49 protein-coding genes (2 of these 49 cut by a window edge) are annotated in these 57,671 nt (G+C 59.7%); 29 read left to right on the top strand and 20 right to left on the bottom strand.

The window, feature by feature from the left end; all coding sequences use genetic code 11:
• From AC07V8_RS16760 to AC07V8_RS16745, 4 genes are all read left to right on the top strand, one after another.
• Positions 1-903, top strand: the 3' portion of a protein-coding gene (locus AC07V8_RS16760) for an AmpG family muropeptide MFS transporter (RefSeq protein WP_494679586.1). 369 nt of this gene lie to the left of the window's left edge; only the last 903 of its 1,272 coding nucleotides appear in the window; its start codon lies off the left edge, out of view; the stop codon is at positions 901-903.
• Positions 904-1,055: 152 nt separating this feature from the next.
• Positions 1,056-2,978 (top strand): PrkA family serine protein kinase, encoded by a 1,923-nt coding sequence (locus AC07V8_RS16755; RefSeq protein ID WP_494679587.1) that lies wholly within the window; start codon positions 1,056-1,058, stop codon positions 2,976-2,978.
• A 56-nt stretch (positions 2,979-3,034) separates the two neighbouring features.
• Positions 3,035-4,303, top strand: coding sequence for a YeaH/YhbH family protein (locus AC07V8_RS16750; protein ID WP_494679588.1), 1,269 nt, complete (start codon positions 3,035-3,037; stop codon positions 4,301-4,303).
• Positions 4,300-5,838 (top strand): SpoVR family protein, encoded by a 1,539-nt coding sequence (locus AC07V8_RS16745; RefSeq protein WP_494679589.1) that lies wholly within the window; start codon positions 4,300-4,302, stop codon positions 5,836-5,838. Before AC07V8_RS16750 ends, AC07V8_RS16745 begins: the two co-directional genes overlap by 4 nt.
• 83 nt (positions 5,839-5,921) lie before the next feature.
• Here AC07V8_RS16745 and guaD read toward each other — a convergent pair whose 3' ends face one another.
• The 4 genes from guaD to xdhA all read right to left on the bottom strand — a co-directional run bounded on the left by guaD (position 5,922) and on the right by xdhA (position 12,429).
• Positions 5,922-7,262: a guanine deaminase gene (gene guaD, locus AC07V8_RS16740; RefSeq protein ID WP_494679590.1), complete on the bottom strand. Its 1,341-nt coding sequence runs from the start codon at positions 7,260-7,262 to the stop codon at positions 5,922-5,924.
• 90 nt (positions 7,263-7,352) lie between these two features.
• Entirely contained in the window at positions 7,353-8,453 is a 1,101-nt protein-coding gene (xdhC, locus tag AC07V8_RS16735) for a xanthine dehydrogenase accessory protein XdhC (protein WP_494679591.1), read from the bottom strand.
• 14 nt (positions 8,454-8,467) lie between these two features.
• Positions 8,468-10,831, bottom strand: coding sequence for a xanthine dehydrogenase molybdopterin binding subunit (gene xdhB / locus AC07V8_RS16730; protein ID WP_494679592.1), 2,364 nt, complete (start codon positions 10,829-10,831; stop codon positions 8,468-8,470).
• Positions 10,832-10,863: 32 nt separating this feature from the next.
• On the bottom strand, positions 10,864-12,429 hold the full coding sequence (gene xdhA, locus AC07V8_RS16725) for a xanthine dehydrogenase small subunit (RefSeq protein ID WP_494679593.1): 1,566 nt from the start codon (positions 12,427-12,429) through the stop codon (positions 10,864-10,866).
• A gap of 551 nt (positions 12,430-12,980) precedes the next feature.
• Here xdhA and AC07V8_RS16720 point away from each other — a divergent pair.
• The gene (locus AC07V8_RS16720) at positions 12,981-14,282 is read left to right on the top strand and encodes an NCS2 family permease (protein WP_494679594.1); all 1,302 of its coding nucleotides are present in this window, start codon (positions 12,981-12,983) and stop codon (positions 14,280-14,282) included.
• Between the two features lie 261 nt (positions 14,283-14,543).
• Here AC07V8_RS16720 and AC07V8_RS16715 read toward each other — a convergent pair whose 3' ends face one another.
• The 5 genes from AC07V8_RS16715 to rocD form a co-directional block, all read right to left on the bottom strand.
• Positions 14,544-15,284 (bottom strand): hypothetical protein, encoded by a 741-nt coding sequence (locus AC07V8_RS16715; protein WP_211471277.1) that lies wholly within the window; start codon positions 15,282-15,284, stop codon positions 14,544-14,546.
• Positions 15,285-15,373: 89 nt separating this feature from the next.
• Positions 15,374-16,270 carry an SGNH/GDSL hydrolase family protein gene (locus AC07V8_RS16710; RefSeq protein WP_494679595.1) on the bottom strand — a complete coding sequence of 299 codons (897 nt, stop codon included), beginning with the start codon at positions 16,268-16,270 and terminating at the stop codon, positions 15,374-15,376.
• Between the two features lie 151 nt (positions 16,271-16,421).
• Positions 16,422-20,183, bottom strand: coding sequence for a methionine synthase (metH, locus tag AC07V8_RS16705; RefSeq protein ID WP_494679596.1), 3,762 nt, complete (start codon positions 20,181-20,183; stop codon positions 16,422-16,424).
• A gap of 119 nt (positions 20,184-20,302) precedes the next feature.
• On the bottom strand, positions 20,303-21,181 hold the full coding sequence (locus AC07V8_RS16700) for a dimethylarginine dimethylaminohydrolase family protein (RefSeq protein ID WP_494679597.1): 879 nt from the start codon (positions 21,179-21,181) through the stop codon (positions 20,303-20,305).
• A complete protein-coding gene (gene rocD / locus AC07V8_RS16695) occupies positions 21,178-22,416 on the bottom strand; it encodes an ornithine--oxo-acid transaminase (RefSeq protein ID WP_494679598.1) in 1,239 nt (412 codons plus the stop codon). Before rocD ends, AC07V8_RS16700 begins: the two co-directional genes overlap by 4 nt.
• A gap of 371 nt (positions 22,417-22,787) precedes the next feature.
• Here rocD and AC07V8_RS16690 point away from each other — a divergent pair, with 371 nt between their 5' ends.
• The 3 genes from AC07V8_RS16690 to AC07V8_RS16680 all read left to right on the top strand — a co-directional run bounded on the left by AC07V8_RS16690 (position 22,788) and on the right by AC07V8_RS16680 (position 24,537).
• Positions 22,788-23,255, top strand: coding sequence for an Lrp/AsnC family transcriptional regulator (locus AC07V8_RS16690; protein ID WP_014008110.1), 468 nt, complete (start codon positions 22,788-22,790; stop codon positions 23,253-23,255).
• A 161-nt stretch (positions 23,256-23,416) separates the two neighbouring features.
• Positions 23,417-24,049, top strand: a complete 633-nt coding sequence (locus tag AC07V8_RS16685; protein WP_494679599.1) for a cysteine hydrolase family protein — start codon at positions 23,417-23,419, stop codon at positions 24,047-24,049.
• A 71-nt stretch (positions 24,050-24,120) separates the two neighbouring features.
• Positions 24,121-24,537, top strand: coding sequence for a tautomerase family protein (locus AC07V8_RS16680; protein ID WP_494679600.1), 417 nt, complete (start codon positions 24,121-24,123; stop codon positions 24,535-24,537).
• Between the two features lie 8 nt (positions 24,538-24,545).
• Here the strand turns inward: AC07V8_RS16680 and AC07V8_RS16675 are convergent, their stop codons facing one another.
• Positions 24,546-24,851 carry a 2Fe-2S iron-sulfur cluster-binding protein gene (locus AC07V8_RS16675; protein WP_494679601.1) on the bottom strand — a complete coding sequence of 102 codons (306 nt, stop codon included), beginning with the start codon at positions 24,849-24,851 and terminating at the stop codon, positions 24,546-24,548.
• Positions 24,852-24,972: 121 nt separating this feature from the next.
• Between AC07V8_RS16675 and AC07V8_RS16670 the strand changes: the two genes are divergently transcribed.
• Positions 24,973-25,128 carry a DUF3096 domain-containing protein gene (locus tag AC07V8_RS16670; RefSeq protein ID WP_098494411.1) on the top strand — a complete coding sequence of 52 codons (156 nt, stop codon included), beginning with the start codon at positions 24,973-24,975 and terminating at the stop codon, positions 25,126-25,128.
• 12 nt (positions 25,129-25,140) lie between these two features.
• On the opposite strand, the gene AC07V8_RS16665 is transcribed toward AC07V8_RS16670, so the two are convergent.
• Positions 25,141-26,043, bottom strand: coding sequence for a LysR family transcriptional regulator (locus AC07V8_RS16665; protein WP_494679602.1), 903 nt, complete (start codon positions 26,041-26,043; stop codon positions 25,141-25,143).
• Positions 26,044-26,114: 71 nt separating this feature from the next.
• Complete coding sequence (locus tag AC07V8_RS16660) at positions 26,115-27,164, bottom strand: BMP family ABC transporter substrate-binding protein (protein WP_494679603.1); 1,050 nt, start codon at positions 27,162-27,164, stop codon at positions 26,115-26,117.
• Between the two features lie 288 nt (positions 27,165-27,452).
• Here AC07V8_RS16660 and AC07V8_RS16655 point away from each other — a divergent pair, with 288 nt between their 5' ends.
• Positions 27,453-28,217, top strand: coding sequence for a class II glutamine amidotransferase (locus tag AC07V8_RS16655; protein ID WP_494679604.1), 765 nt, complete (start codon positions 27,453-27,455; stop codon positions 28,215-28,217).
• Positions 28,218-28,249: 32 nt separating this feature from the next.
• Here AC07V8_RS16655 and AC07V8_RS16650 read toward each other — a convergent pair whose 3' ends face one another.
• On the bottom strand, positions 28,250-29,017 hold the full coding sequence (locus tag AC07V8_RS16650; protein WP_098494408.1) for an exodeoxyribonuclease III: 768 nt from the start codon (positions 29,015-29,017) through the stop codon (positions 28,250-28,252).
• A 234-nt stretch (positions 29,018-29,251) separates the two neighbouring features.
• Here AC07V8_RS16650 and pyrE point away from each other — a divergent pair, with 234 nt between their 5' ends.
• Positions 29,252-29,917 (top strand): orotate phosphoribosyltransferase, encoded by a 666-nt coding sequence (gene pyrE / locus AC07V8_RS16645; protein ID WP_494679605.1) that lies wholly within the window; start codon positions 29,252-29,254, stop codon positions 29,915-29,917.
• Positions 29,918-30,057: 140 nt separating this feature from the next.
• Entirely contained in the window at positions 30,058-30,648 is a 591-nt protein-coding gene (locus AC07V8_RS16640; protein WP_494721475.1) for a DUF4124 domain-containing protein, read from the top strand.
• Between the two features lie 65 nt (positions 30,649-30,713).
• On the opposite strand, the gene gatB is transcribed toward AC07V8_RS16640, so the two are convergent.
• The 4 genes from gatB to gatC form a co-directional block, all read right to left on the bottom strand.
• Entirely contained in the window at positions 30,714-32,174 is a 1,461-nt protein-coding gene (gatB, locus tag AC07V8_RS16635; protein WP_494679607.1) for an Asp-tRNA(Asn)/Glu-tRNA(Gln) amidotransferase subunit GatB, read from the bottom strand.
• 46 nt (positions 32,175-32,220) lie between these two features.
• Positions 32,221-32,739 (bottom strand): hypothetical protein, encoded by a 519-nt coding sequence (locus AC07V8_RS16630; RefSeq protein ID WP_494679608.1) that lies wholly within the window; start codon positions 32,737-32,739, stop codon positions 32,221-32,223.
• A 16-nt stretch (positions 32,740-32,755) separates the two neighbouring features.
• Positions 32,756-34,222 carry an Asp-tRNA(Asn)/Glu-tRNA(Gln) amidotransferase subunit GatA gene (gene gatA, locus AC07V8_RS16625; protein ID WP_494679609.1) on the bottom strand — a complete coding sequence of 489 codons (1,467 nt, stop codon included), beginning with the start codon at positions 34,220-34,222 and terminating at the stop codon, positions 32,756-32,758.
• Between the two features lie 95 nt (positions 34,223-34,317).
• Complete coding sequence (gatC, locus tag AC07V8_RS16620; RefSeq protein WP_038497276.1) at positions 34,318-34,620, bottom strand: Asp-tRNA(Asn)/Glu-tRNA(Gln) amidotransferase subunit GatC; 303 nt, start codon at positions 34,618-34,620, stop codon at positions 34,318-34,320.
• Between the two features lie 247 nt (positions 34,621-34,867).
• Between gatC and AC07V8_RS16615 the strand changes: the two genes are divergently transcribed.
• The 11 genes from AC07V8_RS16615 (at position 34,868) to AC07V8_RS16565 (ending at position 46,633) form a co-directional block, all read left to right on the top strand.
• Positions 34,868-35,911, top strand: coding sequence for a rod shape-determining protein (locus AC07V8_RS16615; RefSeq protein WP_041742639.1), 1,044 nt, complete (start codon positions 34,868-34,870; stop codon positions 35,909-35,911).
• Positions 35,912-36,239: 328 nt separating this feature from the next.
• A complete protein-coding gene (gene mreC, locus AC07V8_RS16610) occupies positions 36,240-37,250 on the top strand; it encodes a rod shape-determining protein MreC (RefSeq protein ID WP_494679610.1) in 1,011 nt (336 codons plus the stop codon).
• Positions 37,247-37,759 (top strand): rod shape-determining protein MreD, encoded by a 513-nt coding sequence (gene mreD, locus AC07V8_RS16605; RefSeq protein WP_211442395.1) that lies wholly within the window; start codon positions 37,247-37,249, stop codon positions 37,757-37,759. The genes mreC and mreD overlap by 4 nt, the downstream gene beginning before the upstream one ends.
• 63 nt (positions 37,760-37,822) lie before the next feature.
• Entirely contained in the window at positions 37,823-39,820 is a 1,998-nt protein-coding gene (gene mrdA / locus AC07V8_RS16600; RefSeq protein ID WP_494679611.1) for a penicillin-binding protein 2, read from the top strand.
• Between the two features lie 32 nt (positions 39,821-39,852).
• Positions 39,853-40,965, top strand: coding sequence for a rod shape-determining protein RodA (gene rodA / locus AC07V8_RS16595; RefSeq protein ID WP_494679612.1), 1,113 nt, complete (start codon positions 39,853-39,855; stop codon positions 40,963-40,965).
• 75 nt (positions 40,966-41,040) lie between these two features.
• The gene (locus tag AC07V8_RS16590; RefSeq protein ID WP_494679613.1) at positions 41,041-42,138 is read left to right on the top strand and encodes a septal ring lytic transglycosylase RlpA family protein; all 1,098 of its coding nucleotides are present in this window, start codon (positions 41,041-41,043) and stop codon (positions 42,136-42,138) included.
• 228 nt (positions 42,139-42,366) lie between these two features.
• Entirely contained in the window at positions 42,367-43,212 is an 846-nt protein-coding gene (gene phnC, locus AC07V8_RS16585) for a phosphonate ABC transporter ATP-binding protein (RefSeq protein WP_494679614.1), read from the top strand.
• A gap of 66 nt (positions 43,213-43,278) precedes the next feature.
• Positions 43,279-44,253 carry a phosphonate ABC transporter substrate-binding protein gene (gene phnD / locus AC07V8_RS16580; RefSeq protein WP_494679615.1) on the top strand — a complete coding sequence of 325 codons (975 nt, stop codon included), beginning with the start codon at positions 43,279-43,281 and terminating at the stop codon, positions 44,251-44,253.
• Between the two features lie 27 nt (positions 44,254-44,280).
• Positions 44,281-45,060, top strand: coding sequence for a phosphonate ABC transporter, permease protein PhnE (phnE, locus tag AC07V8_RS16575; RefSeq protein ID WP_494679713.1), 780 nt, complete (start codon positions 44,281-44,283; stop codon positions 45,058-45,060).
• 137 nt (positions 45,061-45,197) lie between these two features.
• Entirely contained in the window at positions 45,198-45,689 is a 492-nt protein-coding gene (locus tag AC07V8_RS16570) for a GNAT family N-acetyltransferase (protein WP_494679616.1), read from the top strand.
• A 92-nt stretch (positions 45,690-45,781) separates the two neighbouring features.
• Positions 45,782-46,633, top strand: coding sequence for a D-hexose-6-phosphate mutarotase (locus AC07V8_RS16565; RefSeq protein WP_494679617.1), 852 nt, complete (start codon positions 45,782-45,784; stop codon positions 46,631-46,633).
• 155 nt (positions 46,634-46,788) lie between these two features.
• Here AC07V8_RS16565 and AC07V8_RS16560 read toward each other — a convergent pair whose 3' ends face one another.
• From AC07V8_RS16560 to def, 3 genes are all read right to left on the bottom strand, one after another.
• Positions 46,789-47,250 carry a pilin gene (locus tag AC07V8_RS16560; RefSeq protein ID WP_494679618.1) on the bottom strand — a complete coding sequence of 154 codons (462 nt, stop codon included), beginning with the start codon at positions 47,248-47,250 and terminating at the stop codon, positions 46,789-46,791.
• Positions 47,251-48,038: 788 nt separating this feature from the next.
• Positions 48,039-48,992 carry a methionyl-tRNA formyltransferase gene (gene fmt, locus AC07V8_RS16555; protein ID WP_494679619.1) on the bottom strand — a complete coding sequence of 318 codons (954 nt, stop codon included), beginning with the start codon at positions 48,990-48,992 and terminating at the stop codon, positions 48,039-48,041.
• 102 nt (positions 48,993-49,094) lie between these two features.
• Positions 49,095-49,625 (bottom strand): peptide deformylase, encoded by a 531-nt coding sequence (def, locus tag AC07V8_RS16550; protein ID WP_211442381.1) that lies wholly within the window; start codon positions 49,623-49,625, stop codon positions 49,095-49,097.
• Positions 49,626-49,830: 205 nt separating this feature from the next.
• Between def and AC07V8_RS16545 the strand changes: the two genes are divergently transcribed.
• The 6 genes from AC07V8_RS16545 to AC07V8_RS16520 all read left to right on the top strand — a co-directional run.
• Complete coding sequence (locus AC07V8_RS16545) at positions 49,831-50,904, top strand: LysM peptidoglycan-binding domain-containing protein (protein ID WP_494679620.1); 1,074 nt, start codon at positions 49,831-49,833, stop codon at positions 50,902-50,904.
• A 53-nt stretch (positions 50,905-50,957) separates the two neighbouring features.
• On the top strand, positions 50,958-52,118 hold the full coding sequence (gene dprA, locus AC07V8_RS16540; RefSeq protein ID WP_494679714.1) for a DNA-processing protein DprA: 1,161 nt from the start codon (positions 50,958-50,960) through the stop codon (positions 52,116-52,118).
• Positions 52,119-52,290: 172 nt separating this feature from the next.
• Positions 52,291-52,770, top strand: a complete 480-nt coding sequence (locus AC07V8_RS16535) for a Smg family protein (protein WP_098494386.1) — start codon at positions 52,291-52,293, stop codon at positions 52,768-52,770.
• A gap of 269 nt (positions 52,771-53,039) precedes the next feature.
• Positions 53,040-55,673 (top strand): DNA topoisomerase III, encoded by a 2,634-nt coding sequence (locus tag AC07V8_RS16530; protein ID WP_494679621.1) that lies wholly within the window; start codon positions 53,040-53,042, stop codon positions 55,671-55,673.
• Between the two features lie 151 nt (positions 55,674-55,824).
• Positions 55,825-57,003, top strand: coding sequence for a pyridoxal phosphate-dependent aminotransferase (locus AC07V8_RS16525; protein ID WP_494679622.1), 1,179 nt, complete (start codon positions 55,825-55,827; stop codon positions 57,001-57,003).
• 287 nt (positions 57,004-57,290) lie between these two features.
• Positions 57,291-57,671: the 5' portion of a sugar ABC transporter substrate-binding protein gene (locus tag AC07V8_RS16520; protein ID WP_494679623.1), read on the top strand. Its footprint extends 576 nt past the window's final position; only the first 381 of its 957 coding nucleotides appear in the window; its start codon is at positions 57,291-57,293; the stop codon falls past the right edge of the window.

The following is a 57,671-nucleotide window of genomic DNA, read 5'->3' as shown; positions in this document are numbered from 1 at the left end:
GCCAGCCAGGATATCGTGGTCGACGCCTACCGGCGCGAAATCCTGCCCGAAAGCGAGCAGGGGCTGGGCGCCGCGATCAACGTCAATGCCTATAAGGTCGCCGGCATGGTGCCAGGCGCCTTGTCGCTGTTCCTGGCCGATCACATGAGCTGGCAGTCGGTGTTCTGGATCACCGCCGGTTTCATGCTGCCGGGGCTGATCTGCACTTTGCTGATCAAGGAGCCGACGGTATACGGATCGCCGCCAAGGAATCTGCGGGAAGCCGTCGTATTGCCGTTTCAGGAATTTATCACCAGGGATGGCTGGCGCAGCGCGCTGTGGATACTGGCCTTTATTTTTCTCTATAAGCTCGGCGACAGCATGGCAACCGCGCTTGCCACAAAATTTTATATCGACCTGGGGTTTTCCCTGACTCAGATCGGCCTGATTTCCAAGACCACCAGCTTGTGGGCCAGCCTGGTCGGCGGCCTGGTCGGCGGCATCTGGATGGTGCAGATAGGAATAAATCGGGCATTGTGGATTTTTGGCGTGGTGCAGGCGGTGACTATCCTGGGATTTGCCTGGCTGGCGCAGGTCGGTCCCGATCCGCTGGTGCTGGCCATCGTGATCGGCGGCGAGGCTTTCGGCGTCGGCGTCGGCACTGCCGCTTTCGTGGCGTTCATCGCACGCGCTACCGATCCCCGCTACACTGCTACGCAATACGCCTTGTTCACCAGCCTCGCTGCGGTGCCGCGGACCTTCGTCAATTCCTCGGTCGGCTATATCGTGGCGGAAACCGGCTGGTTCCATTTCTTTATTCTGTGCTTCGTGTTGGCGCTGCCGGGAATGTTAATTTTGTTCAAAGTCGCACCGTGGAATCAGAAGCAGGATGTGGCAAAAAGAGAAAATCCTGTTGTAAGTTAGAAAAAGGATTAGAATCAAATCGAATAATCCTCTTCTGGGCTGGGTTGAAAAGGACGGTAGCCGATCAAGGAACTGCGAGTATCCGAAGAGGTCAAATTTTCAATAGTGTAATCTTCAATTTGTTTTCGCAACATCGTTGATGCGGGGGTGATATGGATATCTACAGCAGCTTTGCAAGTCGGTTCGACAAAACCAGAGAAGAAGAATTTTCCCTAGAAGAATATCTAGCACTTTGTAAGACCGATCCCAGCGGTTATGCAACCGCCGGCGAACGCATGCTGATGGCGATAGGCGAGCCGCAACAGGTCGATACAAGGCACGATCCTTCCTTGTCGCGTATCTTTGCCAACAAGGTGCTTAAGGTTTATCCCGCGTTCAAGGAATTCTACGGCGCGGAAGAGGTGATCGAACAAGTGGTCGCCTATTTCCGGCACGCCGCGCAAGGCCTGGAAGAACGCAAGCAAATTCTCTATCTGCTGGGTCCGGTCGGCGGCGGCAAATCATCTATTGCCGAACGCCTCAAACAGCTGATGGAACATGTTCCTTTCTATTCCCTCAAGGGCTCGCCGGTGAACGAGTCGCCGCTGGGCCTGTTCGATTACGAAGAAGACGGCGCCATCCTGGAAGAGCAATACGGCATTCCGCGCCGTTATCTGAAATCCATATTGAGCCCGTGGGCGGTCAAGCGGTTGCACGAATTCAACGGCGATATACGGAAATTCCGCGTAGTTAAGCGCTATCCTTCGATCTTGCGGCAAATCGGGATTTCCAAGACCGAGCCTGGCGACGAAAACAACCAGGATATTTCCACCCTGGTCGGCAAGGTCGATATCCGCAAGCTGGAGCAGTATTCGCAGGACGATGCAGACGCCTACAGCTATTCCGGCGGCCTGTGCCTGTCCAACCAGGGCTTGCTGGAATTCGTCGAAATGTTCAAGGCGCCGATCAAGGTGCTGCATCCTTTGCTGACCGCGACCCAGGAAGGCAATTTCAAAGGCACCGAGGGCTTCGGCGCAATTCCGTTCGACGGCATCATCCTGGCCCACTCCAACGAGTCGGAATGGAAGGCTTTCCGCAACAATAAGAACAATGAAGCTTTGCTGGACCGTATTTATATAGTCAAAGTGCCTTATTGCCTGCGGGTGTCGGAAGAAATCAAGATTTACGAAAAGCTGATCCGCACTTCTTCGCTGGGCAAGGCAGTCTGCGCCCCGGGTACGCTGAAGATGATGGCGCAGTTCTCGATACTGACGCGTTTGGGCGAGCCGGAGAATTCCAGCATCTTCTCGAAAATGCAGGTATACGATGGCGAGAACCTGAAAGATAGCGATCCCAAGGCCAAGTCGTTCCAGGAGTATCGCGACTATGCGGGGGTGGACGAGGGCATGACCGGGGTCTCGACCCGCTTTGCCTTCAAGATACTGTCGCGCGTATTCAACTTCGATTCGACCGAAGTGGCGGCCAATCCGGTGCACCTGATGTATGTGCTGGAGCAGCAGATCGAACGCGAGCAGTTCCCGCAAGAGCTGGAGCAAAAGTACCTGTCCTACGTCAAGGATACGCTGGCGACGCGCTATGCTGAATTTATCGGCAAGGAAATCCAGACCGCCTACCTGGAGTCGTATTCGGAATACGGCCAGAACGTCTTCGACCGCTACGTAACCTATGCCGACTTCTGGATCCAGGACCAGGAATTCCGCGACCACGATACCGGCGAGAGCTTTGACCGGGCGGCGCTGAACGCCGAACTGGAGAAGATTGAAAAACCGGCGGGCATCAGCAATCCGAAGGACTTCCGCAACGAAATCGTGAATTTTGTGTTGCGGGCGCGGGTTTCCAACGCCGGCAAGAATCCGCTCTGGACCAGCTATGAAAAATTGCGGGTGGTGATCGAGAAGAAAATGTTCTCGAATACCGAAGACCTGCTGCCGGTTATTTCATTCAACGCCAAAGGTTCTAACGAGGAATTGCGCAAGCACGAGGATTTCGTCAATCGCATGGTCAGCAAAGGTTATACGCCGAAGCAGGTGCGCTTGCTGTGCGAATGGTATCTGCGCGTGCGCAAGTCTTCGTAAGGTGAACCGATAGTAGCAGCGACTCACCGGATGCCGTCCGACTAGGAGAGCCGATCGTGTTGCATCAGATAATCGACCGTAGACTGTCTGGCAAGAACAAAAGCATTGCCAACCGGGAGCGCTTTCTACGGCGCTTCCGGGCGGCTATCCATCGCTCGGTGACCGAGGCCGTGCGCGACCGCGGCATCAAGGAAATCGAAAACGCCAAGAGCATCAGCATTCCGCGCAAGGGCATCAGCGAGCCGGTGTTCGGCCACGGACCCGGCGGCAAGCGCGAGATGGTCCATCCCGGCAACCAGGATTATCTGCAAGGCGACCGCATTGCCCGCCCGGACGGCGGTTCCGGCGGCGGTGGCGGCAGTTCCGCCAGCAATTCGGGCGAGGGCGAGGATGAATTCGTATTCCAGTTGTCGCGCGAAGAATTCATGCAGTACTTCTTCGAAGACCTGGAACTGCCGCGCCTGATCAAGACTAACCTGCTGGCGGTGCCCAGCTGGAAAAACATGCGCGCCGGTTATTCCACCGACGGCACTCCCAACAATATCGATATCGTCCGCTCCCTGCGCAGCTCGCTCGGGCGCCGCATTGCGCTCGGTTCGCCGCTGGTGGTCAAGCTGCGCGAACTGGAAGCGCTGATGGAAACGCTGAAGGCCGATCCGGACGACCGGCGCGATGAAATCGTTCGCCTGGAAGATGATATCCATCACCTGAAAGGCCGCATCTGGCGCATCCCGTTCATCGATCCCTTCGACCTGCGCTACGTCAATCGGGTCAAGGTGCCGCAGCCGTCCAGCCGTGCCGTGATGTTCTGCGTCATGGACGTCTCGGGTTCGATGGATGAACAGCGCAAGGATCTGTCGAAGCGTTTCTTCATCCTGCTGTACCTGTTCCTGACCCGCAATTACGAACACATCGAAGTGGTGTTCATCCGCCATCACACGCGTGCCGACGAAGTGGATGAAGATACCTTCTTTCACTCGCAGGAAAGCGGCGGCACGGTGGTTTCCAGCGCCCTGGAACTGATGAAGAAGATCATCGACGAGCGCTATCCGCCGGGCGACTGGAACATCTACGGCGCCCAGGCTTCCGACGGCGACAACTGGAATGACGATTCACCCAAATGCCGCGAACTGCTGGAACTGGAAATCCTGCCGCGTTCGCGCTATTTCGCCTATATCCAGGTGACGGTGGAAGAACAGAACCTGTGGACCGAGTACCAGCAGATTGCGGCCGTCAATCCGCAGTTTGCGATGAAAAAGGTACAGACCGCCAGCGAAATCTATCCGGTATTCCGTGAACTGTTTGAAAAGCAGGTCCATTCATGAACGACCGTCTAGCCAAGGGCGTCAACCAGGCGCTGCCCTGTCCGTCCGACTGGAGCTTCGACCTGATCGAACTGTACAACGACGAAATTGCCCGCGTCGCCGCCAACTATAAGCTGGATATCTATCCGATCCAGCTGGAGATCATCACTGCCGAGCAGATGATGGATGCCTACGCTTCGGCCGGCATGCCGGTGAATTACCGGCACTGGTCGTTCGGCAAGCACTTCCTGATGACCGAGCGCGATTACAAGCGCGGGCAGATGGGCCTGGCCTACGAGATCGTCATCAATTCGAATCCCTGCATCGCTTACCTGATGGAAGAAAACACCATGACGATGCAGGCGCTGGTGGTGGCGCATGCAGCGTATGGGCATAATTCCTTTTTCAAGGGCAATTACCTGTTCCAGCTGTGGACCGATGCCCACGCCATCGTCGATTACCTGGTCTACGCCAAGGCTTACATCGCCGAATGCGAAGAGCGCCACGGTTTTTCCAAGGTCGAGGAACTGCTCGATTCCTGCCATGCGCTGATGCATTACGGCGTTGACCGCTACAAGCGGCCGCAGAAGCTGTCGCTGGAAAAGGAGCAGGCGCAACGGCGCGAACGGGCCGAGTACATGCAGTCGCAGGTCAACGAATTGTGGCGCACCCTGCCGGAGAAAAAAGAAGAGGCCGCCGAACGTGTCGAAGGGCGCTTTCCGCCGGAGACGCAGGAAAACCTGCTGTATTTTGCCGAGAAAAATTCGCCGCTGCTGGAGCCATGGGAACGGGAAGTGATTCGCATCGTGCGCAAAATCGCCCAGTATTTCTATCCGCAGCGCCAGACCCAGGTCATGAACGAAGGCTGGGCCACCTTCTGGCACTATACGATTCTCAACACGCTGTACGATGAAGGCAAGCTGACCGACGGTTTCATGATGGAGTTCCTGCATTCGCACAGCAACGTCGTCTACCAGCCGCCGGTGACCAAGTCCTATTACAGCGGCATCAATCCCTATGCGCTGGGATTTGGCATGATGAGCGATATCCGTCGCATCTGCGAAAAGCCCACCGAAGAAGATTACCGCTGGTTTCCGGAACTGGCCGGCACGCCCTGGCTGGAAACCTTGCATTATGCGATGCGCAATTTCAAGGATGAAAGCTTCGTCGCGCAGTATTTGTCGCCGAAGCTGATACGCGACATGCGCCTGTTTTCGGTGCTGGACGATGAAAACCGCAGCGAGCTGGAAGTCTCGGCGATCCACAACGACGCCGGTTACCAGTATGTGCGGCAAGCGCTGTCGCGCCAGTACGATATCAACCACCGCGAACCCAACATCCAGGTCTGGTCAGTCAATACCCGCGGCGACCGTAGCCTGACCCTGCGCCACTTCCGCAGCGACGCTCGTCCGCTGGCCGAAGGCACCGATGAAATGCTGCGCCATATGGCGCGCCTGTGGCAGTTCGATGTGTATCTCGAAAGCGTGGACGACAGCGGCAATGTCTTGCAGCGCTATGAATGCGTCAGCGAGAACAAATACGTATTGCGGCCGTAGGGTGGGCACAGCGTGCCCACGCGTGACTGTAATCAGAAGACAGGACTTCGAACATGCGTGGGGTACGCTGTGCCCACCCTACATCACACGCGGCTATGCACCAGCTTGCCGGCGGCATAGGTCGCCGCAATCGCCCGGTCATCCCCTAGCAAGGCCAGCGCAAACAACAACTCTTCCAGACTTTCCGTACGTTCGCTGCGGCGCGCCAGCAGTGGCGTAGCTTTGGGGTCGAGCACGATGAAATCGGCCTCGGCGCCCGGAACGAAATTGCCGATCGTACCTTCCAGCTGCATGCTGCGCGCGCCGCCCAAGGTCGCCAGGTAGAACATGCGCATGGCCGGCAGATAGGTGTTCGCCATGCGCGCTACCTTGTACGCTTCGTTCATGGTTTGCAGCATCGAGAAGCTGGTGCCGCCGCCGACGTCGGTGGCCAGCGACAGGGGTACGCCTGCGGTGTCTGCACCTGCAAAATCGAACAGCCCGCTGCCGAGGAACAGATTGGAAGTAGGGCAGATCGCCACTGCCGATTGCGTCTCCGCCATGCGACGGCGGTCTTCATCGTCGAGCCAGACGCAATGTCCGTACATTGATCGCGGACGCAGCATGCCGTACTTGTCGTAGACGTCCATATAGCTGCGCGATTCCGGGAACAATGACTTGACCCAGGCCACTTCGTCGGTATTTTCGGCAGCATGCGTTTGCAGGTAGGTGTCAGGGTAGGCCTGCGCCAGTTCGCCTGCCAGCTGCAGCTGGGCATTGCTGGAAGTCGGCGCGAAACGCGGGGTGATCGCATACAGCTGGCGGCCGCGCTTGTGCCACTTCTTCAGCAGCTCCTCGCTGTCGCGGATGCCGCCTTCCGCGGTGTCTTGCAGGAATTCGGGGCAGTTGCGGTCCATCAGCACCTTGCCGGTGATCATGCGCAGATTGCGCGCTTCGCTGGCGATGAAGAAGGCATCCACCGAAACCGGATTGACGGTGCAATACACCATCGCGGTAGTGGTGCCGCAGCGTAGCAGTTCGTCGATGAAGAACTTGGCGACTTCGCCGGCGTGGGCCGGGTCGCTGAACTTGCGCTCGGTCGGGAAAGTATATTTTTCCAGCCACGGCAGCAGGCCTGGCGCCGGCGAGGCGATCATGTCGGTCTGCGGGTAGTGCAGGTGAGTGTCGATAAAGCCCGGCATGATGATCTTGCCGCGATAATCCTGGATCTTCAGTTCGCCTTTCAGCTCAGCCTTCAATTGCAGCGACAGTTGCTGATAGTCTCCGGCGGCTACTACCCTGCCGTCGGCGATCAGCAGCAAGCCGTCTTCATGCCAATGATAGGCGTCCGAATGATGGGCCGGATCCATGCTGAAATGCAGAACGCTGGCGCGGTAAGCGTGCAATGCGGACTGGTCGATATGGCTGAAGCTGAGGGCTGACATGAAAGCTATCCTTGAATAAAAAGCGGACTAGGGCCGCTATGGGCGATGCATTGCGGACCCGATGCAAACCGGGCCCGATCCAGATTTGATTTAAATGGTGCTGACCAGTTGCAGCGGCAGACGCAATTGCGGGGCGCTTGCCGCAGCTTGCTGTTGCCTGGCGATGCGCTCCCACACCTGCAGCAGCTGCGCCGTCACCGAAGCGGCGATGACAGCCGGTTCCTTGCCGACAATGCCGGCAATCCCGATCGGGCATACCATCTCGGCCAGCCGTTCATGCGAAATGCCGCGTTCATGCAGGCGATGCTCGAACTGCATGCGTTTGCTCTTGGAACCGATCAGGCCGAACCAGGCGACTCCAGCGCGCTGCAGGATCTGCGCCGACAAGCGCTGGTCGAGCGCGTGATTGTGGGTCATCACGAGGAAACAGGAACCGTCCGGCGCGTTATCCACCACGGCTTCCGGCGTATCGGTTGCTTCGATGCGGACATTGGCCGGCAGCACGTCTGGAAACATTTCTTCCCGTTCGTCGATCCACACCACCCGGCAAGGCAAATCGCCAAGCGCCTTGACGATTGCCGCGCCGACATGGCCGGCGCCGAACAGGAACAGCTGCGGCCGCGTCGCCAGGCAGGCATCCAGCAGCCAGCGGCGGCCATTGTCGTCGCGCAGGATGGTGCAGGCGCCGAGTGCTTTGGCGGAAGGCGTCAGCAAGGACGGCAAGGTAGGCAGGCGCCCCGGCCCGTGCAGGCGGGCGCCGTCGGCGTCGCACATGGCTGGCGGCGCGGCGTCATCCAGCGCCACCAGGCGCCAGCTGTCTTCGGCGTCGCGCAGGCGGCGCTCCAGGAAACTGAAATAATCGGCCGAGGCGGCAGTCACGCGCTCGAACGCCAGATGCACCACGCCGCCGCAGCACTGGCCCAGCGATGGACCGAGAGAAAAACGCTGCAGGCGCCGTTCACGGCTCAGCGACAAGCCTTCTTCCAGCATTTCGCGGGCGATCCTGATGGCTTGCAGTTCGAGGTGGCCGCCGCCGATGGTGTCGAACTGGCCAACCGCGGTGACCACCATTTTTGCGCCCGGCTCGCGCGGCCCGGAGCCCTCGACCTGCGCCACGGTGACCAGGACCGCTGTGGTGTTTTGCGAGGTTTGGGTGATCAGCGTGGTGAGCGCTTCCAGCCAGTTGCTCATGATGTGGCTCCGGATCAGGCCGCGCGCGCCATGGCACGGACAGCATCGACCGATTTAAGAATCGCTTCGCTGGTGGCCGGCGCATTCAACGGCGGATTGAAACGGTTGCCGCCGACGCTGGCGACGGCATCGCGTATCGCGAAAAAGACCGAGAACGGCAGCAGCAGCGGCGGTTCGCCAACCGCCTTGGAGCGGTGGATGCTGTCTTCGACGTTGCGGTTCTTGAACAGCTTGACGCGGAAGTCCTGCGGGCAATCCGAGATGGCCGGAATCTTGTAAGTCGACGGTGCATGCGTCATCAGCCTGCCGTCCTTGTTCCACCACAGTTCTTCGGTGGTGAGCCAGCCCATGCCCTGGATGAAGGCGCCTTCGACCTGGCCGATGTCAATCGCGGGATTGAGCGACTGGCCGGCATCGTAGAGCGCATCGGCGCGCAGCAGCCTCCATTCGCCGGTAAAGGTGTCGACCACCACTTCCGACACCGAAGCGCCGTAAGCGTAATAAGAGAACGGCCGGCCGGTCATGGTTTTCGGATCCCAGTGCAAGCCGGGCGTGGCGTAGAAGCCGTCGGACCACAGTTGCACCCGTGACAGGTATGCCTTTTGCGTCAGTTCGCCGAAGGCCAGGCTGTGTTCGCCCAGATGCACCGCGCCGGCGGAGAAAGTCACTTCCTTGGCATCGCCGTTGTGCAATTTGGCGAAGAATTCCGCCAGGCGCTGGCGAATCGTATGCGCCGCATTCTGCGCCGCCTTGCCGTTCAGGTCGGCGCCGGTGGAAGCCGCAGTGGCCGAGGTATTGGCCACCTTGCTGGTGTCGGTGGCGGTGACGCGCACCAGTTCCAGCGGAATCCCGAGTTCATGCGCCACCACCTGCGCCACCTTGGTGTTGATGCCCTGGCCCATTTCGGTGCCGCCGTGGTTCACCAGCACCGAACCGTCGGTGTACACATGGACCAGCGCGCCGGCCTGGTTGAAGTGGGTGACGTTGAAGGCGATGCCGAACTTGACCGGCGTCAGCGCCAAGCCTTTTTTCAGCACCGGGCTGGAAGCGTTGAACGCATCGACTGCGGCGCGCCGCTGGCGGTATTCGCTGCTCGCTTCCAGTTCGGCCACCAGCTCATGGATTACATTGTCGACCACCTTCTGGCCGTACTGCGTGACATTGCGGCCCTCTTCGTCGTTGCGGCCGTAGAAGTTCAGCTTGCGGATATCCAGCGCGTCGCGTCCCAGGTTGCGGGCGATTTCATCGACGATGTATTCGATCGCAATCGCGCCCTGCGGGCCGCCGAAGCCGCGGAAGGCGGTATTCGACTGGGTATTGGTCTTGCCGCACATCGCCTTGATGTCGACGTCGGACAGGTAATAGGTGTTGTCGAAGTGGCAGACGGCGCGGGTAGCCACCGGCGCCGACAAGTCGGCCGAGAAGCCGGCGCGGCTGACCATTTCGACCCGGGCGGCGACGATGCGGCCGGCGTCGTCATAGCCGACTTCGTAGTCATAGTGGAAGCAGTGGCGCTTGCCGGTCACCATCATGTCGTCGTCGCGGTCGGCGCGCAGCTTGACCGGACGCTTCAGCTTGGCGGCGCCGATGGCGGCTACCGCGGCCCACAAGGCCGATTGCGATTCCTTGCCGCCGAAGCCGCCGCCCATGCGACGGCATTCGACCACGATATTGTGCGAGTGGACGCCCAGCGCATGCGCCACCACGTGCTGCATTTCGGTCGGGTGCTGGGTCGAGCACAGCACCAGCATGCCGTTCTGTTCTTTCGGGATGGCGTAGGAAATCTGGCCTTCCAGGTAAAACTGCTCCTGGCCGCCGACATACAGCTGGCCGCTGACGCGGTTCGGCGCTGTTTCAAACGCCTGTTGCGCATCGCCGCGCGTCAGCCGCATCGGTGGCAGCACATACGATTTCGCCGCGTGCGCAGCCTGCGGCGTCAGAATGGCCGGCAATTCTTCGTAGTCGATGACGACCTTGCGCACCGCGCGCCGTGCATTGTCGTGGCTGTCGGCGATGACGACGAAGATCGGCTGGCCGACATATTCGACCAGGCCTTCCGACAGGATCGGATCGTCGTGGATGATCGGGCCGCAATCGTTGGTGCCGGGAATGTCGGCGGCGGTGAGCACCGTGACCACGCCCGGCGCGCTGCGCACGGCGTCAAGATTGATCGAACGGATACGGGCATGCGCCTTTTGCGACATGCCGAGCGCGGCGTGCAGCGTGCCTTGCGCTTCCGGGATGTCGTCGGTGTAGGTGGCTTCGCCCAGCACGTGCAAGATCGCCGATTCGTGCGGATGCGACTGGCCGACTTCGGCCCAGGCAGTCGCTTTCTCTTGCGGCTTGGCTTGCATAAAAACTTCAGTTTGCTTGTTCATGACGTCTACTCTTTATCTTCGTCGGAGGCGCTTCAGGCGCACACGAAAGGATTGACCTGGTCGGTACGCAAGGGGGCTTCGATACGGGTTTCCAGCCAGAACCGGCGCAGCAGGTTTTGCGAGGTCTTCATGCGGTACTCGCTGGAAGCGCGCATGTCCGACAGCGGCTTGTAGTCATCCGACATCAACGCCACCGCGGCTTCCATCACCGCTTCGCTCCAGACCTGGCCGCGCAGGGCGGCTTCAGTGAGCGCCGCGCGTTTCGGCGTGGCCGCCATGCCGCCGAAGGCAATCCGGATATCGCTGATCTTGTCGCCATCCAGCGTCACGGAAAATGCGGCGCAGACGGCGGAAATATCCTGGTCGAAGCGTTTCGCCAGCTTGTAGGTGCGGAAGCGCTGGCCGGCGTGCGGCAACGGGATCCGCACGGCTTCGACGAATTCGTCGGCCTGCATGTCTTTCTTCATGTAATCCAGGTACAGCGCTTCCAGCGGCATCACGCGTTGCCCGTTCGGTCCGCGCAGCACCACTTGGGCGCCCAGTGCGATCAGCCATGGCGGCGAATCGCCGATCGGCGAGCCGTTGGCGACGTTGCCGCCGAGGGTGCCGGCATTGCGGATCGGCAGCGAGGCGAAGCGTTGCCACATCTCGGACAGTTCAGGATAGTGCTTGCAGATTTCGGCGTAGGCATCGTTCAGGGTGACGCCGGCGCCGATCTCGATCTGCTGCTGGTTGACGCTGAGGCTGTTCAGTTCGGCCACCTGGCCGAGATAAATGATGTCGCCCAGGTCGCGCATCTGCTTGGTGACCCACAGGCCGACGTCGGTCGAGCCGGCCAGGATGCGCGCGGCCGGCAGTGCGGCGCGCACCTCGACCAGTTGCGCCAGGGTGCGCGGCGCGTAGAAAGTCTGGCTGCCGTGACGATAGACGAACATGTCGTCGCGCTGCAAGGGTTGCAGCGCATGTTGCAGCGCCTGGCGATCGAAGCCGACCGCCGGCAGTTCGCCCATGCGGTGGGCAGCGTCGATGATAGGACGGTAGCCGGTGCAGCGGCACAGGTTGCCTGACAAGGCGATGTCGATGTCTTTGCGCAGCAGGGGTTGCGCTTGTTGCTGCTGTTGTTGCGGTTGGCATGCGCCCTTGGCCGAGCCGCAGGCCGGCGCCTGGCTGCCGTCGTTCTTCAGGTACAGGTCCCATAGCGACATCACGAAGCCCGGCGTGCAGAAGCCGCATTGCGAGCCGTGGCATTCCACCATTGCCTGCTGCACCGGATGCAGGGCGCCGTCATTCTGTTTCAAGTCTTCGACGGTATACAAAGCTTTACCGTCCAGCGTCGGCAGGAACTGGATGCAGGAATTGACCGATTTCAGCGTGACGCCGTCCGCAGTCTGCTCGCCGATGACGACGGTGCAGGCGCCGCAGTCGCCCTCGGCGCAGCCTTCCTTGCTGCCGGTGCAATGCAGGTCTTCGCGCAGGTGTTGCAGGATGGTGCGGGTAGGCGCAGCCTGATCTACCGTATGGACTTCGCCACGATAGTAGAAGCGGATGACGCTATCGGCCGAGGAATTAGATGCGGACGTAGACAAGACGATCTCCATTCTGGTTTGGCGACTGTTGCAAAACGCTGCCTATCTGATCGTATTGCCTGGCTGCGGTGCAGGGACTACGTAGGGCTAGGCTGACTTTGCAACGGCCTATTAATTATGAGCTCAGATTAGCATTTGCGCCGGTGCTCCATATAGCGAAAGGGCTCATATCAATTATCTTCAGAATGGAATAGAGATCGCATATCTAATTCCAGTTGGCAAATAAAGGGGGCGTTTGCGGGGCGGCTCCCTGATTTTGTGGTTTCTTTGATAATGCATGCGGGTTGCAGCATGGCTGCCATTCCTGAAAACGGCATGCAATCCGGACCAGGAGGGGATTTATTTAGCGCTGCGGCAGGGTTCTAACGGGCGCTGAGAGCGGTTATCATCACGCTGGAATAATCGATATTTACCCTGGAGCATATTTGTGACCCCATTCAGTACCCCACCAGTTTGCCGGAATTCTGCCAGCCGCCGCGCAGAATGGCAGCAAGGAAACCAACTATATATACAGACACAGTCCGCCGCTGCCGTCTCTGCTCATTAATCAAGGAGACACCAGAATGCAGTTTCTCGAGAAATTTTTCAAGCTGAAAGAAAACGGCACCGACGTCCGCACCGAACTGATCGCCGGCCTGACCACTTTCCTGACGATGGCCTACATCATCTTCGTCAATCCGGCGATCCTGGGCGACGCCGGCATGCCGAAGGGCTCAGTGTTTGTCGCCACCTGCGTGGCGGCCGCGATCGGCACCCTGATCATGGCGCTGTACGCCAACTATCCGATCGCGCTGGCGCCCGGCATGGGCCTCAATGCCTACTTTGCCTATGCGGTGGTGAAGGGCATGGGCGTATCCTGGGAAGTGGCGCTGGGGGCGGTCTTCATTTCCGGTTGCCTGTTCATCATCGTCAGCCTGGTCGGCATCCGCGGCCTGATCGTCAACGGCATACCGCCGACCATACGGATTGCGATCACCGCCGGCATCGGCATGTTCCTGGGCTTTATCGCGCTCAAGAGTTCCGGCCTGGTGGTCGCCAATCCGGCCACCTTCGTGCAGATCGGCGATCTGCACCAGATCCCGGTGATCCTGTCCATCCTCGGTTTCCTGCTGATCGTGGTGCTGGACCATCTCAAGGTCAAGGGTGCAATCCTGATCGGCATCCTGACCGTCACCGTGCTGAGCTTCGTGGTGGGCGGCAATACCTTCAACGGCGTGGTGTCCATGCCGCCATCGATAGAGCCGACCTTGTTCAAGCTCAACATCATGGGCGCCTTGTCGATGGGGATCCTGAACATCGTGCTGGTGTTCTTCCTGGTGGAGATGTTCGACGCCACCGGCACCATGATGGGTGTGGCCAACCGCGCCGGCCTGCTGGTCAACGGCAAGATGGCGCGGCTTAACAAGGCCTTGCTGGCAGACAGCACGGCAATCGTGGCCGGCACTTTCCTGGGAACCTCCAGCACCACGGCCTATGTCGAAAGCGCTGCGGGGGTACAGGCGGGCGGCCGTACCGGGCTGACTTCGCTGGCGGTCGGCGTGCTGTTCCTGGCCGCCTTGTTCATCTCGCCGCTGGCCGGCGCCGTGCCGGCCTACGCCACCGCGCCGGCCTTGTTCTACGTGGCCGGACTGATGCTGCGCGAACTGGTGCACCTGAACTGGGAAGATTCCACCGAAAGCGTGCCGGCCGTCATTACTGTGCTGATGATCCCGTTCACCTATTCCATCGCCAACGGCATCGCCTTCGGCTTCATCGCCTATGCGGCGCTGAAGCTGTTCACCGGCCGTGCCAAACAGGTGCCTGTCATGGTCTGGATCATCGCGGCGATTTTCCTGTACAAGTTCATCCATCTCGGTGGCGATTGATCGCTTGTTCGTGAAGAGAGAATATCGGATGAAATCAGAAGGCTGGAAAAGCGCTGCAATCGGCAAGGCAAGCGTCGCATGCATCATGTTTTGCCTGCTGCAAGGATGCGCCTGGATCACGCCGTGCTTCACCAAGGGGGAGCAATGCCCGCAAGTCAGGGCACATAACTGACCGCTGATGCTGGCCGCATTCGAAGCCTGCAAGCCCCGTCGCCGACGGGGCTTTTTTACGCCGGCGGATTTGTGCCGGCGCGGCAAGCGCTAATTCGCTACATTCGCCAGATCAGCCTGCAGCTGGGCAAAATCGAAGCCTGGCGCAAAATCGGCAATGCTGGCTTCGGCCGGCAGGATGGCGTAGGCCTCGTCGACGCAGGCATCCCACCACTCCCAGGTCGCCTTCTGCACATTGCCCCAGGTCAGGACCGTGACGCCGGCAGCGTCATACGCCACCGCATATACTGCGTGGCCATCGTTGGTCAGCTTGCCCGGTATCCACGGCTGGCGTGCCTCGAATTCCTGCAGGCAGTTTTCCTGCACCTGGAAACCCAGGTAGACGCCGCCGAACAATTGAATCGCCTGCTGAATGTGGGTGCGGTTCTTGACGTCGATGCTGGTGTAGGCGTAGATCTTCTCACCGGCAAAAGCAGTCTTGCGCCAGTAATTCAGCACCTCGAGCTCGCTCAGTCCGGAGTCGACGCCGCCGGTCAGGTGCATGTAAAGCTTCACTACCGCTTGTTTGGCGGGGATTTTCTGGGTGCCGACCAGGCCGTTGTAGGTCGTGATTGCATGGGCCAGGGCGGCGATAGTGCAGTCGCCCAGCGTATCGTTGCCGTCCATGGGAAACAATTGCGTCGGGTCGCTTGCGCTCAATTTCTGATAGACACGCGCCAGCACGTCGTAAGAGGCTGGCGGCGGCGCCAGTTCGGCGCCCAGGTAGTTCTTCAGGCGCAGCGTGCGGTAGTCATGTTTCGGCGGGTGTTTACCAAAGCGGAGTGAAGACATGGAGCGGATTCCTCAAGGATAAGATCGGGCTTGCCTGCGCTAGCCGACGGTTGGGATGATTGGCGGAGTTGCGACAGTCCGCCAGCTGCTTAGATGTGCCCGGAAAACCGTTGCCCCAGCGCGCCGACAAAGCGGGCCGCGAGTTTCTTGAAACCGGCCGGATAGGGGTGCAGCTCGTTGGCCCAGTCAGTGCTGGCCAGCGTGCCCTGGGTCTCGACCAGGATGAAATTGTTGGCGGGCGCCGCCGCCAGTGCGCGCAAGGTGGCGGCGAAGGCGATCAGCGCCTGCTGTACAATCGCGCCGCCCTGGTCGGCAGTCCAGCCGCCGAAGGTCAGCGATGGCAGCAGCCATGGACCGGCGCACGCCGGATGGCTGCCGTTGGGGATGGCGAAGTCATAGCAATGGCCGAAAATCGGTACTCCCGGCGCGTACTTGTCGCGCAATGCAAACAGATCGAGATAGGATGCTTCGATCATGGCCAGCAGCCTGGGGAAACGCTGCCGGTCAAGGCCGCTGCCGCCGGCGCTGGCGTCATCCAGGAAAATGCAGAATTTGTCGCCGGCAATGTCGTTGCCGCCGCCGGAAAACAGGATGGCGTCGGGCTTGCCGTTGACCCAGTTGGTGGCATCCTGCAGGCAGGCGATCAGGCGCTGCTGTTTTGGCAAGGCCATTTCATCCGAGCTGGAATCGCCGTAGTGCGAAAGATTCATGATGACCGGATGGACCGCGCCCATGTTCTCCAGCTGAGCGATGATGTCGGTGCTATGCAATGCCAGCGCATTGCCGTTGAGGGGATAGTCGAACCACGAATCGCCATGGGCCAGCAATAGCAGCGGCTTGGGCGGCACGGCGCCGCCATTGGCCCTGAGATGCACATCGCGGTTGCGCAGGATGGCCATTTTCGCGCGATGCTGCTGCGTGCGCTGGGCGATTTCAGACTTGATGGATTCCTGCAATTGCTGCTTCAACACCAGGCTTTGACGCATGCCAAGCTCCTCATCTGCAATTAGAATAGGCAACCATTGGACATTGCCCGGCGCGTTGAGTTCTTCCATTGCAACACAATTTCAGCTTAGCAGATAAAAAAAGGGAGCGTCGGCCATACGACACTCCGACGCTCCCTTTTGTCTTTTGCTTTTACAGATTCGGCGCCAGCCAGCGCTCGATGTCTTCCTTGCTGACGTCGCGCCGGGACGCCATGTCGTTGACCTGGTCGTCGCCGATCTTGCCGACGACGAAATACTTGGAATCGGGATGGGCGAAGTAGAAACCGGACACCGCCGCACCCGGGAACATGGCGAACGATTCGGTCACCTGCATGCCGATTTCATCGCATTGCAGCAGCTGGAACATGTCGGCCTTGACCGTATGTTCCGGACAGGCCGGATAGCCGGGAGCAGGGCGGATGCCGCTGTATTTTTCCTTGATCAGGGCTTCGTTCGATAATTCCTCATCCGGCGCATAACCCCACAAGTCCTTGCGCACCCGCTCATGCATGTATTCGGCAAAGGCTTCCGCCAGGCGGTCGGCCAGAGATTTCAGCATGATCGACGAGTAATCGTCATGCGCATCTTCAAAGCGTTTTTCGTGCTTCTCGATGCCGATGCCGCTGGTAACGGCGAACAAGCCGATATAGTCGGCGATGCCGGAGGACTTCGGCGCGATGAAGTCGGACAGGCACTGGTTCGGCCGGGCGACGCCGTCGATCACCGGCTTGACGGTCTGCTGGCGCATGCCGTAGTAGGTGAACGCCACCTTGCTGCGGGTGTCGTCGGTATAGATTTCGATGTCGTCGTCGTTGACGGTATTGGCCGGCATCAGGGCGATGACGCCGTTGGCGGTCAGCCAGCGGCCGGTGATCAGCTTTTGCAGCAGCGCCTGGCCTTCTTCAAACACCTTGCTGGCCGCTTCGCCGACTACTTCGTCGCTGAGGATGGCGGGATAGGGGCCGGCCAGGTCCCAGGTCTGGAAGAAAGGACCCCAGTCGATATAGCGCGCCAGCGTGCCGAGGTCGACATTCTTGAAGACGCGGCGGCCGATGAACTTGGGTTTGACCGGCGCAAATTCGAGCTTGGTGCGATTCTCGCGCGCTGCCGCCAGCGACAATAGCGGCACCGCCTTCTTGTTGGCGTGCTGCTCGCGAATGCGTTCGTAATCGACTGCGATTTCATCGATGTACTGGTCGCGCTGTTCCGGCGTCAGCAGCGATTGCGCCACCGAGACCGAACGCGACGCATCCGGCACGTACACCACCGGACCTTCGTAGTTGGGCGCAATCTTCACCGCGGTATGGGCGCGGCTGGTGGTGGCGCCGCCGATCAGCAAGGGCATCTTGACACTGCGGAAGTAAGGATCGCGCTGCATTTCCTTGGCGACGTGCGCCATTTCTTCCAACGACGGCGTGATCAGGCCGCTCAGGCCAATGATATCGGCATTCTCGGCCTTGGCCATGGCCAGGATTTCCGAGCAAGGCACCATCACGCCCATGTTCACTACTTCAAAGTTATTGCATTGCAGGACCACCGAGACGATGTTCTTGCCGATGTCATGGACGTCGCCCTTGACCGTGGCGATCACGATCTTGCCCTTGGGCTTGGCGGCGATGCCGGTCAGTTCTTCGTGCAGGCGCTTTTCTTCTTCGATGTAGGGAATCAGGTGAGCGACCGCCTGCTTCATCACGCGCGCCGATTTCACCACCTGCGGCAGGAACATTTTGCCCTGGCCGAACAGGTCGCCGACGATGTTCATGCCATCCATCAGCGGGCCTTCGATCACGTGGATAGGGCGGCCGCCATTGCCTAGCAACTCCTGGCGCGCTTCTTCCGTGTCTTCCACGATCCACTGCGTGATGCCTTGCACCAGCGCGTGCGCCAGCCGCTGCTGCACGGTGCCGCTGCGCCATTCCAGCGTCGCTTCTTCTTTCTTGTCGCCGGCCTTCAGGGTCGAGGCGATTTCGATCATGCGCTCGGTCGCATCTTCACGGCGGTTCAGCACCACGTCTTCGACTCGCTCGCGCAGTTCCGCCGGCAGGTTGTCGTAGACGCCCATCATGCCGGCGTTGACGATGCCCATGGTCATGCCGGCCTTGATGGCGTGGTACAGGAACACGGTGTGGATCGCCTCGCGCGCCGGATCGTTGCCGCGGAAGCTGAAGCTGACGTTGGAGACGCCGCCGCTGATCTTGGCGTGCGGCAGGTTCTCGCGGATCCAGCGCGTGGCGTTGATGAAATCGACGGCGTAGTTGTTGTGCTCTTCGATGCCGGTCGCAATCGCGAAAATGTTCGGATCGAAAATGATGTCTTCCGGCGGGAAGCCGATCTGGTCCACCAGCAGCTTGTAGGCGCGCTCGCAGATCTCGATCTTGCGTTCGAAGGTGTCGGCCTGGCCCTTTTCATCGAAGGCCATCACGATCACCGCGGCGCCGTAGCGCCGGCACAGCTTGGCCTGGCGCAGGAATTCCGGTTCGCCTTCTTTCATCGAGATCGAGTTGACCACTGCCTTGCCCTGCACGCATTTGAGGCCGGCTTCGATCACCGTCCATTTGGACGAATCGATCATGATCGGCACGCGCGCGATATCCGGTTCGGACGCGATCAGGTTGAGGAAGCGCTGCATGGCGGCGATCGAATCCAGCATCGCTTCATCCATGTTGATGTCGATCACCTGGGCGCCGTTTTCGACCTGCTGGCGCGCCACCGCCAACGCTTCGTCGTACTGCTCGTTGAGGATCAGTCGGGCAAACGCCTTGGAGCCGGTGACGTTGGTGCGCTCGCCGACGTTGACGAACAGCGAGCTGTCGTCAATGGTGAACGGTTCCAGTCCCGACAGCCGCATTTCATAGGTGGTTTCGGGTACCGCGCGCGGCGGGATCTTGGCCACGGTGTCGGCAATCGCCTTGATGTGCGGCGGCGTGGTGCCGCAGCAGCCGCCGGCGATATTGACGAAACCGCTTTCGGCGAAATCCTTCAGCAGCGAGGAGGTCACGTCTGGCGTTTCATCGAAACCGGTATCGCTCATCGGATTGGGCAGGCCGGCGTTCGGGTAGATGCAGACGAAGGTATCGGCGATCTTCGACAGTTCTTCCGCATAGGGGCGCATCAGCGCTGCGCCCAGTGCGCAGTTGAGGCCGACCGTGAGCGGCTTGGCGTGGCGGATCGAGTTCCAGAATGCCGGCACGGTCTGGCCCGACAGGATACGGCCGGAAGCATCGGTGACGGTGCCGGAAATCATGATCGGCAGACGCAGGCCCGACTCCTCAAAGAAGGTATCGATGGCGAACAGCGCCGCCTTGCAGTTCAGGGTGTCGAAAATGGTTTCCACCAGCAGCACGTCGGCGCCGCCTTCCACCAGGCCGCGGGTCTGTTCCAGGTAGGAGGCGACCAGCTGGTCGAAGGTGACGTTGCGCGCCGCCGGATCGTTGACGTCAGGCGAGATCGACGCGGTTTTCGGCGTCGGGCCGAGCGCGCCGGCGACGAAGCGCGGCTTGTCCGGTGTGGAATATTTGTCGCAGGCGGCACGCGCCAGCCGCGCCGAGGCCACGTTCATTTCGTAGGCCAGGTGCGCCATATGGTAATCGTCCTGCGCCACGGTGGTGGCGCCGAAGGTATTGCTCTCGATCAGATCGGCGCCGGCCGCCAGGTATTCCTCGTGGATGGCGCTGATGATGTGCGGCTGGGTCAGCGACAGCAGCTCGTTATTGCCTTTCACGAACAGCTCGCGGCCCGGACCGGTGAAATCGATGAAGCGGCCGTTGGGGCCGCCGCGGTAATCTTCTTCCGTCAGCTTGTATTGCTGGATCATGGTGCCCATGGCGCCATCCAGGATCAGGATGCGTTGCGCCAGCAACTCGCGCAGACGGGTTTCGGTGGATACGGCGGGGCGTGTTGCTGGAGGCGTCATTAGCGTACTCTGGTCAGTAGGGACGCAAAAAACCCGGTCGCCGAAGCGCCGGGTTGTTTGCAATGGCAATGCCAGAAATTATACGTTAAATCAATGGCTTGCGTATATCCTGTAGCCGATTATGCAGCTTCCTGACGAGCCACCTGCGCGGCGCCTTGATGTGGTTCATTGAGCTTCAGGGTCAGGCATTTCGCTGCGCCGCCGGCCTTGAGGAACTCGGTCAGTGCTGTCTGATGGACAACAAAGCCGTGCGCCTGCAGCTGCGCTACCAAGGCGTCCGAAGCCTGGTTCAGGAAGATGTGGCGACCGGAGTTGACGGTATTGCAAGCAAAGTGCAGGGCGTCTTCGCTGCCGACCACGATGCGCTTGTCGGCAGGAACGCGGGCGGTGATTTCCGCTTGCGAAGCGGCGTCGAATGCTTCCGGGAAATACATCACGTAGCCGCCGGCCAGCGGGCAGAAGCAGGTATCCAGATGATAGAAGCGGGCGTCCACCAGCTTCAGCGGCTGCACTTCGATATCCAGCAATTCCGACAGGCGGGTGGCGCAGGCGATATCCGAACGGTGGCCATGACCGAACCAGAGCAGGTTTTCGCTACGGTCCATCAATGCATCGCCGGCGCCTTCGAAAGGCAGTTCCGGCGGCAGGGTCAACACTTCAAAGCCATGGGCGGCGAAGGCGGCGTCGAAATAGACTTCTTCGGCCTGCCGTTCAACGTGGCGGAAACGCGACAACACCACTTTATTGCCCAGCACGACGCCGGCGTTGGCCGTGAACACCAGGTCAGGCACGCCTGGCATGGCGGGCATCATCTTGATCTTGGCGACCTGGCCGATGGCTTCCACCAATGCCGTCCACTGCTCCATGGCGACGCTACGGTTGCCATGCGCAATATTGCCAGCCATCCACGGATTAATGACATAAGACACTTCAAAATGATCCGGAGCGCACATCAAGAATGTGTCTTCCGCGGTATGGTCCAGCAGGTGGTTGGTCATGCGTAGCTCCTTTCGGTCAGGTGAGTTGCGGGTGTATCAAGGGTGGTAAATGTGTAGCGGATCGCTTCCAGCGCAGCGTCGATGTCGTTGGCCGTAATGATCAGCGGCGGCGCAAAGCGCACCACGGTGTCGTGCGTGTCTTTCGATAGGATGCCTTGCTGCATCAGGCGCTCGCAGAATTCGCGGGCGGAAATGAATCTAGGATCGAGATCCATGCCGATCAGCAAACCTTTGCCGCGGATCTGGCGGATCGCCGGATGCTGGATCGCCCGCAGGCCGCTCAGCAGGCGCTCGCCCATACGCTGGGCATTTTCCGCCAGCTTTTCTTCGCGCAGCAGGCGCAGCGCAGCGTGGCCCACCGCTGCCGACAGCGGGTTGCCGCCGAAGGTGCTGCCGTGATCGCCCGGGGTAAATACCGCCATCAGGTCTTCACGGGCCAGGAAGGCCGACACCGGCAGCAAGCCGCCGCCGAGCGCCTTGCCCAGGATCAGGCCGTCCGGCTTGACGCCCTCATGGTCGCTGGCCAGCAGGCGGCCGGTGCGGCCGAGGCCGGTCTGGACTTCGTCGCAGATCAGCAGCACGTTGTGGCGGTCGCAGATTTCGCGGCATTTCGCCAGGTAGCCGTCGGGCGGCACGATGATGCCGGCTTCGCCCTGGATCGGTTCCAGCAGGAAGGCTGCGGTGCGCGGCGTAATCGCGGCTTCCATGGCGGCGGCGTCGCCGAACGGCACACTGGGGAAGCCGCCGGAAAACGGCCCGAAGCCGTCGCGATATTGCGCTTCCGAAGAGAAGCCGACGATGGTTGTGGTGCGGCCGGAAAAATTGCCGTGGCAAACGATGATTTCAGCGCTGTTTTCGGCAATGCCTTTAACCTTGTGACCCCATTTGCGGGCGGCCTTGATCGCGGTCTCGACGGCTTCGGCGCCGCTGTTCATCGGCAAGGCCTTGGGCATGCCGGTCATTTCGCACAGCAATTGCAGGAAAGGTCCCAACTGGTCGCTATAGAAAGCGCGCGAGACGATCGCCAACTGCGCCGCCTGCTTGGTCAGCGCACCGACCAGGGTCGGGTGGCTGTGGCCGAAGCTGACGGCGGAATAGGCCGACATCATGTCCATGTAACGCTTGCCGTCCTGATCCCACAGCCAGATGCCCTTGCCGCTGCTGAGCACTACCGGCAGCGGTTCATAGTTGTGCGCGCAGTATCGGTCTTCGAGAGTAATTGCATGGTTCTTCATGGTCTGCTCCTGGTGAGGCCACATCTAATAGGTTTGCTCAAAATCTTACTGCGCGGAGCAATCTCGTCCTTGCGATGCTCACCGTACCTCCGTACGGCTGCGCTTCTCAGAACGACCTTGCCCCGCTCGCTACAGATTTTGAACAAACGCGACATCCTGGTAATGCATCGGTAACAAAGCCAATGGCAACCGACCGGGTTTTCGGACGCTGGCTAACGCGCTTAGAGGTGGCTGCAAAATGCTGCATTTATAGGTTTAATGCGGTGCCTCGCATCTGGTTACATGATAATCACAAACACTAGAAATATTTGTGCATAATTGCTCATGGATTGCGTGAAATGCGCAAGAATCATTCATAAAGGGAGATTGAGATGGAAAAACTGGATCGCTACGACCGTATTCTCCTGCGCACCCTGCAGGCCAACGGCCGCGCCTCCAATGTGGAACTGTCCGAACAGGTGAACCTGTCGCCGCCGCAGTGCTACCGGCGGGTCCAGCGGCTGGAGAAGGACGGCATCATCCGCGGCTATGCGGCGCAGGTGGAGCCGGCGGCGATCGGCCTGGGCGTGGTGGCTTTCGTCAACCTGAACATCGCGCGCGAGCAGTTCAAGCAGGTGCGCAAGCTGGAGAAGGCGATCCGCCTGTTTCCGGAAATCCTGGAGTGCTACACGATTTCGGGGGATTTCGACTATCTGCTGAAGGTGGCGGCCAGCGATCTGAAATCGCTCTCGGCATTCCTGACGGACAGGCTGATGCAGGTGCCGGGGGTGGCGGGGGTGCGTTCCATGGTGTGCCTGGAAGAGATCAAGCCGTCCAGTCCATTGCCGCTGGCGGATTGAGGAAGGAAAAACCGTAAGCATTTGACATCATACTGGCAACGTGTTTGGCGTTGATTTGTGCTGAAACAGCACAAATCATGTGTCGCCCGCCTGCTGTCCAGTCATTGTTCGCGGCCTTAAGCTGTGTACTCCAACTCACCACTTCACCACCAGGAGCTCACATGATTGCCTCGACCAACAACCTGAGCCGTAACCCGACCATCCGCAGCATCGCCGGCGCCAGTGCCAGCACACGTCTTGAGCCGACCACGACGGCGCTGGTGGTGATCGATATCCAGAATGAATATTTCACCGGCAAGCTGCCGATTCCCGACGGCCTGGCCGTGGTGCGCAATGCCAACCGCCTGATCGCGCTGGCTGACAAGCATGGCATGCCGGTGTTTCATATCCAGCAATGGAGTTCGCCGGCGCGGCCTCTGTTTACGCAAAACACGGAGATGGCGGAATTCCATCCCGAGGTGCAGCGTGCTGCCCGCCACGTGACCATCCGCAAAACCTATGCCAGTTCGTTTGCCAGCACCGATCTGCATCAGCAGTTGCAGGCGCGCGGCGTCAAGACGCTGATCGTGAGCGGCCTGATGACCAATAACTGCGTCTCCGCGACGGCCTTCGACGGTGTCGCCAACGGCTATCAGGTCATCATCAGCAGCGATGCCAGCGCTACCCGCGATATCGACGCCTGGGACGGCGGCACGGTCAATCACAAGGACCTGCACCGCGCCGTATTGACCGGCATGTCGGATGCCATTGCCGAGATTCGCAGCACCAGTGAAATCCTGGAACTGGTCGGCTGAACAAGGATTGCCAGTTCTTTGTTGCAGCAAGCATTGTTTTTTCTCAATCCCGCAGACATTGAAAGCGCATCATGCCCATACTTACCGTACTGTTGTCCACCACGCCCGACACCGCGGTTTCCGCCAAGGTCGCCACCACCCTGTCGCGCCTGACCGCGGAAATCCTGCACAAGGATCCGGGGCTGACCTCGATCGCCATTTCGCATGTCGATCCGGCGCACTGGTTTGTCGGCGGCCCGTCACTGGCGGCGCAAAGAAAAGCCAGCTTCTTCCTGGATATCCGCATTACCGATGAAACCAATACCGCCAATGAAAAGGCGCGTTATATCGATGCAGTCTTCAAGGAGATAGGCGTATTGCTGGGCGAGCTGCATCATGAAAGCTATGTCCATGTGCACGATGTGCGAGCGGCGGCCTACGGTTTCGGCGGCTTGACGCAACAGCACCGGGCGGTGGCGGCGCGCTTGCAAAGCCCGGCCCTGGCTTGACGCGTGCTTTATGCAGGCAGGCGCGTGGCGCGCGGTTCTTCGATCACCAGGTCCGACTGCGGCCGGGCGACGCAGGGCAAGATATAGCCGTCTTTCTTTTCATCGCTGCTCAGGCCCGGCCATTCGATCTGGTAGCGTATCTGTCCGCTGAGCAGGCGGCACATGCAAGTCCTGCATGTGCCGTTCCTGCAGGAACTCGGCAAATCGATGCCCGACTGGCGTGCCGCCTCGCGCAGCGACAGACCGTCAGCTGCAGTGAACAGCCATCCCTTCGGTTCGATCCGGACGCTGAATGTGCCGTCGTCAGCCGCCATGTTTTCCTTCCCCACAATTCCCTCTGGAAAATCCGCGCATGACGGCGCCGATCTTGTAGAATCTCCGGCCAGTTGCAGGCGCGCGATGGCTTGCATTCTCCATCATAAAAAAAGACTGTCCATGAACATACATTTTTCGCTTGTACCTATCGTTTCCCTGATCGCCGGCATCCTGATCCTGGTTACGCCTAAACTCTTGAACTATATCGTGGCTTTTTATCTGATCGCTATCGGCCTGATCGGTTTGTTCGGCGCCGGTCATTTCCGTATTCACTAAGACAACGCCGGTTTAATCCCAGCGCGCCGTACCGTACCAGGCTACGGCAAAGTCGACAAAAGCCCTTACCTTTGGCGACAGATGCCGGTTTTGCGGATAGATCGCGTACAGGTCGCGCGGCTTCAATTCGAAATCCGGCAGCACCCGCAGCAGATCGCCGCGCCGCAGATCTTCATGCACGATGAACGAACTGGTGGTGGCGATGCCCAGTCCGGCCAGCGCCGCCGAGCGCAAGGCAATGCCGGTGTTGGCTTGCAGGTTGCCGCGCACGGTCACCGGATGTTCGCTGCCGTCGGCGGCGTAGAACTCGTATTCGCTGGGTTTCTGCGCCAGCGTGTAAGTGAGGCAGTTATGCCGCGTTAGATCGGCCGGCTGTTGCGGCGTGCCGTGCCGTTGCAGATACGCCGGTGCAGCGACCAGGAATATTTCGCAGGTCGCCAGCCGCTTGGCGATCAGGGTCGAATCTTGCAGGCCGCGGGTCAGGCGCAAGGCGACGTCGAAGCCTTCTTCGATGATATCGACCAGGCGGTCGTTGCAGACCAGGTCGATTTTCAGCTGCGGGTTGGCGCTGATGAATTGCGGCAGCCACTGCGCCAGTTCCAGCGTGCCGAAGGCCATTGGGGCGTTGATGCGCAAAGTGCCGGACGGCTTCGTCTGGTGCGCTGACACTGCCTGGCTGGCGTCGTCGATCTGATCGAGTATCAGGCGGCTGCGCTCATAGTATTCCTGGCCGGCTTCCGTCAGCGCGAAGCGGCGTGTGGTGCGGTTCAGCAGCTGCGCGCCCAACTCCAGTTCCAGCTGCCGCACCTGGCGCGAAACGATGGTGTGCGACTGGTTGAGTTCGGCGGCGGCAGCGGTGAAGCTGCCGTTTTCCACCACGCGCCGGAAAGCGCGCATCGCTGCCAGTTGATCCATGCGCCATGCTCCAGGATAAATAAAAGCACAACGCTATCAGAATCGATCAATGGCCGCTATGTAATCCGCATTCAATCTATTTTCAGCTTGCCGCTGATGATCGCGCTGCTGGCTTCGCGCAGCTTTTGCAACAGCGGACGCTGGTGCAGGATATCGCATTCCGAGTAGGCGGCGTCCAGGCCAAGCGCGGTCAGCGCCACCGCGCCTTCCTTCAGGCCGAAATCGAAACGCGGCGCCGTCGAACCGTTGGCCAGCAAGCCGACCGCCAGGATAATGGCGCTATCGGCATGTACTTCGACGTTGTCGAGCACCTTGCCCGGCGCCTGTATGCACTGGTTGACGCCGCTGCCGATGGCCTTGCCGTGGTTTTGCGGCGTCAGCGCCTTGAATACGCCTGGATTGCTGCCCGCGGCGGCGGCCCAGATCACATCCACGCCGTCGCCCAGCATGGTCTTGGTCAGCGCTTCGGCGCGCGCCGGATCGTTGAAGGGTTGCGCGCCTTCCACCCACAGCGGCTCATGTACGGAAATCGCCGCTTTGGCGGCGTGTGCGCCATTGCTGAAGGCTTCGCTGTTCTTCTGGCGCAAGGCAGTGTTGCTGGCGCCGATCAGGCCGATCTTGCCGCTGGTGGAGGCCAGCGCCGCCTGCATGCCGGCCAGGTAGCTGGCTTCGGATTCGCGGAAAGTGATGCAGGTGACATTGCTGGCGGCATTGTCGATGCAATGTTCGAGGATCACAAAACGGGTTTGCGGCGCCTGGCGCGCCACGCTGTCCAGCAAGTCCTTGAATTCGACTCCCATCACCACCACGATCCTGGCGCCTTGCTTGACCGCGTTGTCCAGCTGCTGCAGGCGGCCGGCGCGGGTGGCCTGGCTTTCCAGGGTGCTGGCTTGCATCTTGTACAGCTTGGCGGCGTTGTTGACGCCGCTGGTGCCTTGCTGCAGCAGCACGTCGTCATTGTTGGGCACCGGCCGCACGTAGATGATCTTGGGCAGGTCGGCGGCGCCGGCCATGCCTGTCAGTCCGAGCAGCAGCGTTAGCGGCAGCAGCAGGCGCCGCATCGTGTCGGATATATCGGGGCGTGAGCCTGCAGACGGCTTACGGGGGGCCAGTGTCATCATTGTCTCTTCCTCTTTATAAGGCGCCGGATCTGATGCCGGCGCGCATTTGTTCCCACATATTGCTGGCAAAGCAGGCGCGCTCCATTTGGCGCAGGATATACAAGGTATTGCCGCCAACTGATGTGCGGCAGCGTGGCGCCAGGCCGGCTGAGCGCGGCGGCGGCAGGCATCTCCACCATATTTAACTTTTTATTCAGGCGGCAGCGTGATACCGTTATCAAATTGAATAGTGCATGCCTCGCGTTGCACGCTGCAGTCAGTTACGTCTATCTCACCTGGTTCGGAAATATGTGTCAGTTACTTGGAATGAATTGCAATGTGCCGACCGACATTGTGTTCAGCTTTACCGGCTTCGCCACGCGCGGCGGCCAGACCGGCCATCATAGCGACGGCTGGGGCATTGCCTTTTTTGAGGGCAGCGGCGTGCGCCATTTCGTCGACTACCAGGCGGCGATCGCCTCGCCGGTAGCCGAGCTGATCCGGCGTTGCCCGATCAAGTCGAAGAATGTCATCGCCCATATCCGCAAGGCCACCCAGGGCCAGGTGGTGTTGGAAAACTGTCATCCGTTTGTACGGGAACTGTGGGGCCGTTACTGGGTATTCGCCCATAACGGCGACCTGAAGGAATTCGCGCCGCGCCTCAGCGGACCGTACCGGCCGGTCGGCAATACCGACAGCGAACTGGCGTTCTGCTACATGCTGCAGCAATTGCGCCAGCGCTTCGGCGATGCGCCGCCGTTGCAGGCCGAGCTGATCCTGGCGCTGCGCGAACTGACCGGCGAAATCGCCGCCCACGGCACCTTCAACATGATGCTGTCGGACGGCTCAGCCTTGTTCACCCACTGCTCGACCAATCTGTATTACATCGTGCGGCAGTTTCCGTTTGCCGAGGCGCATCTGTCGGACGAGGATGTCAGCGTCGATTTCTCGCAGGTGACGACGCCGCAGGACCGGGTGGCGGTGATCGTCACCGAGCCGCTCACCACCAACGAAGTGTGGACCAAGTTTGGCGAGGGTGAGCTGATCGTGTTCGTCGACGGCCAGCCGGTCTAGGATCCTAGGACCGGCTGCCGCCGGGAGCTGCTTCAGGCGTAGTCGATGGTCAGCGGCGCGTGATCCGAAAAGCGCTCATCCTTGTAGATCGCCACGGCATGCGCGTTAGCCGCGATGCCCGGGGTGGAGATGTGGTAATCGATGCGCCATCCCACGTTCTTGGCCCAGGCCTGGCCGCGGTTGCTCCACCAGGTGTATTGCTCTTCGCGCTGGTCGACCTTGCGGAAGACGTCGACCAGGCCGACTTCGTCGAACAGATGGGTAAGCCAGGCGCGTTCTTCCGGCAGGAAACCGGAATTCTTCTTGTTGCCCTTCCAGTTTTTCAGGTCGCGCTCCTGGTGCGCGATATTCCAGTCGCCGCAGATCACCACCTCGCGGCCGCTGGCCTTGAGCTCCTGCAGATGCGGCAGGAACGCTTCCATGAAGCGGAACTTGGCGATCTGCCGTTCTTCGCTGGACGAACCGGACGGGCAGTACAGTGAAATCACCGTCAGGTCGCCGAAATCGCATTCCACGTAGCGCCCTTCGGCATCGAATTCTTCATTGCCGAAGCCGATCCGGACCGCGTTCGGCTTGCGCTTGCTGTACAGGCCGACGCCCGAATAGCCCTTCTTCTCGGCGTAATGGAAATGCCCGACGTAACCCTCCGGCGCCAGGAATTCCGGCGTCATGTCGGCGGCCTGGGCCTTCAATTCCTGGACACAGATGAAATCGGCGGATTGCTTGGTCAGCCACTCGAAGAAGCCTTTTCTGGCTGCGGAGCGGATACCGTTGAGATTGGCGGAAATAATTCTTGGCATGTTTGTTGTTGGTAAAAAAGTAAGGTGGAATGATGCCGGCTTGGGCTCTAAGCATAACCGAAGCGAAGCCCGGGTGTGCAGACGGCCCCATGCGAAAAATACCGCCTTTGCAGGCACGTTGTTTGCAGTTACCGCTGTGGAGCGGATGAACTCCATTTAAAATGACGGTCTGGTGTCGCTTTTGGTTTGTAAACAGCGACAAAATTTGTCAGCATCAACCGTCTGGAGTGCATTTTGAACAATTTACGTCAACAATTTATAGAATTTGCGGTCAAGGCCGGTGTGCTGAAGTTCGGCGAGTTTGTCACCAAGGCAGGACGCACCTCCCCGTATTTTTTCAATGCGGGCATGTTTAACGAAGGCGCTGCCCTGGGCCAGCTGGCGCAATTTTATGCGCGCACCCTGATCGATTCGGGTTTGCAGTTTGACATGCTGTTCGGGCCGGCCTACAAGGGCATCACGCTGGCATCGGCGACCGCGGTTGCGCTGGCGGCGCAGGGGCGCAATGTGCAGTTTGCCTACAACCGCAAGGAAGCCAAGGATCACGGCGAGGGCGGCAACATCGTCGGCGGCCCCTTAAAAGGCCGGGTGCTGATCATTGACGACGTGATTTCAGCCGGAACGTCGGTGCGCGAGTCGGTGGAGATGATTCGTGCTGCCGGCGCCACGCCTTGCGCGGTGGTGATCGCGCTGGACCGGATGGAGCGTTCCGGCAAGGACGATGCCTTGTCCGCCAAATCGGCGGTAGAAGAAGTGACGCAAGCGTACGGTATGCCGGTGATTTCAATCGGCAATCTGAACGACTTGCTGGAATATATTTCCGGCGCTGGCGCCGATGCTGAACTGAACCGCTACCAGGCTGCGGTGGCAGCCTACCGGGAGCGCTACGGCGTAGCATGATCGCGCGGCTTGTGCGACACAGCCGTTGCTTTGCGTTTTGCGCTCGATAGCGTGGCGTGTGTCGACATATGTCGTGGATGATGGGAATGAAGCGGATTGCACTAACTCTTAAACGGGCCTTTTTTTTCGGCGCAGCAGGCTTGCTGCCATTGCTGGCGCACGGCCAGATTTATACCTGCAAGGATGGCACCGGGCGCACCGTCAGCGGCGACCATCCGATGCCGGAATGCGCCGACCGCAAGATCGTCGAATTATCCAAGGCCGGAGTGCTCAAGCGTGAAATCCCGGCGCCGCTGACGGCCGAACAAAGGCGTCAGCAGGAGATCCTTGATGAAAAACGCCGGGCCGAGGCCGCAGCGGAGGAGCAGCGGCGCCAGCAGGACCGCGCTTTGCTGGCACGCTATCGCAGCGAAGCCGATATCGAATCTTCGCGCCGCTACTATCTGTCCTTGTCGCAGGATCTGATCAAGCGCGACCAGATCGGCATCGACGATGCCCAGAACCAGCTGAAAGCGGCCAATACCGAAGCCGAGTTCTACAAGCACAAGAAAAGCTTGCCGATGAGCTTGCGCAACAAGATAGACGAAGCCAACCGCGACATCGCTTATAACCAGAAAAACATGGCGGATCATCAAGCCGAACTGGGCCGCATCAATGGCAAGTTCGACGAAACTCTGAAGCACTACCGGGAACTGGCCAGCGTGGCGGCAGAGGCGCCTGCGGCGCGCTAGGATCGGCGGAAATGGAAAGCAAAACGGCTGGCAGAGCGCCAGCCGTTTTTTTTTGCCTGCAGCGTTTACGCTGTCAGTTTCTGTTTCAGCAGCTCGGTCAGCTGCGCCGGATTGGCTTTGCCCTTGGTGGCTTTCATGGCCTGGCCGATCAGGGCGTTAAAGGCCTTTTCCTTGCCGGCACGGAATTCTTCGACGGATTTGGCGTTGGCGGCCAGCACTTCATCGATGATTTTTTCCAGCGCGCCGCTGTCGGAAATCTGCTTCAGGCCCTTGCTTTCGATAATCTCGTCGGCCAGGTTTTCCTGTGCCGATCTGGCATCCCACATTGCCGTAAATACTTCCTTGGCAATCTTGTTGGAGATGGTGCCGTCGGCGATGCGCTGCAGCAGTACAGCCAGCTGGGCCGCGCTGACAGGCGCTTGCGCGATGTCGACGTTTTCCCGGTTGAGCGCGGACGACAGGTCGCCCATCAGCCAGTTGGCGGCAGGTTTCGCCTGTTCCTTGCCGGCCTTGACCGTGACTGCTTCAAAGTAGCCGGCCATGGCTTTCGACTGCGTCAGCACCGCGGCATCGTATTCCGACAGGCCGAACTCGCGCACGAAGCGTTCGCGCATGGCGTCCGGCAGTTCCGGCATGGCGGCGCGCACGCGCTCCACCCATTCCGCGGCGATCACCAGCGGCGGCAGGTCCGGATCCGGGAAGTAGCGGTAATCCTGTGAATCTTCCTTGCTGCGCATCGAGCGCGTTTCTTTCTTGTCCGGGTCATACAGGCGGGTTTCCTGCACCACTTTGCCGCCATCTTCGATCACTTCGATCTGGCGCCGCACTTCGTAGTTGATGGCTTCTTCCAGGAAGCGGAAGGAGTTGAGATTCTTGATTTCGCTGCGGGTGCCGTAGGCCGCCTGGCCGACCGGGCGCACCGAGACGTTGGCGTCGCAGCGGAACGAGCCTTCCTGCATGTTGCCGTCGCAAATCCCCAGCCACATCACCAGCGAATGCAAGGCCTTGGCATAGGCCACCGCTTCGGCGGCGCTGCGCATGTCCGGTTCGGTGACGATTTCCAGCAGCGGCGTGCCGGCGCGGTTGAGGTCGATGCCGCTCATGCCTTGATAATCTTCGTGCAGCGATTTGCCGGCGTCTTCTTCCAGATGGGCGCGTGTCAGCTGCACGGTGCGCAGCGCGCTCTTGCCGTCTTTTTCCAGCATGAAGGAAACCTTGCCGCCCTGGACCACCGGGATTTCAAACTGGCTGATCTGATAGCCTTTGGGCAGGTCGGGGTAGAAGTAGTTCTTGCGGGCGAAGATCGACTGCGGAGCGATCTTCGCATTCACCGCCAGGCCGAACTGGATCGCGCGTTCCACCGCGCCGCGGTTCAGCACCGGCAGCACGCCCGGCAGCGCCAGGTCGACCGGGCTGGCCTGGGTGTTGGCTTCAGCGCCGAACTGGGTCGAGGCGCCGCTGAATATTTTTGACTTGGTCGAGAGTTGCGTATGCGTTTCCAGACCGATCACGACTTCCCACTGCATAATTATTTCCTATCTGATTGGTTGGGGGCAGCTCTGTCCCCAAGTATTATTTATAACTGCACTCGCCGGTCTTCAAATCCACCGACAGTTCGGTAAAATTTCCGCGTGAGCCGCACAGCGCCGGACAGCTCGGTATCACGTGCAATTTGTCGCCGTCGCGCTGCAGGCGGATGCTGCAATTCATGCCGTGATTATAAAAATCGTAGCCGCGCTGATGACGGGCGGCGACCGGATCTTTCAAGGTGATGCGCCAGTTTTCCTTGTTGCCGTCGTGTTCGACTTCCGCTTGCGGATCGTCACTGGTGTCGACGCTGCATTCAAAGCCGTGGGTCGGCCGGTACAGCGCCGATTCCCAGCGCAATGCTTCGATGCGATCGCCATCCAGCCTGAACTCGCCGGTGTCGCCGTAAATCACTTTTTCACCATCTTCATCGCGCGTCAGGTTGCAGCCGAACTTGGTCTGCAATTGCTGCGCCTGGCTGTGCGGCGCCAGCAGCGCCGCAGCCAGAACAAACAGCAGCAGGCTGCCCCGGCGGCTGACGTTTTTCAGCAAGGTCGATGACATGGCGCGGCTCGCTTTTTCAGCCAGGCGTACGCTGGTGCCAGTCGGTGACGCACTGGAACTGGTGCGCGACGTTGAGCAGCTTGGCTTCGTCGTAGTAATTGCCGATGATCTGCAGGCCGACCGGGCGCCGCGCATTTTTCTCGCCCTGGCCGAAGCCGCACGGTATCGACATGCCAGGCAAGCCGGCCAGGCTGGTCGACAGCGTGTAGATGTCGGCCAGATAGTTGGCGACCGGATCGTTGGCCTTGGCGCCCAGATCCCAGGCCACGGTCGGCGATACCGGTCCCATGATGATGTCGCACTGACGGTTCGGGCCGCTCAGCGCATTCTGGAAATCTTCGGCGATCAGGCGGCGGATCTTTTGCGCCTGCAGGTAATAAGCGTCGTAGTAGCCGTGCGACAGCACATAGGCGCCGACCAGGATGCGGCGCTTCACTTCTTCGCCGAAACCTTCCGCGCGCGACTTCTTGTACATGTCGGCCAGGTCCTTGTAATCGGCAGCGCGATGGCCGTAGCGGACGCCGTCGAAGCGGCTCAGGTTGGAGGATGCTTCGGCCGGTGCGATCACGTAATAGACCGGGATCGAGAGTTCCGTTTTCGGCAGCGAAATGTCAACCAGCGTGGCGCCCAGCTTTTCGTATTCGGCCAGCGCCGCGCGCACCGCCTGTTCGACATCCGGCGCCAGGCCGCTGCTGAAATATTCGCGCGGGATGCCGATGCGCAAGCCTTTCAGGTCTTTCTCAAGATCGCGGCTGAAGTCTTCCTTGGGCCGCTCCAGGCTGGTCGAATCGCGCGGATCGAAGCCGGTCATGGCGTTCAGCAGCAGGGCGCAGTCTTCCGCGGTCTGGGCGATCGGGCCGGCCTGGTCCAGCGACGAGGCGAAGGCGATCATGCCGAAGCGCGACACGCTGCCGTAGGTCGGCTTGATGCCGGTCACGCCGCACAGCGAAGCCGGCTGACGGATCGAGCCGCCGGTGTCTGTAGCGGTGGCGGCCGGCGTCAGGCGCGCCGCTACCGCGGCGGCGGAACCGCCGGAGGAGCCGCCCGGAATCGCCGTCTTGTCCCAGGGATTCTTGACCGCGCCGAAATACGAGTTTTCGTTGGAGGAACCCATGGCGAATTCATCGCAGTTCAGCTTGCCGAGGTTGACCATGCCGGCGTTGTTGAAATGCTCCACTACGGTAGCGTCGAACGGGCTGGTGTAGTTTTCCAGCATCTTCGAACCGGCCGTCGCGCGCCAGCCGCGCGTCACGAAAATATCCTTGTGCGCGATCGGCACGCCGGTCAGCGGCGTGCTGTCGTTTTGCGCCAGGCGCAGGTCGGCGGCGCGCGCCTGTTGCAGCGTCAGTTCCTGGTCGACATGCAGGAAAGCATTCAGGTCGCTTTGCTGGATCCTGGCCAGGTACAGTTTTGCCAGTTCTTCGGCGGAAATTTTCTTTTCGTGCAGCAGCACCGACAATTGCTTGAGTGTTTTGGTATGCATAAATACTTTTCATTAACTTAACTGTTAACTTTGCGGGACAGCCCGTCAGGCCGAGGGCGGCAAGCCGAGCTTGCCGCAAGCAGGCGCGTAGAGGCTTATTCGATGACTTTGGGCACCAGATACAGGCCGTCTTCGGTGGCTGGGGCCACCTTTTGATATTCCTCGCGCCGGTTCGGCTCGGTCACCTCATCGTCGCGCAGGCGCAGCGACAGATCCTGGCGGATCGCCGCAATCGGATGGCTCAGCGGCTCGATGCCGGTGGTGTCCACCGCGCGCATCTGCTCCACCAGCGAAAAAATACCGTTCAGTTTGTCCAGCGTGGAGGCTGCCTGGTCTTCGGTGAGTTCGAGGCGTGCCAAATTGGCAATGCGCTTAACGTCGGAAAGGGCTAATGACATGATTTTCGATCGCGCTTCGGGGCGCGGCTGCTAGTGTGGTTAAAAAATAAACGGTTTGCTTGCGAAAAACTTCTCGGATTTTTGTAAAAAGCAAGCATTTTGAGCGCTATACGCCCTAAGTTGAGTCAAATTATAAGGTAGAATGTTGCGTCCATGCGGCAGGTAATAGATCTTTACCATGCGCCGGATACTAGACACCCCCCTAAAAAACGTTTGAGCGCATCATTGTTGCGCATTGGAACAATTCATGTTTGGATTTTTACGCAGTTACTTTTCGAACGACCTGGCGATTGACCTGGGTACCGCGAATACGCTGATTTATGTGCGCGATCAAGGTATTGTCCTGGACGAGCCGTCGGTTGTTGCGATTCGCCAGCAAGGCGGTCCTAACGGCAAGAAGACAATTCAGGCCGTCGGCCGTGAAGCAAAGCAGATGCTGGGCAAGGTTCCCGGCAACATCGAAGCGATCCGCCCGATGAAAGACGGCGTGATTGCCGACTTCACCGTCACCGAGCAGATGCTCAAGCAGTTCATCCGCATGGTGCACGACACCAAGTTGTTCAAACCGTCGCCGCGCATCATCATCTGCGTGCCTTGCGGCTCGACTCAGGTGGAGCGTCGCGCGATTCGCGAATCCGCCCTGGGCGCCGGCGCTTCCCAGGTGTTCCTGATCGAAGAGCCGATGGCTGCGGCGATCGGCGCCGGCCTGCCGGTCTCGGACGCCACCGGTTCGATGGTGGTCGACATCGGCGGCGGCACCACTGAAGTCGGCATCATCTCGCTGGGCGGCATGGTCTACAAAGGCTCGGTACGCGTCGGTGGCGACAAGTTCGACGAAGCCATCGTCAATTACATCCGCCGCAACTACGGCATGCTGATCGGCGAGCAGACCGCTGAAGCCATCAAGAAGGAAATCGGTTCCGCCTTCCCGGGTTCGGAAGTGCGCGAAATGGAAGTCAAGGGACGCAACCTGTCGGAAGGCATTCCGCGCTCGTTCACCATCTCCAGCAATGAAATCCTGGAAGCCCTGACCGACCCGCTCAACAACATCGTTTCCGCCGTCAAGAACGCGCTGGAACAGACGCCGCCGGAACTGGGCGCCGATATCGCCGAAAAGGGCATGATGCTGACTGGCGGCGGCGCGCTGCTGCGCGATCTGGATCGCCTGCTGATGGAAGAAACCGGCTTGCCGGTGATTGTGGCCGAAGACCCGCTGACCTGCGTGGTGCGCGGTTCCGGCATGGCGCTGGAGCGGATGGACAAGCTGGGCTCGATCTTTTCTTACGAGTAATCAAGGCTGATGCGACGCTTGCCCAACCTCTCCAGCTTGATCATGAGGGTGGGTAACGGCAACCGGGTCGGTGCATAGTGCGGTACTTCGTGAATAGTGGTGTCCCAGAAGTGGTGAATTTTTGTGTCAGGCTAGGCGCAAACCGGAGCGATAGCGGGTCTATCGCGAGGATTTGCAACGACGCCTGGCGCAAAAAGGCGCCGCTTATGGGGCCCCACTATTTGCGAAGCACCGCACTAGTTCATACGACCCGTTGTCACATCTACGGTATCAGCATGAACCAGCTGCTGCCGACAGTCACCGACAAAACAGAATCTGTCCATTACTGATGGAATACAGTCCACCACCCCTATTCAAGCAAGGCGCGTCCGCCCGCGCCAAGGCGGTGATATGCACGCTGATGGCGCTGGCGCTGCTGATTGCCGATTCAAAAGTACACGCTCTGCAGCTGCTGCGGCAGGCGGTAGGCACCGCGCTCTATCCCTTGCAGATGGTGGCCCTGGTGCCGCGTGATACAAGCAATCGCGTGATCGATTATTTTTCATCGCTGTCGACGGTGGAAAAAGAAAACCAGGCATTGCGCAGCAAACAGGGCGAGCGCGCGCAGCAGCTGCAGCAGGCGCAGCAGCTGGCTGCGGAAAATGCCCAGCTGCGCAAACTGCTGGGCGCCCAGCAGCGCTTGCCGGTGAAGTCGGTCATGAGTGAAATCCTGTACGACGCCCGCGATCAGTTCGCCCGCAAAGTCATCATGGACCGCGGTTCGCAGCATGGCGTCGCTACCGGCCAGCCGGTGATCGACGATGCCGGCATCGTCGGCCAGGTCACGCGCGTCTTCCCGTTCACTTCCGAAGTCACGCTGCTGACCGACAAGGACCAGGCGATTCCGGTGCAGGTGCTGCGCAACGGCTTGCGCAGCGTTGCCTATGGCCGCGGCCAGTCCGGTTATCTCGACCTGCGCTTCATGTCGTCCAACGCCGATATCCAGAAGGGCGATCTGCTGGTGACCTCCGGCATCGACGGCGTCTATCCGGCCGGCCTGTCGGTCGCCAAGGTGATACAGGTTGAAACCAAGTCGGCCGACGCCTTCGCGCATATCGTATGCGAACCGGTGGCGGGCATCGACCGTCATACGCAATTGCTGATCTTGCTGGTCGATCCCAATCCGATCGCGCGTCCGGATGATGAAGCCGCCGCTCCCAACGGTAAAGCCGATATCCTCAGCAAGCGCCGCCTGACCGAGAGCACCCGCGACAAGACCAGGGAAGCCGCGAAAGATGCCGGCAAAGAAAGCAATCCGGAAGCGGCCCGTAAAAATCCGCAGGGAGCTGGCGTCCGATGATGCGTCCACATTACATTCTGTTGCCGGCCAATCCGCTGTTCATTGCGATGACCTTGTTGCTGGCGTTCCTGCTCAACTTGCTGCCCTGGGGCCAATGGCCTGGCGTGCCGGATTTCGTCGCGCTGGCGCTGGTGTTCTGGAGCATTCACCAGCCGCGCAAGATCGGCATCGGCATCGCCTTTTGCATGGGCTTGCTGATGGACGTGCATGAGGCCACGCTGCTCGGCCAGAACGCGCTGGCGTATACCCTGCTGTCCTATTTTGCGATCATGATCCATCGCCGGGTGCTGTGGTTCTCGGTCGGCGTCCAGGCCTTGCATGTACTGCCCCTGATGCTGTTGACGCAGGTGATACAGCTGGTGATCCGCACGCTGGTCAGCGGCAAGTTTCCCGGCTGGCTATATTTTTCCGAGAGCTTTGTCAGCATGGCCTTGTGGCCGATCGTGGTGTGGCTGTTGCTGGCCCCGCAGCGGCGCGCGGTCGATCGCGATGATAATCGCCCAATCTAATTTTTGCTGCTGCGGCCAGTGCGGCCGATGCGGATTTGTTGCTGACCCGGCGCCGACATATCAATGACTGAATTTAAAAACACCGAACGCGAACTGCGGAATTTCCGCTTGCGGATTTCTGCAGCCATCGCGTTTGTGCTGCTCTGCTTTGGCTTGCTGTGCGCGCGTTTTGTCTGGCTGCAGGTGGTGCGTCACGACGCCTACGCCGCCCAGGCTGAGGACAACCGCATTTCGCTGGTGCCGGTGGTGCCTAACCGCGGCCTGATCATGGACCGCAACGGCGTCATCCTGGCCCGCAATTATTCCGCCTACACGCTGGAAATCACCCGTTCGAAAATCAGGGGCGACCTCGATCCCGTGATTGATGAGCTGGCGCAAGTGGTCAGCATCACGCCGAAAGACCGGCGCCGCTTCAAGAAATTGCTGGAAGACTCCAAGAGCTTCGCCAGCTTGCCGATCCGCACCCGTCTGAGCGATGAGGAAGTGGCGCGCTTCACTGCCCAGCGTTATCGCTTTCCCGGCGTCGATGTGCAGGCGCGCCTGTTCCGCCAGTACCCGCTGGGCGAAGTGGCGGCGCACGTGATCGGCTATATCGGCCGCATCAACCAGAAGGATGCCGACCGCATCGACGACAGCGATGACGCCGCCAACTACAAGGGCACCAGCTACATCGGCAAGGATGGCCTGGAAAAGAGCTACGAAAAACAATTGCACGGCACCACCGGCTACGAAGAAATCGAAATCGCCGCCAGCGGCCGGGCGGTGCGCAGCATGTCGCACGTGTCGGCGACGCCGGGCGATAACCTGATCCTGTCGATCGACATCGAATTGCAGAAGGTGGTGGAAGAAGCCTTCGGCAACCGCCGCGGCGCGCTGGTGGCGATCGAGCCTTCCACCGGCGACGTGCTGGCGTATGTGTCGCAGCCTTCATTCGATCCCAATCTGTTCGTGGAAGGCATCGACCAGCAAAGCTGGGACGAATTGAACAATTCACCCGACCATCCGCTGATCAACCGGCCGATGAGCGGCAGCTACGCCCCCGGCTCCACCTACAAGCCCTTCATGGCGCTGGCGGCGCTGGAACTGGGAAAACGCACGCCTGCATTTGCGATCAACGACGTCGGCTACTTCATGCTGGGCGGCCATCAGTTCCGCGACGACAAGGTCGGCGGCCATGGCCGGGTCGACATGTACAAATCGATCGTGGTGTCGTGCGATACCTATTACTACATGCTGGCCAACGATCTTGGACCCGACACCATCCATGATTTCATGAAGCCGTTCGGTTTCGGCCAACTGACCGGCATCGACCTGGAGCATGAGCAGCGCGGCCTGCTGCCTTCGACCGACTGGAAGCGGAAGTATTACAAACGTGTGGCGGCGCAGAAGTGGGTAGGCGGCGACACCATTTCGCTCGGCATCGGCCAGGGCTTCAATTCCTTTACGCCTTTGCAGATGGCGCACGCGGTAGCGACCCTGGTCAACGACGGTATCGTGATGAAGCCGCATCTGGTCAAGATCCTCGAAGACGGCGTGACGCGCCAGCACACCCAGACGGTGCCGAAGGAAAGCTACCGGATTCCGCTGAAGCAGGAAAACGTCGACTTCATCAAGAAGGCCATGGTCGGCGTGACGCGTGAAGGCACGGGCGCCAAGGTGTTCGCCGGCGCCGGTTATGATTCGGGCGGCAAGACCGGAACCGCGCAGGTGGTCAGCATCAAGCAGGGAGAGAAATTCGACGCCAAGAAGCTGACCTCGCGCCAGCTCGACCATGCCTGGTATACGGCGTTTGCCCCGGCCGACAAGCCGCGCATCGCGCTGGCCGTCATTGTCGAAAACGGCGGCTTCGGCGCGGCGGCGGCGGCGCCGATTGCGCGCAAGGCCCTGGATTTCTATTTGCTGCGCAAGCGGCCTGGCGATAACGACAAGACAGCAGCGGCGGTGGCGGCGCCGGCTGCGGTGGAAGAAGAAGACGGACCGGCGCCGGCCGACATGAAACCGAATGACGGTTCTGAAGACAGCTATAAGCCGGGCGAAGCAACCTCGGGAAATCGGGAGTAACAGCAGATGGTTACCGAATTGAAAGCAGCAACATGAGCCTTGGCGACAAACATGCGTGGCTGCGCAGCATCAAATCCCATGTCGTGGTGTTCGATGCGGTGCTGTCGCTGATCATTTTCCTGATCCTGGCGGTCGGCATCGTTACGCTGTATTCGGCCGGCATCGATTTCCCCGGCCGGGTGGAAGACCAGCTGCGCAATATCCTGGTGGCGTTCGTCATCATGTGGGTGGCCGCCAATGTGCCGCCGCAGACCCTGATGCGGTTCGCGGTGCCGATCTATACGATAGGGGTGGCCTTGCTGATCGCGGTAGCCTTGTTCGGCATCGTCAAGAAGGGCTCGCGCCGCTGGATCAATTTCGGCGTCGTCATCCAGCCCTCAGAGATCATGAAGATCGCCATGCCGCTGATGCTGGCCTGGTATTTCCAGAAGCGCGAAGGCATGATCACCTGGCGCGATTACCTGGTGGCGGCGCTGTTGCTGGTGCTGCCGGTCGGCCTGATCATCCGCCAGCCGGACCTGGGCACCGGCACCCTGGTGCTGGCGGCGGGCTTTTACGTGATCTTCCTGGCCGGCCTGTCCTGGCGCGTGCTGATCGGCCTGGCGGTGGCGGTCGGCGCCAGCTTGCCGGTGCTGTGGTCGGTATTGCACGATTACCAGCGGCAGCGCGTGATGATGCTGATCGATCCCACCTCCGATCCGCTCGGCAAAGGCTTCCACATCATCCAGTCGACCATCGCGGTCGGCTCCGGCGGCATCTTTGGCAAGGGCTGGCTGAAGGGCACGCAGGCGCATCTGGAATTCATTCCCGAACGCACCACCGACTTCATCTTTGCGGTATTTTCCGAAGAGTTCGGCCTGCTCGGCAACGGCGTCCTGCTGTTCCTGTACATGCTGCTGATCGGCCGCGGCATGATGATCGCGGTCAACGCGCCGACCATGTTCACGCGCCTGCTGGCAGGCTCCATCACGCTCATCTTCTTTACTTACGCTTTTGTTAACATGGGCATGGTCAGCGGCATTTTGCCGGTGGTTGGCGTACCTTTGCCGTTCATGAGCTATGGCGGCACGGCGCTGGTTACCCTGGGACTGGGGGCCGGTATCCTGATGAGCATCCAGCGTCATCGAAAACTGATACAGACATAGCATGGTTGAACTTGTATGCTTGGAGCCAGCTCCATTACTGCTGTGCAATGACCATCGAAATCTCAGGGAGAGTGCATGCTAGGCAAGCAGGGCAGAGAACACAGGGTGAGCGCCAACTACCGCGTAATCGCCTATTCCAGCGTACTGCTGGCGGCGCTGATCCTGGCCGGCTGCGGCAGCGCGCCGAAAGCGCCTTCCTCCTCGGCATCGCCTGCCAAGACGACCGCAGGCGTTCGTGGCGGGCCGGCGCTGCCTGCTGCAGGCTCCGGCCGCGGCGGCTATTACAAGGACGACGGCCCCGGCGACGTCACACCTGAGGGGCTGCTGGACGTGCCGGATGCGGTGCCCACGATCGAGCCGTATTCGCGCACCGGCAACAAGCCGTATGTCGTATTTGGCAAGACCTATACGCCGCTGACCGACGACCAGCCGTTCAAGCAGCGCGGCACCGGCAGCTGGTACGGCAAGAAATTCCATAATCAAAAGACATCCTCGGGCGAACTGTACGACATGTACAAGATGACGGCGGCGCACCCGACCCTGCCGATTCCTTCCTATGCCCGGGTGACCAATCTGAAAACCGGCGCCCAGGTGATCGTGCGGGTCAACGATCGCGGACCGTTTCATTCCAGCCGCATTATCGATCTGTCCTACACCGCGGCGCTGAAACTGGGCTATCTCGGCAGCGGCAGCGGCCAGCTGGAAGTGGAGCGTTTGCTGCCGGCGGATATCATCGCGCTCAACAAGCAGCGACAGAACGGCGCGCCGGCGCCGCAAGCTCAGCCTGAACCGCGCAGGGACGCCACGGCATCGGCCAACGTGGTTACCGAATCGGTGGACATGCCGGTGTTGACGGCGCAGCCATTGCTGCTTGACCCGCCCTCGGCCGCGGCGACAGCCGTACAGGGCGCGGCGCAAAGCGACGGCAACAATACGCTGGCCAGCGGGTTCTACCTGCAGTTTGGCGCTTACGCGCAGCAAGCCAATGCCGACAGCGCCCGCAGCCGCCTGATGCAGGAATTGTCCGGCCTGGTCGACTCCCTCAACAGCGTTGCGGTCAACGGGCTGTACCGCCTGTATGCCGGCCCATACTCCAGCCGTTCCGATGCCGACAGCGTCCTGCAGCAGATCCGCCAGCGCGCCAGCGTCAATCCGATTGTGGTGCAGCGCTAGCTTGCTCCACGGTTAGCGCAGCATCATTCTTCTTATGGAGAGCCGGCCAAACGGGCCTGCATTCCATGCAAAAACCGCATTTCCAACTTACCGGCAGCAAGTCAAAACAGACTTGTAGATTGTCTACATTTTCGCCTGTTGTAATCGAATGGTCACAGAAGTTTCATACGCCTGACATATTTGACCGCAATACTTCGGCCATTCAAAAGCGTAATGGCGGTAACAATCATGGTCGAAATCAAAGGTTTGTCAAAGACGTTCCGCGGCGGCTTCCGGGCTCTGGACAATGTCAGCCTGCGCTTTGCGCAAGGCGAAATGGTGGCCTTGATCGGCGCGTCGGGCTCGGGGAAATCAACGCTTTTGCGTCATATTTCCGGCCTGATGGCGGCAGATAGCAGCGGCGGCACAATTTCCATCGATGGCCAGCCGGTCCAGAAGGATGGCCTGGTCGACCGCAATATCCGCGCAGTGCGCGCCAATGTCGGCTTCGTCTTCCAGCAATTCAATCTGGTCGGCCGCTTGCCGGTCCTGACCAATGTCCTGACCGGTGGCCTGTCGCGCATGCCGCTCTGGCGCAGCTGCTTCAAATTGTTTACTGCGGAAGAAAAGGCGCTCGGCCTGGAAGCGCTGGCGCGCGTCGGCATCTCCGACCATGCCTACAAGCGCGCTTCGGCGCTCTCTGGCGGCCAGCAGCAGCGGGCGGCGATTGCCCGCACCATCGTGCAGAAGGCGCGCGTGGTGCTGGCCGATGAGCCGATTGCTTCACTGGACCCGGAGTCGGCGCGACGGGTGATGCAAACATTGGCCGACGTTAACCAGCGCGACAAGAGCACGGTCATCGTCTCCCTGCACCAGGTCGACGTGGCGTTGCGTTTTTGTCCGCGTACAGTGGCGTTGCACAAAGGCCGCGTGGTATACGACGGCCCGTCCAGCGCCTTGACTGAAGCCATGCTGCGCGAGCTGTACGGCAGCGAGGCGGAAGACATCCTGGGCGGCTCCAACAGCCTGACCCGGCCTGCGGCCGTAGCGCCGACGCCGTTCGACAGCATTCCGGCAATGGCGGTCGCGGCCTGAATTCAAGCGCAATTTTTACGTACCAGCCTATCCAATCACGTTCATCCTAATCAGGAGTTTCACATCATGTTTGCAAAATTATTTTCCGGCGTCGCAATGAGCATGGCGATGCTGGCGGCGACGGCTGCGCACGCCGACGACGCCAAGGTGCTGAACTTCGGCATCATCTCCACTGAATCGTCGCAAAACCTGAAGCAGGACTGGCAGCCGGTACTGGACGAAATGAGCAAGCGCATCGGCATCAAGGTGAATGGCTTCTTTGCCTCCGACTACGCCGGCATCATCGAAGGCATGCGTTTCGGTAAAGTGCAGATGGGCTGGTTCGGCAACAAGTCGGCCATGGAAGCGGTCGACCGCGCCAGCGGTGAGGTGTTCGCCCATGTCGTCAATCCGGACGGCACATCGGGCTACTACAGCCTGGTCGGCGTGCAGAAGGACAGCCCGTACAAGAGCATCGAAGACGTCCTGAAGAATTCCAAGAGCCTCACTTTCGGCATCGGCGATCCGAATTCGACTTCCGGTTTCCTGCTGCCGAACTACTATATCTTTGCCAAGAACAATGTCGATCCGAAGACCGCGTTCAAGGCCATCCGTACGTCCAATCACGAAGCCAACATCCTGGCTGTCGCCAACAAGCAGCTTGACTCCGCCGTGTTTGCATCCGACACCATGGACCGCGTTGAAGAGCGTCAGCCTGCCGTCGCCAAGGAAGTGCGGGTTGTCTGGAAGTCGCCGCTGATCGCTGCCGATCCGCTGGTATGGCGCAAGGATCTGCCGGCCGACACCAAGGCCAAGATCAAGGATTTCTTCATCAGCTACGGCAAGACCGGTCCTAACGCCGCGCAGGAAAAAGCCCAGCTGGCCAAGCTGCAATACAGCGGCTTTGCCGAATCGAGCAACGTGCAGCTGAATCCTATCCGCCAGCTGGAACTGTTCAAGCAAAAAGGCAAGCTGGAAGCCGACGAGAACCTGAGCGCAGACGAAAAGAAAAGCAAGCTTGACGACATCAACCGCAAATTGTCCGACCTGGCCAAATCCTGAGTAATGACTAGTTCCGTACCCCTGAAAATGCAAACCACGTTTCCTGTCCCGCCCAGGCAGCCGATCGGCCGGACGCTGTTCTGGGGCGTGCTGCTGGCCATCCTGATCGCGTCGTGGAAGGGCGCCGACATGCGCCCGCTGGAACTGCTGCGCGACGGCGGCAACATGGGCACCTATGCCGCCAGCTTCTTCCCGCCTGACTTTCACGAGTGGCGCACTTATCTGCAAGAGCTGCTGGTGACGATACAGATTGCGGTCTGGGGCACCGCGTTGGCAGTGGTCTGCGCAGTGCCGTGCGGCTTGCTGGCATCCTCGAATATCGCGCCAGCCTGGGTCAACCAGCCGGTACGCCGTTTGATGGATGCGGCACGTGCGATCAATGAAATGGTGTTCGCGATGCTGTTCGTGGTCGCGGTGGGACTGGGGCCGTTTGCCGGCGTGCTGGCGTTGTTCGTTGCTACCACCGGGACCTTGTCGAAACTGTTTTCGGAGGCAGTCGAAGCCATCGATCCGCAACCGGTCGAAGGTATCCGTGCCACCGGCGCCAACGCGCTGGAAGAAATCGTCTACGGCGTGTTGCCGCAAGTGATGCCGCTCTGGATTTCCTATGTGCTGTACCGTTTCGAAGCGAATGTGCGTTCGGCGACTGTGGTTGGCATGGTCGGCGCCGGCGGCATTGGCGTGATCCTGTGGGAAGTCATCCGCAGTTTCGAATACGCACAGACATGCTCGGTGCTGATCATGATCGTGATTGCGGTCAGCCTGATCGACCTGGTGTCGTCGCGTATGCGCAAGCTGTTTATATAATTAAGTTTCTGCAGGCATCCCCGTTGATGGCGCATCGCTTGCGAGGTATCGCACGCTGATGGCGCCATTTTTTTGTGCGCCGGATTTTCGGCACGATCATTATTTTCCCGTATCAATCCGACTCGGAGTAACGACGCATGATTTCTTCAGCCGCCATCGAGCCGGCGCCGCATGTGACGGTGCGTCAGGCCACCCTCGACGATGCCGAAACCCTGGCAGCCCTGCTGGCCGACATGGATGACGAGCCGCCACGCGACGCCATGCTGGATGCCGACGGCGCGCGCCAGATCATGGACAGGATGGCCGCCTATCCCTGTTTCCGCGCCTATCTGGTGTTTGCCGACGGCGTTGCGGTTGGCACCTTCAGCATCCTGGCATTTTGCAGCCTGACCCACGAAGGCGCCCAGCAGGCCGTGCTGGATGCCGTCGTCATCAGCCGCGCCTGCCGGGGGCAGGGCATCGGTAGCGCGATGCTCGATCACGCGGTGCGGATTGCCGGCGAGGCCGGCTGTTACAAGATCGCGCTGTCTTCCAACCTGAAGCGCATGGACGCCCATCGCTTCTACGAAAAATTCGGTTTCAAGCAGCATGGGATCAGCCTGGCGATGCCGGTTCCCAAGCCGGCATAACAACCGTGCCGGCAGTCGTCCGGTGACCGGCCAGGTATTGGGAAATACCGGGCTCGGGCGCATAATGGGAGGATAGCCCGAGGAGACTGACCTTGCCCAATCCGCAAAACCATCAACCGACTAACGAATTCATCGTCGCCACCGCAGCCGACGGCGCGCAAGTGGGGATCACCTTGCACGGCGGCCACGTCTGTTCCTGGCGCACGCCGGACGGCGTCGAACGCTTGTTCATGAGCCCATTGAATAAGTGGCGCAGCGATAGCCCAATCCGCGGCGGCATCCCGGTGGTTTTTCCGCAATTTTCCAGCGAAGGGCCCTTGCCCAAGCACGGCTTTGCCCGTGTCAGCCCATGGACTTTGCTGGAGTCGTCGCGGCAGATCGACGGCAGCGGATTGCTGCGGCTCGGCCTGCGCGATTCTGAAGAAACCCGGAAAATTTTTCCTCACGCCTTCACGTTGGAGCTGCGCGTCAAATTTTCCGGGCAGACACTGAATACCGAGCTGATCGTTACCAACACCGGCGACCAATCTTTCGATTTCACCAGCGCTCTGCATACTTACCTGAATGCGCAAATTGCCGACACGGCGCTGTACGGCCTGAGCGGCTATCGTTATCGCGATTCAGTCGACGGCCGCCGCATCAAGCAGGCGGAAGAAGAGGTTTTGCACATCACAAGGGAAGTCGATCGCGTGTATTTTTCAGTCGACAAGCCGATTACCGTAAGCGGCCGCAAGCACAGCATCATCGCGACGCAATCCGGATTTACCGACGCGGTCGTCTGGAATCCATGGGAAAACGGCTGCGAAAAAATGGCCGACCTGAAGCTCGATTCCTACCAGCATTTTGTCTGCGTGGAAGCCGCTGCCATTGAGCATTCAGTTACGCTGGCGCCGCATGCAAGCTGGAGTGGATGCCAGAATCTGGAATGTGTGGCAGTTGTTTAGTCTCAGATTACGTTCGCGTCGACTACGAACGAAATGTGTTCTCGCTTCCGATCCATCCCCGTAGTCAGGAAATGTTTCGCGCTGCACATTTAAAATAAAAACACCTCCGCAGAGGTGTTTTGTCGCATTCAAAATTTGAATCGAGAGAGGTTATATTACACGCCCGGGCATTCTGTAGGAGTCAATGCCAGAGGTGCCGACGAAGTACAGTTCCAACTGCCTGGATCGCCTTTAGAAGGATCTTCGTTATCTGCTATACGTGTCCATGTGATAGTTTTAGTTGCAACCTTTGCGTTCCCAATTAACGTGCAGCGGATGATGCCTGCCCCATCTGTGCCAATACTCGCAGTAATAGTACAACGTGGTGTTTTTTCTTTTAGGCCGAGTTCAGTCACATCTGTAATGGCTTTAGTAATACCTGCTGCGAGTGCGCTTTCGGCATTCACCTTTCCTGGAGTAATCTCAGCTAAGCCAGTGGCTATTTGTGATTTGGCCACATAGTTTTGATAAAGTGGCAGCGAAACAGCCGCCAAAATTCCAATAATCGCCACCACAATCATCAATTCGATCAGCGTGAAGCCGCGTTGTACAGATTTCGCCATGTTGATTTTTTTCATTTTCCTATCCCATCAAGAGAAAATTCGCGCGTGAGGAATCAGCAATTTCCTGGCATCAGGAAATCGAAAATGCCGACTGGCTCGGCGTGAAAAACGAGGATGTTTGTCAGATCATCGACATTGCGCCGACAAATTTGCAAAAGGAAAAAGGCTGCCTCTTTGCCGCCATCGATTTGATCCGACACCTGATGTCTGAGGTCGATCTTGCTAGTGCACGCTAATGCAATATGGGATGCGACAAGACATGCTCGAGTTTATCGACAGCTCGCACTATTGAAATGAGCGGTCGTCCTAAACTGAGGACGAAAGTGATTGAGGTTTTCAGAAGTCTGTAACGACACTGATGAGATCGTCGATAAATTAGCGCGTACATATGCGGGAGGTTGGCGTCGGTTGCCGGTTATGCCAACGCTGCCAATTAACTGCTTCTGCAGCATGCACCGTCCGTTTCCTCACGCCTGCAATATGGTGTGAGATGCCGCCGCGAGTCCCGCATCGGAAAACAAAAAATCATCACCATCGGATTCATCGGCGCGCCCATATTGAAAATGAGGCTGCCGCCGGCAGCGGAATTTATCATGAATGAAAAATATCTGTCGAGTGGGTTGCAGGCGGAATTCCGGATCGGCTTGTTTCTGTGATTCGTATCTTGAATGTAGCAAGCATCGCGCTAATTTACGTCCTCAATTTCATGATGGGAGAGTTTTAGCATTAGCCCATTTATCTGGTGCGGCCAGATCAGAAGACTAACGCAAATACTCCCCCGAACTGCCTGAATAGCGATCCATTCACTCGAAGCGTCCGTCCTTCATCGGAAAAGCTCTCAAGAATTCAGCCGCCGGCAGCCGCTTACCGCCCGGCTTCTGCAGTTCGGTAATCCGCAAAGCGCCGCTGCCGCAAGCTACCACTACGCCATCCTGCGGATCGGCGCTGATGATGGTTCCGGGGGCAGCCTTGCTGTCGGAGCCAATTACCTGTGCGTGCCACACCTTCAAGGTAACGCCGGCGAATAAAGCGGAAGCGGCAGGGAAGGGATTGAATGCCCGTATCTTGCGTTCCAGCACCTCTGCCGGCTGCGTGAAGTCCAGCGCCGCTTCTTCCTTGCTGATCTTGGCGGCGTAGGTCACGCCTTCCTCTGGCTGCGGGGTTGCCGGCAATGCATTCTGTTCCAGGCGGCTCAGCGCTTCTACGATCATTTCGCCGCCCAGCTTTGCCATCTTGTCATGCAGGCTGCCGGTGGTGTCGGCGGCGCTGATCGCCAGTTTCTCGATCAGCAGCATGGCGCCGGTATCCAGGCCTTGGTCCATTTGCATGATGGTGATGCCGGTCTCGATGTCGCCGGCTTCGATCGCGCGGTGGATGGGCGCTGCGCCGCGCCAGCGTGGCAACAGCGAGCCGTGGATGTTGAGGCAGCCGCGCGGCGGGATATCGAGGACGCTGAGCGGCAGGATCAGGCCATAGGCGGCGACCACCATGACGTCGTGCGGGGTTGCCAGCAACAGTTGATGCGCCTCGCTGGCGATCTCGGGGTACTTGCCATCGAGCCGCAGCGATACCGGCTGCGCTACCGGGATCTGGTGATCGAGCGCGAACTGCTTGACCGGCGAAGCGTGCAGCTGCATGCCGCGGCCGGCTGGGCGGTCGGGCTGGGTCAGCGCCAGGATGATCTGATGGCCGGCGTCGTGCAAGGCCTTGAGCGCCACGGCGGCGAATTCGGGAGTGCCGGCGAAGATGATTTTCATGAGAGATATCGCAAGAGGGTGGCCAAAATGACTACGGGACAAACTGCAAGCGCCGCTGACAGGGCGTGTCTTGCAGTTTGTCCCGCGACATGGAAAAGATGTTTATCTAGTGCCGTATTGCTTGTCGCGCTTCTGTTCGCGCTCTTCCTTGAGCATCTTGGCCTTGATGCGGTTGCGCTTCAGCGGCGACAGATATTCAACGAACACCTTGCCTTGCAGGTGATCCATCTCGTGCTGGATGCAAACCGCCAGCAAGCCGTCGGCGTCGACTTCAAACGGCTGGCCGTCCGCGTCCAGAGCGCGTACTTTCACGCGCGCAGGGCGTTCGACGCCATCGTAGACGCCCGGCACCGACAGGCAGCCTTCGTCGTAAATCTGTTTTTCTTCGCTGGCCCAGAGAATCTGCGGATTGATGAAAACCCGCAGGTCGGTGCCGGTATCGGAAGTATCGATCACCACCAGTTGCTCGTGGACGTCGACTTGCGACGCGGCCAGGCCGACGCCGGGCGCTTCGTACATGGTTTCGGCCATGTCGGCGATCAATTTTTTTAACCGACTGTCAAAAACTGTCACTGGCTTGGCAATTTTATGCAGGCGGGCGTCGGGATAACGCAGGATATTCAATAAGGACATGCTTGAATGCGTAACAATTAGGCGGTTTGAAAAGGGTTTTCTCTTGCTAGTTCAATCGATTATGGGCAAAATTTGATTCACTATGGCAAGTTTTTTGCTTGTGTTGCCTTACCAAGATCAAATGCCGTGGCGACGAACCAGTCAGGAGCCTGAAAGGCTCCCAGGGTACAGGCGCCAATTTAACGCAGTATTCACCGGAAACAATATGAAAAAGTTTAGCACAGCTGCACTCCTTCTTGCTTTATGCACCGGATTTGGCATTTCCAGCATGGCCCACGCCCAGGCAGTCAAGACCATGCGTTGCGAGTTCTTGCCGAATGCCCCGGACCAGCACGTAGTAGTGCGTGGCGACACGCTGTGGGGAATTTCCGGTCATTTTTTACAACATCCATGGTGCTGGCCGCAGGTGTGGGGCCTGAACCAGGACCAGATCCGCAATCCGCACTGGATCTATCCAGGCCAGATCGTGTATTTCGACCGCGTCAACGGCCGGCTGCGCCTGGGCAATAGCGCCAGTGGCGATTCTGGTGTGGTCAAGCTGTCGCCGCAGACGCGGGTGCAAGGCATCGGGCGCGATGCGATCACGACCATTTCCACCGATGCAATCGGACCTTTCCTGTCGCAGCCGCTGATCATCGAAGGCGACGACCTGAGAAGCGCGCCGCATATCGTGGCGGTGCAGGAAGGCCATCTGAACCTGGGCAAGGGCGATAAAGCCTATGTGCGCGGCGACCTGGCCGACGCGGCTGCATTCCAGGTTTTCCGCCCCGGTAATCCGCTCAAGGATCCGGTCACCGGCAAGGTCATCGCCAATGAAGCGCTGTATCTGGGCACCTTGAAACTGGAGCGCCGCGGCAGCACGCCGGAGGAGGCGGCTACTTTCAGCGTGGTCGACACCAAGGAAGAAATGCAGGTCGGCGACCGCATCATCCCGCGCCCGGTCGAACCGATCCTGAATTATGTGCCGCATGCGCCGGCCGTCAATGTCGACGCCCGCATCGTTTCCATCTACGGCGGCGTAGCCACGGCAGCGCAGAACCAGATCGCCACCATCAACCAGGGCAAGGCTGACAATATCGATGTCGGCACGGTGCTGCAGTTGTCGCGCCTGGGCCGGACCATCAAGGATCCTGCCGATCACAACAAAACGGTCAAGCTGCCGGACGAACAATACGGTACCCTGTTCATCTTCCGCGTGTTCAACCATATTTCGTATGGCCTGATCATGGAAGTCCAGAATACGGTCGATATCGGCGATACCGCCAGATCGCCACAATAAGGGTCTTTGCTGTCAATAACGAAAATCTTCACGACGACGATGGCGGCCTCGGTCTGAGCCGCCATCAAGCCACTGCCGATGCTGATGAACTGGCATCCTGGCTGCGTCTCGAACAGACTGCCGGAGTCGGCGCCGAAACTGCGCGCCGCCTGCTGGCGGCCTTCGGCCTGCCGGCCAACATCTTTTCCACTTCTTTCTCTGCACTGCACCAGATCGTGCCTGAGCGCATCGCCCATGCCTTGCTGGCGGCGCCGTCGGACGCCACCCTGGCGCTGATCGAGCGCACCCTGGAGTGGTTGCAGCAGCCCGCCAATCAGTTGTTTACCCTGGCGGATGCTGGCTACCCGCAAGCCTTGCTGGATATTGCCGATCCGCCGCTGATGCTGTACGTGAAGGGGCGCGCCGAACTGCTGGCGCGGCCGGCGCTGGCGGTGGTCGGCAGCCGCAATGCGACGCTGCAAGGCATCGCCAACGCCGACCGCTTTGCCGAAATCCTCAGCCAGCGCGGCCTCACTGTCATCTCCGGCCTGGCCCTGGGCGTGGATGCCGCTGCCCACCAGGGCGCATTGCGCGGCGCTGCGGGCAATGCGGAGGCGGGCAGCACCATTGCCGTGATCGGCACCGGCGCCGACATCGTTTATCCGGCGCGCAATCGCGGGCTGGCGCATCAGATCGCCGAAGCGGGCTGCATTGTCAGCGAGTACCCGCTGGGCATGCCTGGCATCGCGGCAAATTTCCCGCGCCGCAACCGCATCGTCTCGGGTCTGGCGCGCGGCGTGCTGGTGGTGGAGGCGGCGGCCCAATCGGGTTCGCTGATCACTGCGCGGATGGCCGGCGAGCAGGGGAGGGATGTGTTTGCCATTCCTGGCTCCATCCACTCGCCGTTGTCGAAAGGTTGCCATCAGTTGATCAAGCAGGGCGCCAAGCTGGTGGAATCGGCGCAGGATATCCTGGAAGAGTTGCGCAGTTTCCACAGCCCTGTGAAGGCGCCGGCCAGTGTTGCCGCCGGCGAGGCGCTGGCGGCCGGCGAAGATCCTGTCGAGGCAACCGACGACAAGCTGTTGCGGCAACTCGGCTACGATCCGGTCAGTTTCGATGTGCTGGCGGCGCGCTGCGATAGCGATGCGGCCAGCTTGAACGGCCGCTTGCTTGAGCTGGAACTGGCCGGCCTGATCGAAGTTCTGCCCGGCGGCCTTTATCGCCGCCTCGACTGATGTCGCGGCACCGTATTTAAAGACTAATTTGCGATTTCGGGCAGCTTTACGCAAATCCTGCGATACTGATATACGTATACTGACGCTCGAAGCTGCAACATTGTTGTAGGGCATTTCACTGTTACGTTGCACTTTACTTGTCACACTCTTACCTTAGCGATACAGTAGAACCATGTTTGAAGTCCTTGTTTATCTGTATGAAACTTATTATCGGCCCGATGCCTGCCCTGAACCGGAGGCCTTGGTCAAGAAGCTGTCGGCGATCGGCTTTGAAGAAGACGAAATCGCCAAAGCCCTCGGCTGGCTGACGGATCTGGCGGAAGCCAACCACGAATTCGCCGACAAGTATCCGCAGCAAACCTCTTTTTCCTTTGGCATCCGCATCTACGCTCAGCAGGAAATCGATGTGCTGGGCATAGCCGCGATCGGCTTCATCCAGTTCCTGGAATCGGCCAAGATGCTCAATCCGGTGCAGCGCGAGATCGTGATCGAGCGCGCATTGACCGTCAGCGAGACACCGGTCCCGCTCGATAAACTCAAGGTGATCGTGCTGATGGTGCTATGGAGTCAGGGCAAGGAGCCGGACGGCCTGATGTTCGACGAGCTGTTTCTCGACGAAGACGACGATCCCGAGCCGCGCCTCTTGCATTAGCCGCTCTCAGCGCCATCTGCCCAATGCTGGCAGATTTGCGCACTTGCAGCTTTTCCAGCAACCCGCTTATCATTGGCCGCAATATTTGCCCGCCACAGTGCGTATTTGATGTTAGCCGTGGAGTTGGCAGCGAAATCGTCTGGTGTATTATGAGAGAATTTCTCTCTGGCAACCAAATTCCGAATTGCCGCGATGGCTAAAAAGCAAGCCATCGCGTGCATAAGCAAAAAATGCGCTGAAATACAGCGCGCTACTTTCGAGACAACACTATGAGCAAGACCCTCATCATTGCCGAGAAACCTTCTGTCGCGAACGATATCGCGAAGACGCTCGGCGGCTTCACCAAGCACGATGAGTACTTTGAATCCGACGAATACGTCCTGTCATCGGCCGTCGGCCACCTGCTGGAAATCGCGGTTCCTGAAGAATACGACGTCAAGCGCGGCAAATGGACTTTCACCCATCTGCCGATGATTCCGCCGCACTTCGCGCTGAACCCGATCGCCAAGACCGAGTCGCGCCTCAAGGTGCTCAACAAGCTGATCAAGCGCAAGGATGTCACCTCCCTGATCAACGCCTGCGACGCCGGGCGGGAAGGCGAACTGATTTTCCGCCTGATCGCGCAATATACGAAAGCCAAGCAGCCAGTCAAACGTCTTTGGCTGCAATCGATGACGCCAGGCGCGATACGCGACGGCTTCACCCATCTGCGCGAAGACAAGGACATGCTGCCGCTGGCCGACGCTGCCCGCTGTCGCAGCGAAGCGGACTGGCTGATCGGCATCAACGGCACGCGCGCAATGACCGCCTTCAATTCGAAAGAAGGCGGTTTCTATTTGACCACCGTCGGCCGGGTGCAGACACCGACCTTGTCGATCGTGGTCGATCGCGAAGAGAAGATCAAGAAATTCGTGCCGCGCGATTTCTGGGAAGTGCGCGCAGAGTTCGTCTGCGCCGCGGGCATCTACGAAGGCCGCTGGCTCGATACCGCGCACAAGAAGGACGAGAACGATCCGGAAAAGCGCGCCGAACGCCTGTGGAGCAAGGCTGCCGCCGAATCCATCGTGGCTGCCTGCCGCGGCAAGCTGGGCGCGGTGCGCGAGGAGTCGAAGCCGACCACCTCGATGGCGCCGGCGCTATTCGACCTGACCAGCCTGCAACGCGAAGCCAACTCGCGCTTCGGTTTCTCCGCCAAGAATACGCTTGGCCTGGCGCAGGCGCTGTACGAAAAGCACAAAGTGCTGACCTATCCGCGTACCGATTCGCGCCACTTGCCGGAAGATTACCTGAGCACCGTCAAGCAAACGCTGGAAACGGTGTCCGAGAACAATAACTACCAGCAGTTCGCCGCGCAGATCCTGAACAAGGGCTGGGTCAAGCCGAACAAGCGGATCTTCGACAACACCAAGATCAGCGATCACTTTGCGATCATCCCGACCACGCAAGCGCCGAAGAACCTGTCGGAGCCGGAACAGAAACTGTACGATCTGGTGACACGCCGTTTCATGGCGGTATTTTTCCCGGCCGCCGAGTTCCAGGTCACCACCCGCTACACGGAAGTGTCAGGCCATCAGTTCAAGACTGAAGGCAAGGTCATGACCAATCCGGGCTGGCTGGCGATCTACGGCAAGGAAGCCGCGGATGAAAAGGATCCGGAAAACAGCGGCACGCTGGTTGCGGTGGCCAAGGACGAGAAGGTCAAGACCGACAAGATTACCGCCAACGGCCTGGTCACCAAGCCGCCTGCGCGCTACACGGAAGCGACCTTGCTGTCGGCGATGGAAGGCGCAGGAAAATTGCTGGACGACGGCGACCTGCGCGAAGCGATGGCTGGCAAAGGGCTGGGCACGCCAGCCACGCGCGCTGCCATCATCGAAGGTTTGCTGAACGAGAAATACCTGCTGCGCGAAGGCCGGGAGATGATGCCGACCGCCAAGGCGTTCCAGCTGATGACCCTGCTGCACGGCCTCGGCGTGGATGAACTCACCGAGCCGGAACTGACCGGCGAATGGGAACACAAGCTGTCGCAGATCGAACGCGGCACCATCAGCCGTGAAGAGTTCATGCGTGAAATCGCGCAGCTGACCCAGATCATCGTCAAGCGCGCCAAGGAATACGATAACGATACGATCCCGGGCGATTACGCCACCTTGCTGGCGCCATGCCCGAACTGCGGCAGCGTGGTCAAGGAAAACTACCGCCGTTTCGCCTGCACCAAGTGCGAATTTTCGATGAGCAAGACGCCCGGCAGCCGCCAGTTCGAGATTCCGGAAGTGGAAGAATTGCTGACTAACCGCACCATCGGTCCGCTGCAGGGTTTCCGTTCCAAGATGGGCCGGCCGTTTGCCGCCATCCTGAAAATCAGCCGCGACGAAGAGATCAAGAACTTCAAGCTGGAATTCGATTTCGGCCAGAATGACGGCGAAGGCGAAGATGGCGAAGGCGTCGATTTCACCGGCCAGACTGCCCTCGGCCCGTGCCCGAAATGCGCCAGCGGCGTGTACGAAATGGGCCTGGCCTATGTTTGCGAGAAAGCCGTAGCCAAGCCGAAGGCTTGCGATTTCCGCAGCGGCCGCATCATTCTCCAGCAGGAAATCCTGCCGGAGCAAATGGTCAAGCTGCTCAACGACGGCAAGACCGATCTGCTGCCGGGTTTCATTTCGCAGCGCACCCGCCGTCCGTTCAAGGCTTTCCTGGTCAAGGGCAAGGACGGCAAGGTCAGCTTCGAGTTTGAAGAGCGCAAAGCCAAGGCTCCGGCCAAAGGCAAGGCTAAAGCGGCAGCGGTGGAAACCGATGACGACGCGGCTGAAGTCAAGGCGGCAGCGAAGAAGCCGGCAGCCAAGAAACCGGCGGCTAAAAAGGCAGCTCCCAAAAAAGTCGTCGCCAAACGCAAGGCAGCCTAAGCGCTGACCAGCACCAGAAGCCGCTCACCGAGCGGCTTTTTTATTTCCCCGATCTGCGTGATCCGCCGACTGGCTCGGCGCTTGCGCCATGCCACTGCATGTCCGGCTTTCGGCTACACTGGTCGCTCGCCTTCGTTAACCGGAAATCGTCATGCCTCTGGACCATCCTGCTGTCGCCCGTGCCCTGGTGCGTGAAATGGGCGCTTCGCGCATCCGCGAAGTGGCCAATGTCGGCATCGGCCGCGACGATGTGCTGCCGTTCTGGTTCGGCGAGCCGGACCAGGTGACGCCGGCTTTCATCCGCGATGCCGCCAAGGCGGCGCTGGACGACGGCGATACCTTCTATACCCATAACTACGGCATCCCGCCCTTGCGCGAGGCGATCGCCAAGTACCTCTCCAGCCTGCACCAGCCGATAGACGCCGGCCGGATCGCGGTCACGTCTTCCGGCGTCTCTGCCTTGATGGTGCTGGCGCAGCTGATCATCAGTCCCGGCGACCGCGTGGTGGCGGTAACGCCGCTGTGGCCCAACGTCAGCGAAATTCCGAAAATCCTCGGCGCCGAAGTGGTGCGGGTGGCCTTGCAGTTCGGCCAGACCTGGGAGCTCGACCTGCAGCAACTGCTGGACGCGCTGACGCCCGGTACGCGCGCCGTACTGCTGAATTCGCCCAACAATCCGACCGGCTGGGTGATGCCGCGCGCGCAGCAGGAAATCGTGCTGGCGCATTGCCGCCGGCATGGCATCTGGATCGTGGCCGACGATGTGTACGAGCGGCTGGTATACAGCGAACAGCCCGAAGCGCATCCCTGCGCGCCTTCTTTCCTGGATATCGCCGACGCCGACGATCGCGTGATTTCCTCCAACAGCTTTTCCAAGTCCTGGCTGATGACCGGCTGGCGGCTAGGCTGGCTGGTGGCGCCGCCGACGCTGATGACGGATCTCGGCAAGCTGATCGAGTACAACACCTCTTGCGCGCCAGGCTTTGTGCAGCGCGCAGGCATCGTCGCCATCGACCGCGGCGATGAAATCATCGGCAACACCGTGGCCCGCTACCGGCAGGCGCGCGACTTCCTCTATGAGCGCCTGAATGCCTTGCCGGGCATTACCGCGCCGCGGCCAAAGGGCGCGATGTATCTGTTCTTCCGCGTCGACGGCGTCAGCGACAGCCTAGCGTTGTGCAAGCAGCTGGTGCGCGATGCCGGCCTCGGGCTGGCGCCGGGCAATGCCTTTGGCGCCGAAGGCGAGGGTTACGTACGCTGGTGTTTCGCCAGTTCGCTGGAACGCCTCGACGACGGCGCGCAACGTTTGCAGCGCTTCCTGTCTGCCTGACCAGCCCCTGCGCATGAAGGTGCGGCGCCCGTGCCTTCCGGCGGCGCACCGCGTTGCGCGCGGGCGTTAATCTTCTTGCAAGCCAGTCCTGGCATTTTCCATTGCCACTCAAGCAAGAAGTACTCGGCGAGCATTTCTTGACCTTTTTTTTTGCCGATTCTGGTGCTATCATCAAAAAACGCGCAAACGTTTGCGCGTTTCAAATGATGGCATGCCGGCCCGAACGGATGTGCCGTTTGACATGACTCATTGGTAAAAAATTTAATAACGACTTCAGGAGACTTTTGATGAATACCCGTATCCGCCTCAAGCTGATTGCCGCCACCATTCTCGTTTGTGCCCTGCCTTCCTTGCCCGCGATGGCGCAGACTGCCGCCAAGCCGAAGGTTGCGCTGGTGATGAAGTCGCTGGCCAATGAGTTTTTCCTCACCATGGAGAACGGCGCCAAGGAACACCAGAAGGCGCATGCCGCGCAATACGACCTGATCGCCAACGGCATCAAGGACGAAACCGATACATCGAACCAGATCAAGATCGTCGAACAGATGATCGTCTCCAAGGTCAACGGCCTGGTGATCGCGCCGGCCGACTCCAAGGCCCTGGTGCCAGTCATCAAGAAGGCGATCGACGCCGGCATCATCGTGGTCAACATCGACAACAAGCTGGAT

This window comes from Collimonas sp. GW821-FHT02H07 (assembly GCF_059421505.1).
The sequence above is the reverse complement of the archived record's forward strand: the minus strand, read 5'-3'. Positions and strand labels throughout refer to the sequence as shown.

Bases quoted from the DNA above. Each gene is read 5' to 3' on its own strand.
- AC07V8_RS16755 (WP_494679587.1), top strand. From the start codon at position 1,056: ATGGATATCTACAGCAGCTTTGCAAGTCGGTTCGACAAAACCAGAGAA.
- AC07V8_RS16745 (WP_494679589.1), top strand. From the start codon at position 4,300: ATGAACGACCGTCTAGCCAAGGGCGTCAACCAGGCGCTGCCCTGTCCG.
- guaD (WP_494679590.1), bottom strand. From the start codon at position 7,262: ATGTCAGCCCTCAGCTTCAGCCATATCGACCAGTCCGCATTGCACGCT.
- xdhC (WP_494679591.1), bottom strand. From the start codon at position 8,453: ATGAGCAACTGGCTGGAAGCGCTCACCACGCTGATCACCCAAACCTCG.
- xdhB (WP_494679592.1), bottom strand. From the start codon at position 10,831: ATGAACAAGCAAACTGAAGTTTTTATGCAAGCCAAGCCGCAAGAGAAA.
- xdhA (WP_494679593.1), bottom strand. From the start codon at position 12,429: ATGGAGATCGTCTTGTCTACGTCCGCATCTAATTCCTCGGCCGATAGC.
- AC07V8_RS16720 (WP_494679594.1), top strand. From the start codon at position 12,981: ATGCAGTTTCTCGAGAAATTTTTCAAGCTGAAAGAAAACGGCACCGAC.
- AC07V8_RS16715 (WP_211471277.1), bottom strand. From the start codon at position 15,284: ATGTCTTCACTCCGCTTTGGTAAACACCCGCCGAAACATGACTACCGC.
- AC07V8_RS16710 (WP_494679595.1), bottom strand. From the start codon at position 16,270: ATGCGTCAAAGCCTGGTGTTGAAGCAGCAATTGCAGGAATCCATCAAG.
- metH (WP_494679596.1), bottom strand. From the start codon at position 20,183: ATGACGCCTCCAGCAACACGCCCCGCCGTATCCACCGAAACCCGTCTG.
- AC07V8_RS16700 (WP_494679597.1), bottom strand. From the start codon at position 21,181: ATGACCAACCACCTGCTGGACCATACCGCGGAAGACACATTCTTGATG.
- rocD (WP_494679598.1), bottom strand. From the start codon at position 22,416: ATGAAGAACCATGCAATTACTCTCGAAGACCGATACTGCGCGCACAAC.
- AC07V8_RS16690 (WP_014008110.1), top strand. From the start codon at position 22,788: ATGGAAAAACTGGATCGCTACGACCGTATTCTCCTGCGCACCCTGCAG.
- AC07V8_RS16685 (WP_494679599.1), top strand. From the start codon at position 23,417: ATGATTGCCTCGACCAACAACCTGAGCCGTAACCCGACCATCCGCAGC.
- AC07V8_RS16680 (WP_494679600.1), top strand. From the start codon at position 24,121: ATGCCCATACTTACCGTACTGTTGTCCACCACGCCCGACACCGCGGTT.
- AC07V8_RS16675 (WP_494679601.1), bottom strand. From the start codon at position 24,851: ATGGCGGCTGACGACGGCACATTCAGCGTCCGGATCGAACCGAAGGGA.
- AC07V8_RS16670 (WP_098494411.1), top strand. From the start codon at position 24,973: ATGAACATACATTTTTCGCTTGTACCTATCGTTTCCCTGATCGCCGGC.
- AC07V8_RS16665 (WP_494679602.1), bottom strand. From the start codon at position 26,043: ATGGATCAACTGGCAGCGATGCGCGCTTTCCGGCGCGTGGTGGAAAAC.
- AC07V8_RS16660 (WP_494679603.1), bottom strand. From the start codon at position 27,164: ATGATGACACTGGCCCCCCGTAAGCCGTCTGCAGGCTCACGCCCCGAT.
- AC07V8_RS16655 (WP_494679604.1), top strand. From the start codon at position 27,453: ATGTGTCAGTTACTTGGAATGAATTGCAATGTGCCGACCGACATTGTG.
- AC07V8_RS16650 (WP_098494408.1), bottom strand. From the start codon at position 29,017: ATGCCAAGAATTATTTCCGCCAATCTCAACGGTATCCGCTCCGCAGCC.
- gatB (WP_494679607.1), bottom strand. From the start codon at position 32,174: ATGCAGTGGGAAGTCGTGATCGGTCTGGAAACGCATACGCAACTCTCG.
- AC07V8_RS16630 (WP_494679608.1), bottom strand. From the start codon at position 32,739: ATGTCATCGACCTTGCTGAAAAACGTCAGCCGCCGGGGCAGCCTGCTG.
- gatA (WP_494679609.1), bottom strand. From the start codon at position 34,222: ATGCATACCAAAACACTCAAGCAATTGTCGGTGCTGCTGCACGAAAAG.
- gatC (WP_038497276.1), bottom strand. From the start codon at position 34,620: ATGTCATTAGCCCTTTCCGACGTTAAGCGCATTGCCAATTTGGCACGC.
- AC07V8_RS16615 (WP_041742639.1), top strand. From the start codon at position 34,868: ATGTTTGGATTTTTACGCAGTTACTTTTCGAACGACCTGGCGATTGAC.
- mreC (WP_494679610.1), top strand. From the start codon at position 36,240: ATGGAATACAGTCCACCACCCCTATTCAAGCAAGGCGCGTCCGCCCGC.
- mreD (WP_211442395.1), top strand. From the start codon at position 37,247: ATGATGCGTCCACATTACATTCTGTTGCCGGCCAATCCGCTGTTCATT.
- mrdA (WP_494679611.1), top strand. From the start codon at position 37,823: ATGACTGAATTTAAAAACACCGAACGCGAACTGCGGAATTTCCGCTTG.
- rodA (WP_494679612.1), top strand. From the start codon at position 39,853: ATGAGCCTTGGCGACAAACATGCGTGGCTGCGCAGCATCAAATCCCAT.
- AC07V8_RS16590 (WP_494679613.1), top strand. From the start codon at position 41,041: ATGCTAGGCAAGCAGGGCAGAGAACACAGGGTGAGCGCCAACTACCGC.
- phnC (WP_494679614.1), top strand. From the start codon at position 42,367: ATGGTCGAAATCAAAGGTTTGTCAAAGACGTTCCGCGGCGGCTTCCGG.
- phnD (WP_494679615.1), top strand. From the start codon at position 43,279: ATGTTTGCAAAATTATTTTCCGGCGTCGCAATGAGCATGGCGATGCTG.
- phnE (WP_494679713.1), top strand. From the start codon at position 44,281: ATGCAAACCACGTTTCCTGTCCCGCCCAGGCAGCCGATCGGCCGGACG.
- AC07V8_RS16570 (WP_494679616.1), top strand. From the start codon at position 45,198: ATGATTTCTTCAGCCGCCATCGAGCCGGCGCCGCATGTGACGGTGCGT.
- AC07V8_RS16560 (WP_494679618.1), bottom strand. From the start codon at position 47,250: ATGAAAAAAATCAACATGGCGAAATCTGTACAACGCGGCTTCACGCTG.
- fmt (WP_494679619.1), bottom strand. From the start codon at position 48,992: ATGAAAATCATCTTCGCCGGCACTCCCGAATTCGCCGCCGTGGCGCTC.
- def (WP_211442381.1), bottom strand. From the start codon at position 49,625: ATGTCCTTATTGAATATCCTGCGTTATCCCGACGCCCGCCTGCATAAA.
- AC07V8_RS16545 (WP_494679620.1), top strand. From the start codon at position 49,831: ATGAAAAAGTTTAGCACAGCTGCACTCCTTCTTGCTTTATGCACCGGA.
- AC07V8_RS16535 (WP_098494386.1), top strand. From the start codon at position 52,291: ATGTTTGAAGTCCTTGTTTATCTGTATGAAACTTATTATCGGCCCGAT.
- AC07V8_RS16530 (WP_494679621.1), top strand. From the start codon at position 53,040: ATGAGCAAGACCCTCATCATTGCCGAGAAACCTTCTGTCGCGAACGAT.
- AC07V8_RS16525 (WP_494679622.1), top strand. From the start codon at position 55,825: ATGCCTCTGGACCATCCTGCTGTCGCCCGTGCCCTGGTGCGTGAAATG.